The 57,671-nt window shown below is 46.9% G+C and carries 51 protein-coding genes (1 of these 51 running past the window's edge); 39 read left to right on the top strand and 12 right to left on the bottom strand.

What is annotated here, in order from left to right; translation table 11 throughout:
• Both H8792_RS06460 and H8792_RS06455 read right to left on the bottom strand, forming a co-directional pair.
• Window positions 1–203 carry the 5' portion of a P-II family nitrogen regulator gene (locus tag H8792_RS06460; protein WP_185978128.1) on the bottom strand. The gene continues 136 nt to the left of window position 1, outside the view, so only the first 203 of its 339 coding nucleotides appear in the window; its start codon is at window positions 201–203; its stop codon lies beyond the left edge, outside the window.
• A gap of 244 nt (window positions 204–447) precedes the next feature.
• Window positions 448–1,038: a helix-turn-helix domain-containing protein gene (locus H8792_RS06455; RefSeq protein WP_185978127.1), complete on the bottom strand. Its 591-nt coding sequence runs from the start codon at window positions 1,036–1,038 to the stop codon at window positions 448–450.
• Window positions 1,039–1,540: 502 nt separating this feature from the next.
• Here H8792_RS06455 and H8792_RS06450 point away from each other — a divergent pair.
• The 15 genes from H8792_RS06450 to H8792_RS06380 all read left to right on the top strand — a co-directional run bounded on the left by H8792_RS06450 (window position 1,541) and on the right by H8792_RS06380 (window position 17,287).
• Complete coding sequence (locus H8792_RS06450) at window positions 1,541–3,400, top strand: pyruvate kinase (RefSeq protein ID WP_185978126.1); 1,860 nt, start codon at window positions 1,541–1,543, stop codon at window positions 3,398–3,400.
• A 133-nt stretch (window positions 3,401–3,533) separates the two neighbouring features.
• Window positions 3,534–4,394: a type II secretion system protein GspC gene (gene gspC, locus H8792_RS06445; protein ID WP_185978125.1), complete on the top strand. Its 861-nt coding sequence runs from the start codon at window positions 3,534–3,536 to the stop codon at window positions 4,392–4,394.
• Window positions 4,395–4,440: 46 nt separating this feature from the next.
• The gene (gene gspD / locus H8792_RS06440; RefSeq protein WP_185978124.1) at window positions 4,441–6,681 is read left to right on the top strand and encodes a type II secretion system secretin GspD; all 2,241 of its coding nucleotides are present in this window, start codon (window positions 4,441–4,443) and stop codon (window positions 6,679–6,681) included.
• Entirely contained in the window at window positions 6,678–8,135 is a 1,458-nt protein-coding gene (gene gspE, locus H8792_RS06435) for a type II secretion system ATPase GspE (protein ID WP_185978123.1), read from the top strand. Before gspD ends, gspE begins: the two co-directional genes overlap by 4 nt.
• Window positions 8,136–8,158: 23 nt before the next feature.
• A complete protein-coding gene (gene gspF, locus H8792_RS06430) occupies window positions 8,159–9,376 on the top strand; it encodes a type II secretion system inner membrane protein GspF (RefSeq protein ID WP_185978122.1) in 1,218 nt (405 codons plus the stop codon).
• A gap of 38 nt (window positions 9,377–9,414) precedes the next feature.
• Complete coding sequence (gspG, locus tag H8792_RS06425; RefSeq protein WP_185978121.1) at window positions 9,415–9,861, top strand: type II secretion system major pseudopilin GspG; 447 nt, start codon at window positions 9,415–9,417, stop codon at window positions 9,859–9,861.
• Window positions 9,862–9,863: 2 nt separating this feature from the next.
• Window positions 9,864–10,355: a pilus assembly FimT family protein gene (locus H8792_RS06420; protein WP_228766977.1), complete on the top strand. Its 492-nt coding sequence runs from the start codon at window positions 9,864–9,866 to the stop codon at window positions 10,353–10,355.
• A complete protein-coding gene (gene gspI / locus H8792_RS06415; RefSeq protein ID WP_185978120.1) occupies window positions 10,352–10,726 on the top strand; it encodes a type II secretion system minor pseudopilin GspI in 375 nt (124 codons plus the stop codon). Before H8792_RS06420 ends, gspI begins: the two co-directional genes overlap by 4 nt.
• Window positions 10,723–11,376, top strand: a complete 654-nt coding sequence (gspJ, locus tag H8792_RS06410) for a type II secretion system minor pseudopilin GspJ (RefSeq protein WP_185978119.1) — start codon at window positions 10,723–10,725, stop codon at window positions 11,374–11,376. Before gspI ends, gspJ begins: the two co-directional genes overlap by 4 nt.
• Entirely contained in the window at window positions 11,373–12,362 is a 990-nt protein-coding gene (gspK, locus tag H8792_RS06405) for a type II secretion system minor pseudopilin GspK (RefSeq protein ID WP_185978118.1), read from the top strand. The genes gspJ and gspK overlap by 4 nt, the downstream gene beginning before the upstream one ends.
• Window positions 12,349–13,557 carry a type II secretion system protein GspL gene (gene gspL / locus H8792_RS06400; RefSeq protein WP_185978117.1) on the top strand — a complete coding sequence of 403 codons (1,209 nt, stop codon included), beginning with the start codon at window positions 12,349–12,351 and terminating at the stop codon, window positions 13,555–13,557. Before gspK ends, gspL begins: the two co-directional genes overlap by 14 nt.
• On the top strand, window positions 13,541–14,053 hold the full coding sequence (gene gspM / locus H8792_RS06395) for a type II secretion system protein GspM (protein ID WP_185978116.1): 513 nt from the start codon (window positions 13,541–13,543) through the stop codon (window positions 14,051–14,053). The genes gspL and gspM overlap by 17 nt, the downstream gene beginning before the upstream one ends.
• Window positions 14,050–14,844, top strand: coding sequence for a type II secretion system protein N (gene gspN, locus H8792_RS06390; RefSeq protein ID WP_185978115.1), 795 nt, complete (start codon window positions 14,050–14,052; stop codon window positions 14,842–14,844). Before gspM ends, gspN begins: the two co-directional genes overlap by 4 nt.
• Window positions 14,841–16,706, top strand: a complete 1,866-nt coding sequence (locus tag H8792_RS06385; RefSeq protein WP_185978114.1) for a S8 family serine peptidase — start codon at window positions 14,841–14,843, stop codon at window positions 16,704–16,706. Before gspN ends, H8792_RS06385 begins: the two co-directional genes overlap by 4 nt.
• Window positions 16,703–17,287 (top strand): hypothetical protein, encoded by a 585-nt coding sequence (locus H8792_RS06380; RefSeq protein ID WP_185978113.1) that lies wholly within the window; start codon window positions 16,703–16,705, stop codon window positions 17,285–17,287. The genes H8792_RS06385 and H8792_RS06380 overlap by 4 nt, the downstream gene beginning before the upstream one ends.
• A 65-nt stretch (window positions 17,288–17,352) precedes the next feature.
• On the opposite strand, the gene H8792_RS06375 is transcribed toward H8792_RS06380, so the two are convergent.
• The 6 genes from H8792_RS06375 to hslU all read right to left on the bottom strand — a co-directional run bounded on the left by H8792_RS06375 (window position 17,353) and on the right by hslU (window position 22,826).
• A complete protein-coding gene (locus H8792_RS06375) occupies window positions 17,353–17,889 on the bottom strand; it encodes a thioredoxin family protein (protein ID WP_185978112.1) in 537 nt (178 codons plus the stop codon).
• 120 nt (window positions 17,890–18,009) lie between these two features.
• Entirely contained in the window at window positions 18,010–19,626 is a 1,617-nt protein-coding gene (gene ubiB / locus H8792_RS06370; RefSeq protein WP_185978111.1) for a ubiquinone biosynthesis regulatory protein kinase UbiB, read from the bottom strand.
• A gap of 60 nt (window positions 19,627–19,686) precedes the next feature.
• Window positions 19,687–20,310: a ubiquinone biosynthesis accessory factor UbiJ gene (locus H8792_RS06365; protein WP_185978110.1), complete on the bottom strand. Its 624-nt coding sequence runs from the start codon at window positions 20,308–20,310 to the stop codon at window positions 19,687–19,689.
• 26 nt (window positions 20,311–20,336) lie between these two features.
• On the bottom strand, window positions 20,337–21,089 hold the full coding sequence (gene ubiE, locus H8792_RS06360; protein ID WP_185978109.1) for a bifunctional demethylmenaquinone methyltransferase/2-methoxy-6-polyprenyl-1,4-benzoquinol methylase UbiE: 753 nt from the start codon (window positions 21,087–21,089) through the stop codon (window positions 20,337–20,339).
• A 10-nt stretch (window positions 21,090–21,099) separates the two neighbouring features.
• Window positions 21,100–21,486, bottom strand: a complete 387-nt coding sequence (locus H8792_RS06355; protein WP_185978108.1) for a gamma-butyrobetaine hydroxylase-like domain-containing protein — start codon at window positions 21,484–21,486, stop codon at window positions 21,100–21,102.
• Between the two features lie 20 nt (window positions 21,487–21,506).
• Complete coding sequence (hslU, locus tag H8792_RS06350; RefSeq protein ID WP_185978107.1) at window positions 21,507–22,826, bottom strand: ATP-dependent protease ATPase subunit HslU; 1,320 nt, start codon at window positions 22,824–22,826, stop codon at window positions 21,507–21,509.
• Window positions 22,827–23,059: 233 nt separating this feature from the next.
• On the opposite strand from hslU, the gene dapF reads away from it, so the two are divergent.
• The 5 genes from dapF to H8792_RS06325 all read left to right on the top strand — a co-directional run bounded on the left by dapF (window position 23,060) and on the right by H8792_RS06325 (window position 26,710).
• Window positions 23,060–23,887 carry a diaminopimelate epimerase gene (gene dapF / locus H8792_RS06345; protein WP_185978106.1) on the top strand — a complete coding sequence of 276 codons (828 nt, stop codon included), beginning with the start codon at window positions 23,060–23,062 and terminating at the stop codon, window positions 23,885–23,887.
• On the top strand, window positions 23,884–24,555 hold the full coding sequence (locus H8792_RS06340; protein ID WP_185978105.1) for a DUF484 family protein: 672 nt from the start codon (window positions 23,884–23,886) through the stop codon (window positions 24,553–24,555). The genes dapF and H8792_RS06340 overlap by 4 nt, the downstream gene beginning before the upstream one ends.
• A gap of 1 nt (window position 24,556) precedes the next feature.
• Window positions 24,557–25,468 carry a tyrosine recombinase XerC gene (locus H8792_RS06335; protein ID WP_185978104.1) on the top strand — a complete coding sequence of 304 codons (912 nt, stop codon included), beginning with the start codon at window positions 24,557–24,559 and terminating at the stop codon, window positions 25,466–25,468.
• Window positions 25,469–25,599: 131 nt separating this feature from the next.
• A complete protein-coding gene (gene hslV / locus H8792_RS06330) occupies window positions 25,600–26,136 on the top strand; it encodes an ATP-dependent protease subunit HslV (protein ID WP_185978103.1) in 537 nt (178 codons plus the stop codon).
• A gap of 1 nt (window position 26,137) precedes the next feature.
• The gene (locus H8792_RS06325) at window positions 26,138–26,710 is read left to right on the top strand and encodes a YqhA family protein (RefSeq protein ID WP_185978102.1); all 573 of its coding nucleotides are present in this window, start codon (window positions 26,138–26,140) and stop codon (window positions 26,708–26,710) included.
• A gap of 70 nt (window positions 26,711–26,780) precedes the next feature.
• Here H8792_RS06325 and H8792_RS06320 read toward each other — a convergent pair whose 3' ends face one another.
• The 4 genes from H8792_RS06320 to H8792_RS06305 form a co-directional block, all read right to left on the bottom strand.
• Entirely contained in the window at window positions 26,781–28,013 is a 1,233-nt protein-coding gene (locus H8792_RS06320; RefSeq protein ID WP_185978101.1) for an OmpP1/FadL family transporter, read from the bottom strand.
• Between the two features lie 249 nt (window positions 28,014–28,262).
• Window positions 28,263–29,603, bottom strand: coding sequence for a 3-deoxy-D-manno-octulosonic acid transferase (locus H8792_RS06315; protein ID WP_185978100.1), 1,341 nt, complete (start codon window positions 29,601–29,603; stop codon window positions 28,263–28,265).
• 21 nt (window positions 29,604–29,624) lie between these two features.
• Window positions 29,625–30,566, bottom strand: coding sequence for a KpsF/GutQ family sugar-phosphate isomerase (locus H8792_RS06310; protein WP_185978099.1), 942 nt, complete (start codon window positions 30,564–30,566; stop codon window positions 29,625–29,627).
• Between the two features lie 51 nt (window positions 30,567–30,617).
• Window positions 30,618–31,286 (bottom strand): acyloxyacyl hydrolase, encoded by a 669-nt coding sequence (locus H8792_RS06305; protein WP_185978098.1) that lies wholly within the window; start codon window positions 31,284–31,286, stop codon window positions 30,618–30,620.
• Between the two features lie 92 nt (window positions 31,287–31,378).
• Here H8792_RS06305 and hldE point away from each other — a divergent pair, with 92 nt between their 5' ends.
• The 19 genes from hldE to H8792_RS06210 form a co-directional block, all read left to right on the top strand.
• Window positions 31,379–32,818 (top strand): bifunctional D-glycero-beta-D-manno-heptose-7-phosphate kinase/D-glycero-beta-D-manno-heptose 1-phosphate adenylyltransferase HldE, encoded by a 1,440-nt coding sequence (hldE, locus tag H8792_RS06300; RefSeq protein WP_185978097.1) that lies wholly within the window; start codon window positions 31,379–31,381, stop codon window positions 32,816–32,818.
• Between the two features lie 9 nt (window positions 32,819–32,827).
• The gene (locus H8792_RS06295) at window positions 32,828–33,397 is read left to right on the top strand and encodes a D-sedoheptulose-7-phosphate isomerase (RefSeq protein WP_185978096.1); all 570 of its coding nucleotides are present in this window, start codon (window positions 32,828–32,830) and stop codon (window positions 33,395–33,397) included.
• Window positions 33,398–33,448: 51 nt separating this feature from the next.
• The gene (locus tag H8792_RS06290) at window positions 33,449–33,967 is read left to right on the top strand and encodes a hypothetical protein (protein WP_185978095.1); all 519 of its coding nucleotides are present in this window, start codon (window positions 33,449–33,451) and stop codon (window positions 33,965–33,967) included.
• A 533-nt stretch (window positions 33,968–34,500) separates the two neighbouring features.
• Window positions 34,501–35,769 carry a glucose-1-phosphate adenylyltransferase gene (gene glgC / locus H8792_RS06285; protein ID WP_185978094.1) on the top strand — a complete coding sequence of 423 codons (1,269 nt, stop codon included), beginning with the start codon at window positions 34,501–34,503 and terminating at the stop codon, window positions 35,767–35,769.
• A 47-nt stretch (window positions 35,770–35,816) separates the two neighbouring features.
• Window positions 35,817–37,535: a glycoside hydrolase family 57 protein gene (locus H8792_RS06280; protein ID WP_185978093.1), complete on the top strand. Its 1,719-nt coding sequence runs from the start codon at window positions 35,817–35,819 to the stop codon at window positions 37,533–37,535.
• 71 nt (window positions 37,536–37,606) lie between these two features.
• Entirely contained in the window at window positions 37,607–38,986 is a 1,380-nt protein-coding gene (gene malQ, locus H8792_RS06275) for a 4-alpha-glucanotransferase (protein WP_185978092.1), read from the top strand.
• A gap of 31 nt (window positions 38,987–39,017) precedes the next feature.
• On the top strand, window positions 39,018–41,240 hold the full coding sequence (glgB, locus tag H8792_RS06270) for a 1,4-alpha-glucan branching protein GlgB (RefSeq protein WP_185978091.1): 2,223 nt from the start codon (window positions 39,018–39,020) through the stop codon (window positions 41,238–41,240).
• Window positions 41,241–41,307: 67 nt separating this feature from the next.
• Window positions 41,308–42,825: a glycogen synthase GlgA gene (glgA, locus tag H8792_RS06265; protein ID WP_185978090.1), complete on the top strand. Its 1,518-nt coding sequence runs from the start codon at window positions 41,308–41,310 to the stop codon at window positions 42,823–42,825.
• 2 nt (window positions 42,826–42,827) lie between these two features.
• Window positions 42,828–45,326: a glycogen/starch/alpha-glucan phosphorylase gene (locus H8792_RS06260; RefSeq protein WP_185978089.1), complete on the top strand. Its 2,499-nt coding sequence runs from the start codon at window positions 42,828–42,830 to the stop codon at window positions 45,324–45,326.
• Window positions 45,327–45,521: 195 nt separating this feature from the next.
• The gene (gene glmS / locus H8792_RS06255; protein ID WP_185978088.1) at window positions 45,522–47,408 is read left to right on the top strand and encodes a glutamine--fructose-6-phosphate transaminase (isomerizing); all 1,887 of its coding nucleotides are present in this window, start codon (window positions 45,522–45,524) and stop codon (window positions 47,406–47,408) included.
• Window positions 47,409–47,588: 180 nt separating this feature from the next.
• Window positions 47,589–48,761, top strand: coding sequence for a nucleotide sugar dehydrogenase (locus tag H8792_RS06250; RefSeq protein ID WP_185978087.1), 1,173 nt, complete (start codon window positions 47,589–47,591; stop codon window positions 48,759–48,761).
• Between the two features lie 54 nt (window positions 48,762–48,815).
• A complete protein-coding gene (locus tag H8792_RS06245; RefSeq protein WP_185978086.1) occupies window positions 48,816–50,120 on the top strand; it encodes a flippase in 1,305 nt (434 codons plus the stop codon).
• A 2-nt stretch (window positions 50,121–50,122) separates the two neighbouring features.
• Window positions 50,123–51,037: a sulfate adenylyltransferase subunit CysD gene (cysD, locus tag H8792_RS06240; protein ID WP_185978085.1), complete on the top strand. Its 915-nt coding sequence runs from the start codon at window positions 50,123–50,125 to the stop codon at window positions 51,035–51,037.
• A 12-nt stretch (window positions 51,038–51,049) separates the two neighbouring features.
• Window positions 51,050–52,489 (top strand): sulfate adenylyltransferase subunit CysN, encoded by a 1,440-nt coding sequence (cysN, locus tag H8792_RS06235; protein WP_185978084.1) that lies wholly within the window; start codon window positions 51,050–51,052, stop codon window positions 52,487–52,489.
• A 6-nt stretch (window positions 52,490–52,495) separates the two neighbouring features.
• Window positions 52,496–54,247: an SLC13 family permease gene (locus H8792_RS06230; protein WP_185978083.1), complete on the top strand. Its 1,752-nt coding sequence runs from the start codon at window positions 52,496–52,498 to the stop codon at window positions 54,245–54,247.
• Window positions 54,248–54,344: 97 nt separating this feature from the next.
• Window positions 54,345–54,938 carry an adenylyl-sulfate kinase gene (gene cysC, locus H8792_RS06225; RefSeq protein WP_324187601.1) on the top strand — a complete coding sequence of 198 codons (594 nt, stop codon included), beginning with the start codon at window positions 54,345–54,347 and terminating at the stop codon, window positions 54,936–54,938.
• A gap of 81 nt (window positions 54,939–55,019) precedes the next feature.
• Entirely contained in the window at window positions 55,020–55,802 is a 783-nt protein-coding gene (gene cysQ / locus H8792_RS06220) for a 3'(2'),5'-bisphosphate nucleotidase CysQ (protein WP_185978081.1), read from the top strand.
• Complete coding sequence (locus H8792_RS06215) at window positions 55,799–56,575, top strand: sulfotransferase family protein (RefSeq protein ID WP_185978080.1); 777 nt, start codon at window positions 55,799–55,801, stop codon at window positions 56,573–56,575. The genes cysQ and H8792_RS06215 overlap by 4 nt, the downstream gene beginning before the upstream one ends.
• 2 nt (window positions 56,576–56,577) lie before the next feature.
• Window positions 56,578–57,671, top strand: a 1,094-nt coding sequence (locus H8792_RS06210; protein ID WP_185978079.1) for an O-antigen ligase family protein, incomplete at its 3' end; no start/stop codon positions are given.

Here is a 57,671-nt window from a genome sequence, read left to right as displayed (position 1 = left end):
TCGTCGAGAACTACCAGCTCCAGCATGACTTTCGGAATAAAATTGATGGCGTATTCCGTGCCACGGTAAATTTCCAAATGACCCTTCTGTCGACCATATCCCTTCACTTCACTCACTGTCAGTCCGTTAACACCGATTTCGGTTAAAGCTTCGCGGACTTCGGACAGTCTGTAAGGGTGTATGATCGCTTTGATTAATTTCATCAGCGACCTCCAGGAAGAATGGGGTTAGAAGAATGAGGGCGGTTTGCAGGTCCACCCTCTGGGATTGGTATGGAACAAATATACCGAGTGGATAATAGAGAGTTTCTTGCCAGAATGAAAAAGTGTTTTTAATTCAACGGTATAGTGATTTTATTTTACTTTTGAGAACAAAAATTTACTTAAAGGAAACTGAATTAGTGCACCAAAAAGGGGGAGGAGGGTTTTTTGGTGCATCTGTGGCAGATCAGGTATTGTCGCTGTTGCCGTAGATAATGATGTTTAAAAACTTGATCGGTACTTGAATCAAATCTTCCGGTCCGTGAGAGATCGATGCGTCGTAAGTCAGGGAGTCGCCAGGTTTCATCTGGTAGATCGATTTACCGTGACGATAAGCCATTTCCCCTTCCAGCAAGTACATAAAGACTTTTCCTTCATGGCTGAAGGAAGGGAAGATTTCACTTTTGTTGTCGAGTGAAATCAGGAAGGGCTCAAAGGTTTTATTCGGACCGGTGTCGTAAGCAAGCAGATGATAGGTGTGCCCTACTTTCGTTCCGCGGCGCACGACTTCCAGGCGCTCGTCGGCACGCACCAGTTGTGCACTCTCGCCTTCGGAGTCGAACTCTTTGAAAAAAGCCGAAATCGGTACGCCAAGGGTTTTCGAAATCCTTAACAGCGAATCCAGGCTGGGAGAGACCTGACCGTTTTCTATTTTACTGAGCATGCCTCGGCTGATATTGGATTGTTCGGAGACTTCGGCGATCGTCAGGCCCTGTTTTTTACGGAAGTTGTTGATAACTTTTCCGATAAAGGAATCTAGATTTGCGTGATTTTCCATAGAATTATTTTTGATTTTTTTGTTTGCGGAGTCGCCGTGCAAATTTTCATGTCAGCCGTTTCCGGCGTTGAATGATAGCTGCCAGGCAGTCCCTTTGGTCGGTCAAACATGAGTTTCATTAGCGCTAAATAAGAAAGCCTTGGATAATCGCTTTCCGTTTGAAAGCCCGGTTACTCTCGGTTTTCTTATTTACCCAATCTCGCCGTTATGGAAATCGTCGTCAAAAAATCCTTGGCAGGTTTTCGACACGGAAGTTTTCCATTCCGGCGTTAGAGGTAGGTTATATCCGACATGGGTAAAATGTAAAACGATTTTCTTCATTTCTTTACACTTTGTCTCATTGATAACTCGGTTGTTACGGTTTGATGGTCCTGCGGAACCATGGGTTTTTCAGGGAAATAAGTGGTCATTTTGTCTTGAAGTTGACTTGTGTCATTTTGTTGAAACAGTGGCATGGTTTAATAGGTCGTTTTCCAGAATTAGCATCAGGATCAGGGGTTAAATGACTTTGCGGTACGACGATTCCGAAATTCAAAGTTTATTCGAAGAGGTTTTGCGGCTTCGCGGTTTGATTGTGGAGCAGGCGCAGACGATGCTGAACGAGATCGGGCTGTCACCCGGAACGGCGTCGGCGCGGCAATATAATCTTGCTCTGTATATTGCATTGCGTCAGCACGATCTGACGGATCTGCAAAAGCGCTTGTCTTCTTTTTCGATCTCTTCCCTTGCGCATTCCGAAGCCAATGTGATGAGTGGTTTGGAAGGTGTTTTGGCGCTTCTAGGGAAATTGTCTTCGCGTGATTTTCAGCTGGAGTATGCCGATTTTTGTCCTTCAGAGCAGATTTTGAGCGAAGAGACCAAAGCCCTGTTTGGTCCGCAACGTTCGGGGCATCGAAGCTCGCGGATAATGGTGACCTTGCCGACTCAGGCAGCCTGGAACGGTGAACAGGTTAAGGAATGGTTAAAAGCCGGTGCGGACTGTTTTCGCATTAATTGCGCGCATGACAACGAATCCGAATGGCGCCAGATGGTCAAACATGTGCGCAAGGCGCAAAAAGAACTGGGGATCGATGCTCAGATCATGTTTGACCTCGCCGGTCACAAATTGCGTACCAACGATCTTGTACTCGGTCCTGCGGTGGTGCATTTGAAAGTCAGCAAAAAACCGACCGGAAAATTATTGGCTCCTGCAGAAGTGCTGTTTTACCACAAGGAAATTTCGCAGGAGGATTTGCCGTCGTTTTTGGAAAATGTGCCGCATTTGCCTCTGCCTAAAGAGGTGATGAACGAACTGTACGTTGGCGATGTATTCGTCTTTGAGGATGCGCGCGGTAAAAAACGCCTGATTCGTATGCAGCAACCGCTATCGGATGGAACCTGGAAGGGGGTCTGTGAGCAGAACTGTTATCTGGTGCCGAAAATGGAATTCCGCTGGCAGCGCATCAGTGAAAAGGGCAATCTAAAATATTTAGGCAGTTTTGCCTTGCCGGAATTCGACGGTCAACCGGTGGATATCCGCGTTCGTAAAGGTGAGCGGATTCTTATTAGTCGTACTCATCGTCACTGTCACGCGGCGAAATACGATGAAAACGGCCGTGAGATACGTCCGGTGATCATCTCGATTACCTTGCCTGAGATATTGGATCAATTGGAAGAGGGGCAGTCGGTGTGGTTTGACGACGGTAAATTAGGTTGCCGAATCGAAAATATCGACGAACATGGCGTCTGGCTAAGGGTAGATATTGCCGGCGCTAATGGAGTGAAGATTAAAGCCGATAAAGGAGTGAACTTCCCGGAAACGGTTTTACAGTTGCCGCCTTTGAGCGAAAAGGATGAACATGATCTGCACTGCATTGCCGAGCATGCGGACATGGTGGCACTCTCGTTTGTACAGAAGGTCGACGATATTGAAGTTCTGCAACAGAAGTTGCAGGCGTTGCAAGCCGGACACTTGCCGATCATTGCAAAAATCGAAACCCGTGAAGGGGTTCGCAACCTGGGATCGATTCTGCTAAAGAATGTCGACCGGATTCCGTTTGCCGTGATGATCGCCCGCGGCGATTTGGCGGTGGAATTAGGCAGTGTTCGTTTGGCCGAAATTCAGGAAGATATTCTGTGGCTGTGCGCAGCGGCGCAAGTGCCGGTTATCTGGGCGACTCAGGTTCTGGAAACCTTGAATAAAAGCGGAGTGATTTCCCGTCCGGAGATCACCGATGCCGCTATGAGCGTCAGGGCTGAGTGTGTCATGCTGAATAAAGGCGCATTTCTTGGCGATACGCTGCGAGTGCTGGATAATATACTTAGTCGAATGGAACATCGGCAGCGCAAAAAATTGAATTTTTTAAGCCGCTGGAGTTTGTAAAGATGTCTCCAGAATTGTTTTACGGTGAGAGCGTTTTATTTTGCCAGCCATAGGTTACAATAGTTATTCTTGTCCAATTGCGAATTATTCCTGTTTATCTTGTAAAAGCCGCTGTGTTTAGAGGTCGGATTTTTTGACGTCATTTATTAATTATGAAAAGTTTGCCTTGGGAACGGCTAAGCAGGCTATGCTTGCACGTTGGCTGTTTGCGCTGTTATTGATTCTGATCGCATGGCAGGCCGGTAGCATGGCATCACGCTGGTTCGACACGCCTTTAAGTCCGCAGCAGCCGGTATTGCAAAATGCCTCTTCGGCTGCGGCGGCAAAGTCCAATGCTCGCCCGGATTTAGTCTATCTGTTCGGCAAGCCGGAGCAAAAAGTCGAGAAGAGTGCAGTTGTTTCTCAGCAGCCGATTCAGGAAAGTCGTTTGAATATCAAGCTGATCGGCTTGCTGAAAACAGCCGATGGTGGCGTTGCGGTTGTTAAAGACGGCGGAGAGACCAAGGTGGTTGCCGTGGGTGAGGAGTTGCGGGATCAGGTCGAGCTGGTTGAAGTTTTACGTGATTCGGTCGTGGTTTCCAATCGAGGCGTTCTTGAAGAAATTCCGCTGCAGGGTCGTGACAGCACTTTGGACATGACCGCGCCGTCATCTATGGAAAATCCTGTGCTGGACAGCTCGCAAAAAGAACGTCTGCAAACGATCAAAGAACAATTGAAACAATCTCCGTTGACCATCACGCAATACGTTCGCTTTCAACCTGTCCAGAAAAATGGAAAGATTTCTGCCGTAAAACTATGGCCGCGTAAAGAGCAGGCTATTTTCAAAGCGCTGGGCTTTGAGTCGGGAGATCTGTTAAAGGCGGTTGACGGTGCTGATATCTCCGAGCTGGCGACCTCACCTGAAAAATGGCAGCAAATGCTGAACCAGACGCTGTTTACAATGACATTAGAAAGAAAAGGCCAGGAGATTTCAGTTGAAGTTAATCTGAACTGATTACTGATTCTCTCCGAACGAGCTAAAACCATAAGGAAACGTTTTTATGTATTCAACCTATTCGCGTCCAGATGAATCTGTTAGTAGACGCAGCTTCTCTACCCGTTTAAGAGCCATTGTTCTGGGTGTGGGGCTATTGTGCGCTTCGGCAGTGCAGGCTGCGGGTGAACTGGTTCAGAATTTCAAAGACGTCGACATTACTACGGTCATTGAAGCGGTCGCAAAAATTTCCGGACAGAATTTTATTATCGATCCGCGCGTTAAAGGCAAGGTGACCGTGATTGCACCGGATGGAATGGATCCTCACGCGCTTTATCAAACCCTGTTGGCGGTGCTGAACGTTCATGGCTATGTCGCTGTTCCGAGTGGCGATGTCATTAAAATCGTACCGGCAAACCTGGCGCGTGATCAGCTGTCTTACCGGAACTGGAAAGAGAACAGCGAATCCTGGGTCAGCGAAGTCATTCCGGTCGACCATGTCGAAGCGACCAAGCTGGTTGCGGTTTTGCGTCCTCTGGTTGCTCGCGAAGGTCATCTGGTCGCTTTGGCGGAAAGCAATACGCTGATCATTACCGATACCATCGCCAATATTCAACGGATTAAAAGTATTCTTAAGCGAGTCGATATCGATACTCAAGGCCATTATGAGGTAATCAATGTTCAGCACGCTTCGGCAGAAGAGATGGCGAAAACCCTGAAATCGGTTCTTCCGAAAACTCAGGGCGGTCTGGATGTCAACGTCAGTTTTGACGAGCGTTCGAACCGTTTGATTTTAAGTGGTGACGAGCAAAAACGCATGATGTTGCGCGCACTGGTTGCCGATTTGGATGTGCCGGTTGCTTCGGAAGGGAAAGTTCAGGTGGTATATCTGCGTTATGCGAAAGCGGCCGATCTGGTGCCGATCCTGCAGAAAATTGCCGGCAACCGCACTTTGTTAAGTGCTTCTTCGTCAGAGGATAGCGGTTCAAAAACGGTTTCCGCTCCGGTTCCTGTAGCGGAAGGGGCTGCTGGCGAACAGACAGCAACAGTGCAGACGGTGAATAATAACAGTCTGGCTCGTGCCGATTCGACACAGCTGAAAGAGCAGATCAGTATCGAAGCCGACGAACGAATGAATGCGGTGATTATCAGTGCACCGGTTGCGGTAGTGACGGCTTTGAAAAACGTCATCAAGCAGCTGGATATCCGCCGGGCGCAAGTGTTGATCGAAGCGATTTTTGTGGAGATTTCCGAAGATAAGGCTGCGGCGCTTGGTGTCGAATGGGCAGCCCTCGGCAACAATGGCGTCGGTATCCTGAATTTGACCGGCAGCCTGGCAACCATTTTGGCCAATACCGGAAACCTGGCTGCGCAGGCGGCGGGAATCAATACCGGGATTACCATCGGTGGCGGTAGCGTCGATGCATCGGGCAATACCGGCTGGGGCGCACTACTGAATGCGCTGCACAGTGATTCATCCTCGAATATTCTGGCCACGCCTTCGATTCTGACTTTGGATAACGAAGAAGCGGAAATTCTGGTCGGTCGTGAAGTGCCGATTCAGACCGGTAGTTATACCAGCACCACTTCGGCGGTAAGCGACGCCTTCAATACGATTGAACGTGAAAACGTCGGTCTGTCTTTAAAGGTGAAGCCGCAGATCAATGAAGGTAACGAAATTTATCTGGATATCGATCAGGAAGTTTCCGACATCCTGCCGAAAGGCGAGGCGGTCGATATTCAAACCTCTAAGCGCCAGATTAAAACCAAAGTCATTGTCGGCGACGGTAAGGTTGTCGTGCTCGGCGGTTTGATTAACGAAAAAGAGACCGAGGTGGTATCCAAGGTTCCAGGTTTGGGGGATATTCCAGGGCTTGGTGCTTTGTTCCGTTCAACCGATAACAAGCGTGAAAAAGCCAATTTGATGGTGTTCCTGCGCCCGGTTATTGTTCGCGACAATATGACCAGCGATTTTTATAGTCAGAAGAAATACCGTTACATCTACGGAGAACAGGCGCGAATGTTGCAGAAAGATTCCGGAATGCTGGAAGGCTTGCGTCCTAAACTGCCTACCTTGGAACAGTGGAAGCAGGGATATGATACGTCTGGTCAGGCAGAACAGGTCGAAAGTTCCAAAAAGCCGGTAGTGATCGAGAGTAAAGCGGTGGTGAAAAACGAGTCTCCGGTAGAAGTTGAAAAGCCGGCAAGTACCGTCAGTGAAAGTAAACCGTCAGAGCCTAAAGAGCCTTATAAGGTCGGTGGCCTGGAGGTTTACCCGAATACCTCCGAGGAGATTCTTGGCCTATGATGGTCGAAATTCCTTTTACTTTTGCGCGCAGTAACGACGTAGTGCTTTCCGATGGTTTGGATGGTGGTTTTAAACTTTTTATTACCGATAAAACGCCGTTTACCGCTCTGCAGGATCTTCAAGCGCGTTTGGCCGGATCGAAAGTAGAAATCGAACTTTTGCCGGGAGAGGCTTTTGAGCGAAAAATCCAGAACCGCTACGCTAACAGCTCTCAATCATCGATGGAGTCCATTGAAGGTTTGGAAGGTGAGGACCTGGCGATGGTGGTTGCCGAGCTTGGCGAGCCTGAAGACCTGTTGGACAGTGCCGACGACGCTCCGATCATTAAACTTCTGAATGCGGTCTTGACCGAAGCGATCCGTGCCGATGCCTCCGATATTCATATTGAACCCTTTGAGAATCAACTGCGTATTCGTTTTCGTGTCGACGGCGTATTAAATACGGTTTTGACGCCGAAAGTCGGTTTAGCGTCGATGCTGGTGTCGCGTATCAAGGTTATGGCGAAGCTGGATATTGCTGAAAAACGTCTCCCGCAGGATGGTCGCATCTCTTTGAAACTGGGTGGTCGAGCTGTGGATTTGCGTGTTTCCACCGTACCATCCAGTTTTGGTGAGCGTGTGGTCTTGCGTCTGTTGGACAAGAGTTCCGAACGTCTGACACTGCAGGATCTGGGATTGCCGCAGAATCTGGAATCCGGAGTACAGCAGGCTTTGTCCAAAGCGCATGGTATTTTCCTTGTTACCGGGCCGACCGGTTCCGGTAAATCGACGACGCTTTATGCCGGTTTGACGCGTTTGAACAGCAGTGAACGCAATATCATGACCATCGAAGATCCGGTGGAATACAACATCGAAGGCATTAATCAGACTCAGGTGAATATCAAGGCGGATATGACGTTTGCTAAAGGGCTGCGTGCCTTGCTGCGTCAAGACCCGGATGTGGTCATGATCGGGGAGATCCGCGATATCGAAACCGCCGAAATTGCCGTTCAGGCTTCCTTGACCGGGCACTTGGTGCTGTCCACTCTGCATACCAATACGGCTGTCGGCGCCGTGACGCGATTGCGCGACATGGGAATCGAATCTTTCCTGATCTCTTCCAGTCTCGTCGGTGTGCTCGCGCAGCGTCTGGTACGTCGTTTGTGTCCGCATTGTAAACAGGCGCACCAGGCGGATGAAACCGAGTGCCGCCTGATGGGCGTCGAAGAAGCGACAATTTATCAGCCGGTTGGTTGCGATCACTGCCAGCAAACCGGCTATCAAGGGCGAATGGGTTTGTTTGAATTATTGGTGGTGGACGAGGAAGTGCGGCGGATGATTCACGCCGATGCGTCTGAAGCGGAAATGGAAGTTTACTTGAGACAAAAAACGCCTTCGATTAATCAGAGCGGCTATCAAGCGGTACTGGAAGGTAAAACCAGTTTGGAAGAAGTGTTGCGTGTTACCCAGAATTAGAGCGTTTGTAGGCGAGGGCTGTTATGGCTCTGTATGAATATCGCGCGCTCAGTGCCGCCGGACAACAGCGCAAAGGAATGCATGAGGCCGACTCCGAGCGGCAGGTGCGTCAATGGCTGCGCGAGCAGAGCTTAAGTCCGGTTGCAATTAAAGAACTGGACGGCCGAAAAAAAGAATCCAAGTCTTCGGCGGGCTGGTTTGCGCCGAAAATCTCGACTGCTGACTTGGCGTTGTTTACCCGTGAAGTTTTCACCTTGCTTGAAGCGGGTACGCCTTTAAATCAGGCTTTAAAAGCGTTGTCGCAGCAGGCGAATGCTAAGCTGGTGGCGCGTTTTATCGGTGGTTTGCACTCTAAAGTCAGCGAGGGTTATCCTCTGGCGCGGGCCATGCAGGTTTCGCATTTTAGATTGCCACAAGACTATATTGCGATTATTCAGGCGGGTGAAGAGAGTGGACATCTCAGCGAGGTGTTATCGAGACTGGCGGATTCAATAGAGCAGCGTGATCAGCTTAATAAGAAGATGAAAACCGCCTTGATCTATCCGGCTTTGATGGTAACGGTTGCTCTGGGCATCGTGTTTTTCCTGATGGTGTATGTAGTGCCTAAGGTGGTGTCGGTGTTCGATAATATGCATCAGGCTCTGCCGCCTTTGACTCAGGGGCTCTTGAGTTTAAGCGGTTTTGTTCAGAATTACTGGGGGGCGATGCTGGTCGCACTCTTCGGTATGTTTGTTTTGTTTAAGCTTTTGCTGAAGCGTCCGGCATTGCGTTTCAAGTTTCACCGCTTGTTAATGCGTCTGCCGGGAGTCGGCCGGTTTGTGGTTTATGGCGCAACCGCGCGCTGGGCGCGAACGTTCGGGGTTTTGCTGGCAAGCGGGGTTGCGGTGCGCGACGCTTTGCATATTTCATCCGAAGTCATGACTCTTGATCCGATGAAACGTGGTGTCGAACAGATGGTCGAAAAGGTTCGTCGCGGGAACAGTGTGCATGCCAGTATGGAAGAGGCCGGATTTTTTCCGCCGTTGTTGCTCAATCTGGTCAAAACCGGGGAAGGGCAAGGGCGTTTGCACAATATGCTGTTAAAAGGCGCCAAACATTACGAAATGGGGGTGGAAAATGCCGCGGCGACTTTGGTCAGCTTGCTGGAACCTCTGTTGATCATCGTGATGGGTGGTGTGGTTCTGACGATCGTTCTGGCGATTATGATGCCGATTTTCGAAATGAATCAGATGATCGGTTAACAAAGTTTTTGGATTTCTAAGACGTAAAGGAAATAAAAATGAAATTGAACAAGCAATTTCGCAAGGGATCGAACCAACGCGGTTTTACCCTGATCGAGTTGATGGTTGTAGTAGTGATCTTGGCGGTTTTGGCAACTTTCGTTGTACCGAAATTAATGGATCGTCCGGATGAAGCGCGTATCGTGAAAGCGAAGCAGGACATTGGCGCTATTTCGTCGGCACTGCAGCTGTACAAGCTGGATAATTACAATTTCCCTACGACCGATCAGGGCTTGGAAGCTCTGGTGACCAAACCGGATAGCGATCCTGAACCGAAGCATTGGAAAAAATTGCTGGATCAATTGCCGAAGGACCCTTGGGGAAATCCTTATCTTTACCTCCAGCCGGGTGAACATGGCGAGTTTGACCTCTTTACTTACGGAGCCGACGGCATGGACGGTGGCGAAGGTATTAATGCCACCATCGGAAACTGGGAAGAAAAATAAGTTTGTCCGAGTCGATGCTGCCAGAATCCCGCGCACAAGGCGGATTTACTCTGCTCGAATTGATGGTCGTGGTGGTCATTATGGCGGTGGTGGTTTCGATAGGCGTTTTAAATCTCGGCGGTAATGAGCAGGCCCAGTTACGTGCACAGCAGAAACAGCTGCAGGGCTTGTTAGGCTGGGCGCGGGATCAGGCAACCTTCGAACAGCGACTATTTTTGCTGCAGCCGAGTGAAAAAGGCATTCATGTCTGGGTCTACCGTCAGTCCAATTGGCAGGAAAGCCAGAAAATTCCGCTCACCGCCTGGCAGGATGGTGTAAAAGTCGAGTGGAAGAGCGTTGGTCTGGTTCGTCAGGACGGTCGCTTGGGTTGGCTAATCTGGCCAAGTGGTGAGGTCACGCCTGGAGAGATTGACTTCAGTCTGGTTTCCAAGCCGGAAATGAAAGAAAAGCTGGTGTGGGACGGATTGTTGCAATGGCAGAGTGAAGAGAAGTGATAAGACGACGGACACAAGACGGCTTCACTCTAATCGAGGTGCTGGTGGCAATGGTGATCGCTGCAGTGGCTCTATCAGCATTGTCGTTGACAACCGGGCGGACCGTAGCCAATCAGAGCGGTGTGCAAAGTCGAGTGATTGCTACCTGGGTTGCCGATAACCGCTTGCTGGAGCAGCGGAGCGGAGCGGAGGATAGCCGGGATTTGAGCGATGAGGTGGAAATGTTGGGGATGAAATGGAAAATCCGCCAAACAATGGAATCCACCATGTCGGCGGACTTTAAAAAAATAGAATTGAAGGTTTATTCTCTCGACAGCGGCGAGAGCGAGCCTGCTGCCACGCTGGCCAGTATTGTCGGTCCTGAATCATGAGAGGAAGCCTCGTCGGCCGCCAGAGTGGTTTTACGCTGATTGAACTGCTGATTGCGATTGCGATTTCGGCGGTGCTGGCAGTGGTCGCATACCAGTCGGTGCAGTCGGTGGTCAAAGTTGAAGAAGGTCTGGATCGTCACAGTGAGCGTTTTCAGGCAATCCAGCGCGCGTTTTGGTGGATGCAGCAGGACATCGTTCAGGCCGCTCCCCGGCCGATCGGAGATGGTTTGGGTTCGAACTTGCCGGCAATGCAGTACCGCTCCGATCTTGGATTGGAGCTGAGTCGGGTTGCCGATTTTGTGACGCCGAACGGTTCCAGTGGCCTGTTGAGAGTCGGCTACCGCCTGAATAACGGCACTCTGTATCGTCTGGTGTGGCCGGTTATGGATCGAGCGCCTGACACCGAAGCGAGTCAAACCACGCTCTTAACCGGGGTGACGTCGTTTCAGGTGCGCTTCTTAAACGAACAAAAACAGTGGCAGCAAGTCTGGCCGAACGAAAGCAGCGAAGCTGCGGCGGCAAATTTATACGTTTTACCGCTTTTGACCGAAGTGGTTGTGGAGTTAGAAGATCTGGGCAGAGTACGCCGTCTTTACCAGGGCAGCGAAGCGACACAGGTTCTGAGAGCTTTGGCCGGGAGCAGTTCATGAGTTACCGTGATTTTGCTGCGAGTCGTTTGAAAGCAAAGCAGAACGGTTTTGCATTGATTACCGTGTTGCTGGTGGTGGCGCTGGTGGCGATTTTAAGCAGTGAGCTTTTGTATCGTCAATTTGCCGATTTGAAACGCAGTGCGCAACGCTTGCACCAAACGCAGTCTCTGGCAGTTGTCTGGGGGTTGGAGTCGTGGGTCAAACAGGGGTTAATGGCCGATTTACAGGATAATAAAGTCGATCACCTTCAGGAAATGTGGGCTAGTCCGATGCCACCGATTCCGTTTGAAGGAGGGACTCTATCGGGCGGCTTGAGCGACCTGCAGGGACGGTTGAACCTGAATAACCTGCTGGAATCCGACGAGGACAAGCGCAAGTTGTGGTCGGACATTACAACGCGTTATGCACAACAGATGGGATTGAACGACGGTTTTGTCGATCAGTTACGCGACTGGATCGATAGCGACGATGAACCTATGCCTTACGGTGCCGAAAGTGATCGTTATTTGCTGAAAAATCCGGCTTACAGTGCGGCGAATCGAGCAATGGTTTTTTTGAAAGAAGTTCGCAATCTGGAATCCTGGAAACCGTTGAAGCCGGAAATGTGGTTACAGTTCCAACGCAGTGCTTGTGTTTTGCCGGCGGTGACCGCAATCAATGTTAATACGGCTGAACCCCGTGTATTACTTGCCTTGGCTGATTGGATGACTTCGACGATTGTTCAGAACTGGGTCAATAAACGACAGGTTGAACCGGCAGAAAGCAATGGCGATTTCCGCAGTTTTATGCAGCAGGAAACCGGGTTTAGCGAAGAAGAAATTTTACAGGCGTTGCCGGATTGGTTGATCGATGTGCAAAGCCAGTTTTTTTTATTACAGGCGCAAGTGAACTACGGCGAATCCTCGCAAGGTGTTGAGGAAATATTTTATCGCCAGGACAAAAACACGGTTGTGCTGTTACAAAGGTGGTTAAGTGTTACGGACTAAAGTGGAGCAAACGTTTTCCAGCCCGTCGAACGATGAGACTTCCGCTGAATTGTCGGCGGTGGTGTATTTCTCAACGGATGGGCAGCTATATCTGCAAAAAGGGGAAGAGAATCTTGTCTTTAATAGCGCTTTTCCGGATATGGTCGAAGGCGCGCGTTTTCTCAAACAGTTGAAAACCGTTTGGGTTCCCAGCGAACAAGTTATTCTCACCGAAATTACCGTGCCGGGTAAGCGTCGCAGCGACTGGTTAGCCGCCTTGCCGTATGCGTTAGAAGAACGTCTTTCCGCTCCGGTTGAACATTATCATTTTGTGCCTTTAAAGCGTTTTTCTGATGGCCGCACTCAGGTTGCTGTTGTCACTCATACCCTTATGCAGGCTTGGGTTGAGACCTTGCAGGCAATAGGCGGCGGACACCTTCAACTGGTCGCCGACTGTTTTCGTCTGCCGGAGCCTTCAGAGAATCATTGGAACCGGGTTAGAGAAGAGGGTCGCTGTCTATTGAGAAGCGGCGTTTATCAAGGTTTCGGAGCTTTGCAGGGGTGGTTTGATCCGTTGTTATATTCGGCAAAATATTCGGCAAATCAACAGGCCGGTTCTTCAACAACGGAGATCGATGAATTGCTTTCCGACGATTTGGCGAACTCTTCCTCACGCATCGATGCAGTACTGAATTTGCGTGTCGGTCCTTATGGCGGGAAGCACGGTTACAGTGGAATGGCGAAAATCTGGGGTTGGCCTTTGGGGGCCGTGGCGGCGCTATTAGTCATCAGTATGCTGGATACATCCATTCAGACAAGTCGATTGCAAGAGCAGGCGCAAAGTTACAAACAGCAAAGTCATGCATTGTTCAAACAGCTTTTTCCGCAGACCAAACGTATCATCAATATTAAATCTCAGACTTTGTCTAACCTGAAACAGCAATCGGGCGGCGGTAGTGATACGGTTAGTTTTATGCCTTGGTTGCATCAAATAGAAACCCTCGTTCAGCCTGGTAAAGGCGTCAAAATCGACAAGTTGGATTGGTCTTTGAAACAGAAACAGTTGAGTTTCTATCTGCAGGCGAGTAAGACCGAATCGCTTCAGGTATTGGAAACCCAGGCTAAACAACGTCTGCAGAATGCGCAGGTTCGCCTACAGTTAAAAACCGTTACTCCGCAATTAGTAGAAGGAATCTTGTATGTTGCCGCACCTTAAGCAGAAATGGCAGGAATTGGCTGCTCGAGAACGTGCGTTGATTGTCGCTTTAGCGGGATTTTTATTGGTAATGGCGCTTTATCAATGGTTATGGCTGCCGGTGCAGGATGCCAGACAAGAGGCGCAAAACCAGATGGATACCGCTAAGCAAGAGTGGCTTTGGCTGGTGGAAAAAGCGCCTTCCGTACCGGGTTCGGCAGCCTTAAGACAGACAAGTGTTCTGCCGACGGACAAAACGGAATTGATGGCGTTGTTGCAAAAACGGCTGAAGCAGGAAAATTTATATGACGATCTGCAGCAGATTCAGCTGAGCAGTAAGGGAGTCAAGGTCGCTTTTGAAAATGTCGATGCCGCTCGCTTGCTACGCTGGCTGGAAGGTCTGGAAAGAGAAGCGATCTTGCCAAGCAAAATGAGTTTAAGCCCGCTGGAAAGTGAGCAGCCGCAAGAAGTTGTCGGCAAGATCAGTGCGCAAATTGATTTTGAGGTCGGTCAATGAGTTCGCTTGTGAAAAAACTCGGTCTGGCCGTTGGATTATTCTTTATCGTTTCGTTACTGGCGTTTCTGTGGCAGTTCCCGAATTCTCTTTGGGTTCAGTCGGCCTGGGTTGAGCAGGCGTTGCCGAAAAACATCAAAATAAGCGAGTCATCCGGGCAGATTGCCGATGGAGTCTTGCGTTTACAAGCTAAACCGGTTCAGCCGGGTCGCCCGGTTCCAGTTGGTGATTTGAGCTGGATTTGGCAGCGTCAGGATTTGTTTAAAGGTGAAGCGGGCTTTAATGTTCAGTGGCATTTGCAAGACAGCAGTTTTTCCGCTGAATTGAGTCATTCAGTCATGTCTTCCGAATTGAGACTTGATTCGGCGCGGGGGAGTTTATCGATTCCGACCTTGATCTCCGTCGCCTCCGCTTTTACTCCGTTTGCCATTCAGGCGGAAGGAAGAATCCATTTGGCCGAGCTGCATGGTTTGCTTGGTTTCGAGCCGAAGGTCTGGCCTTTGAATCTGCAAGGAAAAGGGGATGTTGAAGGTCTGACGTCGATGGGAATCGCCTTACCGAAAATAACCTTTACCTTGTCTCAAGCCAAAAACCGTGAAATTCAAGTCAACTTGCAGGGTGGGGAAAATAATTGGCGTCTAAACGGAATCTTAAGTATTACTCCTAACGGTCGATATAATCTGAATGTCGATGTAACAGCAAATCGTGCGGAAGATTTACCGCAATGGACGGTCATGATGCGCAAAAAACGTCGAAATCAAGCCGTACTTAAATTGGGAGGTAGTTGGCTGTGAGTCTGAAACTGCAAAACAAGTGGCTGATTCTTGCTGTCAGCGGGCTTTTAAGTGCCTGTGGCGGCGGGGGTGGTGACAGTACGGATAACACGGATGATCCGAATCCGGATATAGATGTTTCGGTTATCAATGACCCTTTAATTGACTATCAGTGGTACCTCTATAATTATGGGCAGGCGGCTTTGGTTTATGATGGAACCGGAGGGACTCCCGGCGCCGATATCAATGTGTTTGACGCGGATGGACTTTATGCCGGCGGTTTTTCCGGACAAGGTGTCGAGGTTGCCGTCGTCGACAGCGGTTTGGAAATCGGCCATGAGGATCTTCAGGCGAATGTTGTTGCGAACGGTTCCTATAACTTTTTGTATGGCACTAATGGATTATCGCAGTTTGACCCGTCTCCGACATCCGATGATGGAGACCACGGTACCAGTGTCGGAGGCCTGTTAGGAGCCCGTGGTGGGAATTCGTTGGGTATCTGGGGTGTTGCTCCGTACGTCAAGCTGAAAGGGTTTAATTTTATCGCTTCGCAAACTTTCATTAGTGAAGAGCTAGGCGCTTTGGGGTATGAACCGGTGCGTACGGATTACTATCCCGAGTTAAGTTCGAATACGGTTTCGGTTTTTAACCGTAGCTACGGCACCAATCCGGATATTGTCATTGCCTACGAACAAGAAGTTTATTACGACTATGTGATGGATGCATTGGAGTGGGGGGCGAAAAACCTTCGCAACGGCAAGGGCGCGATTTACGTCAAAGCCGCCGGTAATGAGTTTGAAGGTGGATCGGTCTTTTCGCAAAGTACCTGTTCGGATGCGATCGATAGTGATATCACTTGCTTCAATGTGAATATGGAACCGGAAGCGACTTTGCCCTATCAGATTGTGGTCGGAGCCTTCAACCCGCAGGATGAACGTTCAAGCTACTCTTCGACAGGTTCCGCAATATGGATATCCGCACCGGGTGGTGAATATGGCATTTACGACCCGGCGATTCTGGCAACGGATGTTGCCGGGTGCGACCGCGGATACAGTATGACTGCCAATATTAATGAGAACGATTTTGACCGAGGGCTAACAAGCGAAAACTCGCAGTGTAATTACTATTCACGTTTTGGCGGAACCTCGGCAGCGACTCCGATTGCAAGTGGGGTTGCTGCCTTGATGTTGGAAGCGAACCCTGATCTTAGCTGGCGTGATCTGAAGCATATTCTGGCGAGTACCGCCCGTCAACTTGATCCGACCTTAGCTGCGAGAACGATCGTAAAGTCCGGCCAGACGGTGACTCTGGAAAACGGTTGGGTAACGAATGCCGCCGGTTATCACTTTAGTAATGCGTATGGTTTTGGTGCCGTCAATGCGATTGAAGCGGTGAAAATGTCAGAGGATTGGGCACAAAACCAAACCCATCTTGCCGCTCAACAAACCTTGACTAGCGGTGATTTAACGGTTGCCGGAGACAATGCTATCCCCGACAACAGTCCGCTCGGTTTAAGTCAGTCGTATGTTGCAAACGGTAACCTCAATATTGAAAGTGTCAAAGTGACTCTGTCTATAGAGGGGATGGATAGCAATGAAGACGGCAGCGGTTCTCACAATATCAATGCTGCGGATTATCAAATTACTCTGGAATCACCGTCGGGTACCCGCAGTATCCTTCTGACTCCATATAACGCTTATCAGGCGAATTACGATATGAAAGGGTTGCGTCTGATCAGTCACGCTTTCTATGGTGAGACGGTACAAACTGTCGACCCTCAAGCGGGCTGGACCTTGACAGTTAAGGACTTAAAGTCCGGAACAGTAAGCGGGTTGGGTAAATTGACCGGTTGGTCGCTAGAATTTTACGGGACAAGCATATGATGGCTAACTATAGAAAGGCCTTGTTAAAGATTGTTTTCGGTGTGGGTTTGATTGCTGTTTCGCCCAGCAGTTGGGCGTGGACCGAATCCTGCCAGCTGGTGAGACAGATGGCCGACCACCGGGTTTATCAGCTGCAAACCAATCGGGTGGCGGTGATGAAGGCAGCGGATAAACTTGATCCGGATTGGCAATTGGAATTGGTCGAAAGGCATGGTGCCTGGTATATCTATCAGACACCGTCTTTGGTGTCGTGGTTTAGTAAAGAAAACTGCGCTCCGATGGAACGAACCTTTAAAGAGCAAAAAATTGAGTTTATGCCGGTACTGTTCAACCGTCAGACCGGACATAATGCAGTGATTACCGGGACATTCGTTCTGAAAACATTCCGGGCCGAGGACATCGAAAAAGTCATCGAACGTTACGGGTTTAAATTACTGACCCGATTACCGCGAGACAATGCGGTCATCGTCGATGTAAAACCGACGGATTCTTATGACGCTTTGATTGAAACTCTGGATCGCGATAAGGATGTCGATTTAGTCGCGCCTCTCTTCAGTGAACCACGCTATAAATTGCGCTAGGGTAAGATCGTTGCACAAAAAAACCGGGCAGAAGCCCGGTTTTTTATTCTTTTAGCAACGTGAATTTATTGATTGGCGCGGATCTTATAGTTGACGTCGCTCTCTTCCACCATCTTATACACATCAACGCGTTTAGGGTTGTTCAATGCCTTCAAGGCCTGGTTCAGACCTTTTTCCAGATTCCCCGGATAAAACTCTTCCAACGTCAGACCGATAATCGGGTCGGCGATCATTTCCCCTTTGGAGTTAAAGAACATGGTGGTCGGCGCAACTTTTACTCCGAGTTTTGGTCCAAGAGTTTTCATTTCGATTTTCGTACCGTCAAAGTAGCGCATCTGCCAATGATCTTTATCGAGGATCAGCTGGCGAAACTCGGCATACTGCTCGATCGGTGTAGTTTCCAGCAGCGGGTAAAGAATATTCTCTTCCAGCTTACGGCAATAATTACACCAGGTTGCGGTTGCGAAAATAACGATCGGAACATTATTGGCTTCCGCCGTTTTAGCGGTTTTCTGCAAATCGACGGCTAAAGGCAGGATTCCGCCGGCAAATGCCTGAGATGAAAGCATCAGAGTTGCGATTAATCCGATAAGCTTGCGCATATTTTTCTCCTGTTATCAGCCGGGCCTTTTTCTGCTTTTTATTTAATGAGCCCGACTTTGTCCGACTTCATTCTACCCTTAGTCGGTCAAATGATTGTGGAAAAAGTTTGCAAGGCGGATTTACCGCTTCAAGATCAATCCGATTGATAAGCCCCATAGTAGAAACGAATACAGCTGATATTCGCTATCCAGTTGGTTATATGCCAGCATACCGAGAAGAGCGATGACCAGAGCCAGAGCTCGGTTACGCTGCTGTTTATTCTGCTGGTCGAGTTTTTGTTCAAGGCGCTGTAATTGTTCGGATTGAATCGTTAAGCCTTGATGAGACAGCTTGCTTAAAGTGCCGTGCAGCAGCCCAGGCAGCGTTGGTGCCTGTTCCATCCAGAAAGGCAGATTGTTTTTGATATTCTTTAGCAATCCTTTCGGACCGACGCGGTCCTGCATCCAGTCTTCCAGGAATGGCTTGGCGGTATCCCACAGATCCAGTTCGTCGTCAAGCTGACGCCCGAGTCCTTCGATATTCAGCAGGGTTTTCTGCAGGAGAACCAGTTGCGGTTGAACTTCCATGCCGAAGCGACGTGCGGTCTGGAACAGGCGCATCAACACCATCCCGAAGGAGATTTCTTTAAGGGGGCGATCCCAGATTGGTTCGCAAACAGAACGAATAGCCGATTCCAACTCATTGACACGGGTGTCTCTCGGAACCCATTCCGATTCGATATGCAGTTCGGAGACGCGCAGATAATCGCGGTTGAAGAAGGCCAGAAAGTTTTCCGCCAGATAGCGCTGGTCTTCCGGGGTCAGAGTACCCATGATTCCGAAATCGATCGCTGCGTAGCGGCCGTCCGGCAGTACGAAGATATTCCCCGGATGCATGTCGGCGTGGAAAAAGTTGTGCTTGAATACCTGGGTGAAGAAGATAATCACGCCTTTGGCGGACAGATCGGTCAGGTCGATACCGGCTTCGATAAGTTTCTCGGTTTCACTGATGCGGATACCGCGGATGCGTTCCATTGTCATAACGTTTTCCGTGGTGTGCGACCAGTAGATTTCCGGTACATACAACAGATCGGAGTCGGCAAAATTACGTTTCAACTGGGTTGCATTGGCGGCTTCACGGATCATGTCCAATTCGTCGAGGATGGTTTTCTCGAATTCGGCAACCACTTCGACCGGGTGCAGACGTTTGGCGATTTTGACCGCTTTCTCGAACAGCTTGGCGAGAATGAACATGATTGCGACATCCTGCTCGATGATCGGTTTAATGTCCGGGCGAACCACTTTGACGACTACTTCGGTGCCGCTGTGCAGACGGGCTGCATGTACCTGAGCGATTGAGGCCGAAGCCATCGGATTCGGATCAAATTCGGCAAAGGCTTCTCCGACCGATTGTTTGAGGGCGATTTCAATTAATTCGACGGAGTGTTTTTCGTCAAACGGCGGGCAGTCGTCCTGTAGTTTCGCCAGTTCGACGGCGATGTCGTAAGGCAGGAGGTCTTTACGGGTCGATAGCGCCTGACCGAGTTTAATAAAAATCGGTCCGAGTTCTTCCAGTGCCAGACGAATGCGTTCACCGCGCTCTGCTGCTGATGTGTGGCGCCAGTTCCATGGGAAAAGGCGGTTGAACCAGACAAACCAGGCAAATTTGGTATCGCTCAGTACCATGGAGTCGATCTGGTAGTAAGTCAGTACACGGTTGATTTTAATCAGACGGAGAAATTGCTTGAGTGCTTTCATTGTGGACGCTTTGTAATTATGTTCTTTTAAATCCCGGTTTTCTTCAACCCGCTACGCTCTTCACTGTTCGGCTGGTGGCGTGTTTGCTGCGGAGATTAGTGCATTCAGGCGTTGTTCCAGCGCATCAATTCGCTCGGAAGTTTCGTCGACTTTGCCGGACCAGTTGCGGATCTGCGATTCGGTCGGCAGCAGGTTGATTTCAAATTGCAGATATTCTTTGACGGTCTGACGAACATCCTGGCGGCGTTTGCGCTGATCGGATTGAAAGCTGCGCAGGCCGTGACCGATTTTAAAGGCGATCAGATCGCCGGTGTAATGTGACAGGTGTTCTTCCCAATCGAATTCGATTTGTGCCAGGGTGCGTAAAAAAGCTTCGGCAGTAGCACTGTTTCCGGTCATTTTGCAGTTTCGCTGCAGGGTTGCGGCGTCTTGGTTTAGAAAATCCGTTAGATCGCATTCCAGAGTCGCGTCGGCTTCGCCTTGCAAATGGTGCTGCAGAATAATATTTCGATCGTTAAAAATCAGGAATAAAGGTGTTTGCAGCGGGCAGATTTGCAAAGAGATGATTTGCTCTTGCAGCGGTTGCAGATCCAGATCGCTGTTCTCTTCCATTGCCAGCAGATGATTGACCAGCGTTTCAAGCGCACCGTTCAGTGCGCTGCGGATTACCTCTACCGTCGCCATCTTTCTCTCCCGGTGTTAGCCGTTGATTAATATTTCCAACCGCGGTGCAGGGCGACAATTCCCTGATTCATATTCAGATATTCGGCTTTGTCGAAACCGGCATCCAGCATCATCTGTTTAAGTGTTTCCTGATCAGGATGCATACGGATCGATTCGGCCAGATATTGATAGCTGGCCTCGTCATTGGCAATCACCTTGCCCATTTTCGGAAGGATATTGAACGAGTAGAAATCATACAGCTTGGCAAAAGCCGGGCTGGTGACTTTGGAAAACTCAAGGATCATCAGTTGTCCGCCCGGTTTCAGGACTCGGTAAAGCTCTTCCAACGCTTTGTCTTTATTGGTGACGTTACGCAGACCGAAAGCGATGGTTGCCAAATCAAAACTGTTGTCAGGAAAGGCCAGCGCTTCGGCATTGGTGATGGTGTAATCGATATTGCCGACCAGGCCTTCGTTGATCATGCGGTCGCGTCCGACGCGAACCATGCTTTCGTTGATGTCGGCAAGCACCACCTGGCCTTGCGGTCCGACTCGTTTGGCGAAAGCTTTGGTTAAATCACCGGTTCCACCGGCTAGATCAAGTACTTTGTTGCCGGGACGTACGCCGCTCAGTTCAATGGTGTGGCGTTTCCATAGACGATGAATCCCCATAGACATCACATCGTTCATAATATCGTAATTGCCGGCTACTGAATCGAATACGCCCTTGACGCGTTTGACTTTTTCGTCCAGCGGGACTTCGGTAAAACCGAAATCGATAGTCTTTTTTGATTGACTCATAATCGGGTTCCTATTCGTTACGGAGCGGCTGCTTTAGGGCGTCCAGTTCCGGATGCCGATGTCCTGATCGCATGACGCGGCGCAGGTAATCCATCCAGTAGGCGTGTTGATGTTCGCCCAGCTCATATAGACGTTGCCAAGTGTAGATACCGGTATCGTGGCCGTCGTCAAAGTGTAATTTTATGCCATAGTTGCCGACAGGGGAAATTTCCGCAATATTGACATTTTGTTTGTCGAGTTGCAGCGTTTCCTGTCCCGGACCGTGACCGGTCACTTCCGCCGACTGCGAATAGACCCGCAGGTATTCGCACGGCAGTTGGAACGTTTTTCCGTCATCGAAGCCAATTTCCAATTGGCGTGATTTCTGGTGCAGCTTGATGGTCAAAGGATGCGGCATGTCAGCGGTTCCGAACTTGATTACAGAATGTACTGTGACAGGTCTTGGTTAACTGCCAGTTCGCCAAGGCGCTCGTTGACGAATTCTTCGGTGACTTCAACACGGCTTCCCGGCTTTTCCGGAGCGTCGAAAGAAACTTCTTCCAGCAGGCGTTCGAGCACGGTATGCAAACGGCGAGCACCGATGTTTTCCGTTCCTTCGTTGACTTGATAAGCAATCTCGGCCAGACGGCGGATGCCCGCTTCGGTGAAGCTCAGTTCGACGCCCTCGGTTTTCAATAGTTCGATTGCCTGTTTGGTCAGGGAAGCTTTCGGCTCGGTCAAAATGCGCATAAAATCTTCGACGCTCAGCGATTGCAGTTCGACACGAATCGGTAAACGACCTTGCAGTTCCGGAATTAGATCGGACGGCTTGGACAGGTGAAACGCTCCGGAAGCGATAAACAAAATATGGTCGGTTTTGATCATGCCGAATTTGGTCGAGACGGTACTGCCCTCGATCAGCGGCAGCAGGTCGCGCTGGACGCCTTCTCGTGATACATCGCCGCCGGAGGCTTCCTGGCGCTTGGCAACCTTGTCGATTTCATCGATAAAGACGATACCGTTTTGTTCGACGCTTTCGATTGCGCGCGATTTGATGTCTTCTTCGTTTACCAGTCGCTGAGCTTCTTCATCGGCCAGGGCTTTGAGGGCTTTTTTAATCGGCAGTTTGCGACGCTCTTTACGTTGCTGTCCAAGTCCTTCGAACATGCTTTGCAATTGCTGGGTCATCTCTTCCATGCCGGAAGGCCCCATAATTTCTACATTCGGTGCAGCTGCGCTTAGATCCAGCTCGATTTCCTTGTCGTCCAGTTGACCTTCACGCAGACGCTTGCGGAATTTTTGGCGCGTGTCGGCCATCTGTTCGTGGCTTTCTTCTTCGCGACCGCGTGCAGGAGGGAGCAGAATGTCCAAGATGCGTTCCTCTGCCTTGTCTTCTGCTTGGCGGCGAACCTGTTGGACAGCCTGTTCTCGGGTCATTTTGACGGCGTTTTCCGCCAGGTCGCGAATAATGGAATCGACATCGCGGCCGACATAACCGACTTCGGTAAATTTGGTGGCTTCGATTTTCAGGAAAGGCGCATTCGCCAATTTAGCCAGACGACGGGCGATTTCGGTTTTACCGACCCCGGTCGGTCCGATCATTAAAATGTTTTTCGGTGTGACTTCGTTTCTCAATTCAGCTGACAATTGACTGCGGCGCCAGCGGTTTCGCAAGGCAATGGCGACCGCACGTTTGGCATCGGCCTGACCGACAATGTGGGCATCTAAACTGTGAACGATCTCTTTAGGTGTCATCATCGAGAAAAAATCCTTATCTCTTTTCGCAAAACTCAAAACTAGTTGTGCATTATAAAGGAAGTGCGCTATCAAAGGGACTTATTCAGTTATAGAGATGAAGATGGCGGACATGGGGGAATAGTTGCCTAGTTACCATGGTCGTGATAAATTTCACTGAATTTAATTTAATATTAAACTGGTCCCATCCATACGGTTATCACGGGCGTCTAAAATAAAAAGTAATAGATAAGATTATGACATTGAAGTTCACCAAAATGCACGGTTTGGGCAACGACTTTATGGTGGTTGATGCGACGGCGATTCCTTTTGATTTCGGTCCTCAGCAGATTCGTCGCTGGGCCGACCGTAATTTCGGGATCGGCTTCGATCAACTTTTGGTTGTCGAACCGCCTTCGCAGGCCGGGGTTGAATTCCGCTACCGTATTTTCAATGCCGACGGTTCGGAAGTGCAGCAATGCGGTAACGGAGCACGTTGTTTTGCACGCTTTGTCTATGATAAAGGTTTGACGCAGAATAAAGAGATTGTCGTTGAGACGGCGTCTGGGGTGATCGTACTCTATATCGAGGATAACGGCTGGGTGCGGGTCAATATGGGCGAGCCGAATTTCGATCCGCAGGTTTTACCGTTCGAGCAGGCGCTGCAAGAAAAATATCCGCTGCAAACTCCGGTTGGCGAAGTTGAAATCGGTGCGGTTTCCATGGGAAATCCGCATGCGGTGCTATTGGTGGATGAGGTTGAAACTGCGCAGGTTGAAGTGATCGGGCCGTTTTTAGAGTCACATCCTCTGTTTCCTGAAAGGGTCAATGTTGGTTTTGCCGAGTGTGTCGATCGCCAGCATGTGCGTCTGCGTGTTTACGAACGTGGATCGGCAGAGACACTGGCATGCGGTACCGGCGCCTGCGCGGCGATGGCCGTGTTGCATCAATGGAATCTGGTCGATGATCAAGTTTTAATTTCACTGCCAGGCGGAGATTTGCAGATTGTATGGAATGGCCCGGGCGGACCTTTGTGGATGACCGGTCCGGCGGAAACCGTATTTGAGGGTGAAATAGAGGTATGAGAGAAGCGGCTTTGAACGAACAGCAGATTGCCGATTATTTGCGCAGACATCCGCAATTTTTCCATGCCTACCCAGAGCTGTTGAATGATCTGAGTATTCCGCACCCGCAAAACGGTAATCAGATTTCGCTGGTCGAACGCCAGATCAGCCAGCTGCGCAGTCAGCGAGACTCTCTAAAAGGAGAAGTCGATAGCATGATGAGCATTGCCGGCGAAAACAGTGCTCTGTTTCAGAAGGTGCTGCAATTCACCAACCGGCTGATTGCGGCGAGCGATGAATCGGCCGCGGTTGAGGTGGTGTATGAAGAGATGCGTAAATTGTTTGAAGTCGACTCGGTGCACCTGGTTTCGTGGGAACTGCCGAAAAGAAGTGTCGATGGTTTGTCGCAACTGGGAATCAGCCAAACTTGGGTTAAAGCCTTGAAGAGTACTTTGGAAGTCGGCCAGCCAGTGTGCGGTCTGTTGGAAGACGAATGGCGCAAAGGATTGTTCCGTGAGGATGTGTTGATTGATTCCATCTGTCTGATGCCTTTGGGTCATGAACGGGTTTGGGGCGTTCTGGCTCTGGGAAGCGTCACCGACCGTTTCCATCCCGAGTTGGGAACCTATTTTCTCGGTGTGATGGCCGAGTTGATTACGTCCAAGTTCAATCAGCTTTTTGAGGCGTGATATGCAGTTGCGGGAAGCGTTTTTGCGGGAATTGAAGTTGCAAAACCGTTCGCAACACACCATCGATAACTACCAGCGCGATCTGCTGGCGTTTGCCGAATTTTATCTACAGCGCTTTGAAGAAGAGCTGGATGCCGAAGCGTTTGACGGTTGGGTTAAGGTCGATGCGGCCGTGATTCGCGATTTTGTTGCCGAGCGTATGGCTCAGGGTATCAGTGCGCGAACCTTGAGTCGACAGTTATCCGCATTGCGCAGCCTGTTTGATTTTCTGTTGGAAATCGGACGGATTTCTCTGAATCCCGCCCGCGGCATTCGTGCGCCGAAACAGCCTAAACCCTTACCGAAGAGTCTTGATGTCGATTGGACGCAGCAGTTGTTGGAGCAGCCGTTACACGATTGGATGGATATTCGCGATCAGGCGATTTTCGAGCTGTTGTATTCTGCCGGTTTGCGTGTCGCTGAGTGTGCCGGTCTGAATTTGAATCCCGGTTTGGACGAGTTGGCCGACGGTTGGGTCAGGGTTGTCGGGAAAGGACAGAAGATGCGTTTGGCTCCGGTCGGCAGTAAAGCCTTGACGGCTTTGCAGAACTGGCTGGAGATTCGAAAAGAGTATGCCGGTGAAAATGAACCGGCGGTGTTTGTCGGTCGTGGCGGTAAGCGTTTGGGAATCCGCTCAATTCAGCAGCGTCTGGATCGGAGGGCGTTGATAGCCGGTTTGCCGACAAAGATGTCGCCGCACCGTTTTCGGCATGCCTGTGCAACGCATGTATTGGAGTCCAGCGGTGATTTGCGTGGCGTTCAGGAGATGCTTGGACATGCTAATTTATCGACGACGCAGATTTATACAAAACTGGATATGCAGCATTTGGCAAAGGTATACGATCAGGCGCATCCTCGTGCCAAGAAACGTTGAGAAAGGCGGATGGTAGGTTTATTCAATCCGGTAAAAATTCGTGGTTGATGGCTAAATCCTATAGAATAGCGGGCAGTTTATTTCACGAAGTTCGCTGTAAAAGCGATATGCAAGACAACAAAGGAAGATAGATGTCGTTTCACGGAACTACTATTTTATGTGCCAAACGTAACGGTCAGATGGTGATCGGAGGCGATGGTCAGGTGACTTTGGGGCATGTTGTTATGAAAGGCAATGCGCGCAAGGTTCGACGTCTGTATAACGGTCAGGTCATTGCCGGTTTTGCCGGAGCGACGGCCGATGCCTTTACTCTGTTTGAACGTTTCGAAGGACGTTTGCAGACCCATAACGGTCAATTGATGCGTGCAGCGGTTGAAATGGCTAAGGATTGGCGAACCGATCGCGCTTTGCGCAAGCTGGAAGCGATGATGCTGGTGGCGGATAAGGATTATATGTTGCTGATTTCCGGAACGGGAGATGTGATTGAGCCCCAGGACGACTTCATTGCAATCGGTTCCGGCGGAAACTATGCGCATGCAGCGGCGCAAGCCTTAATGGGCAATACTGATTTAAGTGCCAGAGCGGTGGTGGAAAAGTCGCTAAATATTGCAGCCGATCTGTGCATTTACACTAATCATAACTTAACCATCGAAGTGTTGGGAGAATAAAATGAGTGAACAAAATCTGGGGACGAACAAAGAAGAAAGCGTAGGCGAATCTCAAGGTATTACCGAGAAGTCGTTTGAGTTCTTTTTGTGGAATAGCCGATTTGTGGTTTTGGTTGCGGTAATTGCCAGTTTGGTGACGGCATTTGCGATTTTTTATACAACTTCCGTGGATGTTTTTTATACGATTTCCCACTTGAGTCATTATCATGAATTGGATGATGAAGGTCGCGCGCTGTTGAAGGCGCAAACGGTGGCGCATGTAGTCGGCTCGGTAGACGGTTTCCTGCTGGGAGCGATTCTGTTGATTTTCTCTTTGGGTCTGTACGAGTTGTTTATCTCCAAAATCGACATTGCCGGTACCAAGCACGGAGCGAGTAATATCCTGTTTATTAACTCTCTGGATGATTTGAAAGATCGTTTGGCGAAGGTCATCGTGCTGATTTTGATAGTTATGTTCTTTGAACAGGCAATTTTTTTGAAACCGACCGAACCTTTGGAGCTGTTGTATTACGCCTTGGCGATTATGATGGTTTCATTGGCGCTGTACCTGTCTCATAAAGCGTATCAGCATTAAAAGTAAATTCTGGAATCCAGAAAATAAAAAAACCGGGCAATTGCCCGGTTTTTTGTGCTTGAATCTTCGATTAGAAGTTCATGCGTAGCGAGATGGTATAGCCGATTTGTGAGTGGGTTACTTTCTCGGTTGTAGCAGAAGGATTAGCTTGTTGTGACAAGAATCCTGTATTAACAGTTTTGGTAACTTCAGGTGCATAAACAATTGCGCCATCCAAAGCAATGGTTTTGGTCAGGTTATAACCACCACCAAGAGTGAAGTGGCTTTCAACAATCCCAGGGAAGAAATGGTTGTTGAAGAAGTTGATTCCTTGATTTGCCGGGGAAGTGTCTGCCAAAACGTCAATTGGGTCGTCGGCTTTGTTATAGCCGACACCAAACCAATATCCTTGACCGGAGTATTTGGCACCCATTGCGAATACATTTTGGTCTTTCCAGTTAAAGTCTTTGTAGCCTTTTGCATCGCCCCATTTGATGTTTTTGTAATCAAATGTATACAGCATTGAGCCTTTCTCGTAAGCCACACCTAGTTTGATTTCTGCAGGCTGTTCCAAGCTATCGCCAAAAGGAGAGGAGAATACGCCCATATTTACAAATGGTTGAGAAGCAACCGACATTTGGTTTTTATATTTCATGTTGATTGCGGACTGGTAAGCCATCGCTAGGGTTAATTCCGGTGTGACATCAATATAACCACCTAGGTTAAACCCGAAACCAAGATCGGTTGACATACCGTTCCCGACATTTGTTTCAGTTGTACCATTTTGATCCATATCAAGACGGTAGTTGATATCAAGCGCGCCGTATTGAATCACTGGAGCGAAACCGATACCAAAGTTATCTTGGTTAATTGCAATACTTGGTACGAATTTCATGATTTGCAGGTTACTGTAACCGTTGATTAAACCATTAGTATCTCGATAATCAACACCCATACCTGCCGAACCGAAAATGCCCAGACCAAAAGTCATAGTGTCGCTCAAGCGAGTGGATAAAGACACTTCAGGAATAATATTTAAATCGTTATCGCTGGTTTGGCTGGCTGGACCAAAAGTAGTTGCTTCTGCTTTTACGTCCGGTTTGAAGATGGTGCCGCCGATGGAAAATTCGCTGCCCTGAGATTTAGCTAATAAAGCAGGGTTGGTCAAAGCGTTTTCCGAACCGAAGAAGGCTGCCGTTCCTGTGCCACCCAAAGCACGAGCTTGTGCGCCTAAACCGATCAATACATCACCATTAGTCGCCCAAACAGGGGTGGATGCAAAAGTTGCTGTGGCCAATGCCAAAGCTAAACGGGTTTTTTTCATGAATATGCTCTCTCTTTTTTGACGTCTATATTCTGAGAGCGGCGCCAGGCCGCTCTTTCAGGGTTGTTACTATGCACGATTTTTTTGCGTTAGAACAATCAAAAAAATTTGATCATTGATTTGAGAGATTAATCTTTGGTCGGTGAGTTTATCGGGGTTGGCTGTGAATTCCGTGATGACTGCTTCGGGTTTTAGATGGAGAGTTGTGTGGCGAGAGCATTAAATTGAATTTGCAAAGACGGACTGACTTTAGCTTAAATCCATTGGTTTTTTGCGGTGAATGAGTGGGTCTATGGCATCCAGTAAGCGCTCTAAGGCCCCACTGTGATGACTGAAGGCTTGATAAGCTCTTTCACCGAATTCAATCTGGTGTTTCGGATCGTCGGCAAAGTTGGATAACAGCGCTGCAAGTGTTTGAGGCGTGTCGGTTATTTGTAGTGAATCAGTGCGAATAAAGGTGTTGAATAGGGCTTGCAGGTTGGCGTAATGAGGTCCGGATATAACAGGCCGGTGCAGCGAAGCCGGTTCCAGAATGTTGTGGCCGCCGAATTCGACCATGCTGCCGCCGATAAAGGCGGCATTGCAGGCGGCAAACCATAGCATCAGTTCACCGACCGAATCGGCCAGATAAACTTGAATATCGGAATCGATGTTTGCGGCATGGCTGCGTTGCGCCCATTTCAGGTCGCTTTCACTCAGTAATTGGGCAGCTTCTTCAAATCGATCGGCATGACGAGGAACAAGAATCAGTAGTGCATCAGGATGTTTTTTGAGCACCATTTTATGTGCTTCCAGCATCAGCTGTTCTTCGCTTTTCCCGCCAAGCGGGTCCTTATGAGTGCTGGCGGCTACCCAGATGAACTTGTTTTCAATTCGGCTGGAAGCTTTCCACTCTTCGGCACGTTTTCTTAATTGGTGGTCGTGCGGCAAATCGAATTTCAAGTTGCCTAGGGTGCGGATTTTCTGCGGTTCGGCTCCCAGCTGGGCAAAATGTTCGGCATCTTCCGGGAATTGTGCGGCGATGAAGCGGGTTTGATTAAGTGCGTCCTGTACCATTTTTCCGCCCCATTTTTTGTAGGCTTGGAAAGAGCTTTCTTTTAGACGGGCATTAGCCAGCACCAAAGGAATGTCGGCGGCAGAGCAGGCGTGATAGAGATTTGGCCAGATTTCGGTTTCGATCATAATGACCAGCTGCGGTTGTATCTGTTTTAGAAAACGTTTGACGGCGAATCCGAAGTCGTATGGAATCATCTGGTGCTGGACAGGGACCGGAGAAAATTTTAGAGCCTGTACAGCCCCTTGCGTCGACCCGCTGGTAAGAGTGATCGGTAGGTCGGGATAGTGTTTGTCGAGTTGTTCCAGCAAGGGAAAAATTGATCTGGTTTCGCCAACCGAGACGGCATGGATCCAAATGCCGCCGGTTTGAAATTTTTGTGTGCTGAATCCGAAGCGAGCACGGAAGCAGTCGTGAATTTCTGGAAGAGACTGTTGCTGTTGCAGTTTCTTATAACGGCGACAGCGTTTCCAAGCTGAGTAGGCAAAGACCGGCAGCGCTAATCCGTTTAAAAACTGATAAAGAACGCGCCGCATCGAATCGCTCCCAGCAATCGTTTAAAAGTTTAAGTCGTAAATTTGGATCACGCCGACAATTTGCGAGTCTTCTTCAACCAGCAAGGAAGTGATTTTATACTGGTTCATCATTTCTTCGGCTTCGTTTAATCTGGCTTCGGCTGAAATGGTTTTTGGATTGCTCATCATAATGTCGGCCGCCTTTTTGTTCATCAAGTCGGCGGCGTCTTTTTCCATATGGCGGCGCAAGTCACCATCGGTGATAATCCCTTGACCGTTTTCAACAATGCATAGCCCAAGTCGACCTTCGTTCATGCTGTGGATGACTTCGGCCATGCAAGCATCGGCCGGAATCAACGGTAGATTGGTTGAAGTCATTTCATGTTTGACACGAGTTAAAAGCTTGCGGCCTAAGCTGCCGCCCGGGTGGAAGCGGGCAAATTGATGCGGCTGGAAGTCGCGCGCTTCCATCAGAGCAACCGCCAGAGCATCCCCCATCACCAATGTAGCCGTTGTTGAAGAGGTCGGAGCCAGCTGGTGCGGGCAAGCTTCTTGCGGTACGGCAATATTGAGATGATGGTCGGAGTTTTTGGCCAAGGTTGACTCGGGACGTCCAGTCATCGAAATGACCACGTTACCGTTGTCTTTCAAGAACGGCAGCAGGCGAATGACCTCTTCGGTTTCCCCTGAGTTGGATAGGGCAAGAAACACGTCTTTCGGCGAAACCATTCCCAAATCACCGTGAAAGGCTTCACCAGGGTGCATGAAAAAGCAAGGCGTTCCGGTGCTGGCAAAAGTAGCCATGATTTTTTTACCGATCAAACCGGATTTTCCCATTCCGCAAATGACAACACGGCCCTGAGTTTTCAGGATCGCTTCGACACTCTGGTCGAATTTTTCGTCAAGCAGGGTTTTAAGGTGAATAATCGCTTCGGCTTCGATGTTGAAAACGCGTTTGGCAATGCTTTGGTATTCGGATTTCATGACTTTAAAAACTTTGAGAAATTTGCATGGCGTTATCTTAAAACTTTCTGCCTAAAAACGGTAGGCAAAATGTAGATTGTGAAAATCTGTTCCCGGGTTCGGAAGTTCAATGTTCGCGTTGGAAATATGAATATAACGGTAGCCTACTTCAACACGACCAGCGATAAAACCGATTCCCAGATGGTCTCCGAATTGCAGCTGTGTCGATTTATTTTCATCTTCAATGTAGATACTGTCGAGAAAATGCGGACCGGCTCCCATTTCGATATAGGGAGTGATTTCATCGTCTTTTAAGATATATCGGAAAATCGGAGTCAGGCCGATAATGTATCCGCTGTCATTTTTGACTGCGGAGCGTTCACTATGCCAATGGTGAAAACTCAGGTCCCAGCGACCTTGAAGGCGCCAGTATTTTCCTTCGTATATCGCTTCAGCCCAATCCATTCCAATAGCGACACGCTCTTGTAGCAGTTGATTGTCTTGACCGCGATCAAAACTGAAAACCAGGCCATTTGAATTCATTTTAGGGTCAAGGGTACACGGTGTTTTGCCTTGATAGCAGGCAAAGACAAGCGACGCAATTGAGCCGACAATCGCATAAGGCATTAGATCGTTTGGCGCTTTCTGGGCTTGTGCCGAGGAAAAAAAGAATAGACTAAGGCTTAAAGTGAATAATTGGATTGACCTTTTCACGTGTTTGAAAGGATTTGAACTATGCATTCCCGGGTTTCCTGCTAAACTATCCGCACATTCTAAAGCAATTTTCCGCCCTTGGGCGGGAGTTTAATTCGGAAGAAAGGCTTTTTGTCGTTATGCACGACTTTTCAAATACCAAGATTCTTGTGGTCGGCGATGTGATGCTTGACCAGTATTGGACCGGAAGAGCCGGTCGTATTTCCCCTGAAGCTCCAGTACCGGTGGTCAAAGTTGCCTCTGAGGAGTGCCGTGCCGGTGGTGCCGCTAACGTTGCTTTAAACATCGCAGCTCTCGGCGCGGAAGTTCGTCTGCTGGGTGTGGTCGGTAAGGACGGCGATAGCGGAGTCGATGTCCATGGACGGCAATTGGGCGACCTGTTGACCGCGGCTCAAGTCGATTATGACTGGGTGTTTTCGGATTCTGGAACCATCTGTAAATTGCGGATATTGAGTCATCACCAGCAGTTAATCCGTATGGATTTCGAGGAGCCGATTGCGATTGAGCCGGCACGGGAGTTGGCAGAAAAGGTAGAGCAGTGGATTGCGGATTACGACGCTTTAGTCGTGTCGGATTATGCAAAAGGTGCTTTGCAGACGGTCGAAAAGATGATTGAGGTTGCTAGGACGGTGGGTGTACCGGTGTTGGTTGATCCGAAAGGTGATGATTTTAGTCGTTACAGTGGCGCCACTTTGATTAAGCCGAATCAGTCCGAGTTCGAAAATATTGTTGGTTCCGTTGCTAATGAAGCGCATCTGTTGCAGAAAGCGGAAGCGTTGGTAGAAGCACTTGATCTGGATGCGCTTTTGGTGACGCGAAGCGAACATGGAATGGCGTTGGTTTCAAAAGGTGCCGATCCTTACTTGTTGCAGTCACAAGCGCAAGAAGTGTTTGATGTGACTGGTGCAGGGGACACGGTTATGGCGACTCTGGCTACCGCATTCGCCTCGGGGATGAGTTTGCAGGCAGCGGTGAATCTTGCCAATCAGGCCGCTAGTATTGTAGTGAGAAAAGTCGGAACTTCGACGGTTTCCAAGGCGGAGTTGGATGAGGTGATTAAGGCATCCCTGCGTCATCAGGGCTATGTCGCCTTGAACGAAGATGAATTACTGGAATTGGTTCGTATTGCGCAAAGCAATGGTGAGCGAGTGGTGATTACCAACGGATGTTTCGATCTGTTGCATAGTGGCCATGTGCGTTATTTGAACGAGGCTGCCCGTATGGGTGATCGATTGATTGTTGCGGTCAATTCGGATGAATCCGTCCAGCAATTAAAGGGTCCGACACGTCCGATCGTTCCATTGGAAGGACGGATGGAGCTGCTTTCGGCATTGAGTTGTGTCGACTGGGTTGTGCCGTTTTCCGAGGAGACGCCAGAGCGTTTAATCTGTAAGTTGAAACCGGATGTTTTGGTAAAAGGCGGAGATTACCGTCCTGAAGAGATCGCTGGCGCGCACTGCGTTTGGGAAAACGGCGGGTCGGTTGAGGTTCTCTCTTTCTGGCAAGGTTTTTCGACGACTAATTTGGTCGAAAAAATTAACAATCACGATAAAGAATAGCGTAATCTAATGGTACGGATAGGTTTTGAGCATGCGTTGCAGTCGCACCATGCAGCAATAGAATCGGTCTTGCAGCGACGTGAAGATATAGTGGCAATGGTCGAGAAAATTGCCGAATCGCTTGATAAAGGCGGTAAAGTCTTGTGGTTGGGCAATGGTGGTAGTGCAGCAGATGCCCAGCATATGGCTGCCGAGTTGATGGTGCGTTATGTCAAAGATCGTCGTCCATTGGCTTCGCTGGCCTTGACGACCGATAGTTCGATTTTGACGGCGCATAGCAATGATTACGCTTTTCAAAGCGTCTTTGCCCGCCAGATTGAAGCCTTGGCTTCGAAAGGTGATATTGTGATCGCGATGTCGACTTCCGGTAATAGTCAGAATGTTGTTGAAGCGGTTGAAGAAGCCAAGCGGATAGGCTGCTTTTCGATTGCTATGACCGGTCGAGAGGAAAGCCGTCTGAGCGAGTTGGCTGATATCTGTTTCAGAATCGACTGTGTGGAAACTGCGAGAATTCAGGAAGCGCACACTTTTCTAAACCATCTTATTTGCGAAGGGTTGGATTCTATTTATGCAAGTTAGACTACACTGTTTTGCTTTACATCAACGCCGCTTGTCTCGGGAGCGTTGATAATGCAGATCGGGAAAATGGTGCTTATCGAAACACTCTGGCAATTTTTACAGTTGCATCCCGGCAAAACTCAGCGAGTGACTTTTCAATCGTCTTTTCTTCACCAATTTTTTTGTTTTCTCTATAGTCAAGTTATTGTTTTTCTAGAGCTATTCTTTAGAACGACTTCGCACTCTTTTCTTGCCTTGGTTGGCGAATTCACCAAATCATACGACACTTGTCTTGTTCGGTTGCCGTTGAGTCGCATCAATCATGTGTCAGGGTTGAACGCAGTTTTCTCTGTGCGTCGTTTTTTTATCATGGCGACAGGTGCCGGCGTTGCGCGTAAAGGGTGTGAAAATCCGACTGCAAAGCTCGGAGATGCGTCACAAATAGTTCAAAAAAATATGATCGTCAGTTGGCAAAATGTAAACGTTATTGGTGCAAAATCTTCACTTTTTGGCAGTGTTAAGAGAAGAGTGCAATTTATTGCGAATAATCATGGCTGTCGGGTAAGGAAAGGCGTTTTGCATTGTATCTGATGGCTTGCATCGGAATGAAGCTGGATGCTTTATTGGTGCAAGTGCACTCTTGTGGAATTTTCCCCAAGAGTTTTTTTAAGGTTTGAATCTTAAGTGAAAATTAACGCTTAGTGAAAAAGCCTGTATTTTGTGAGGTTTGTTTATTAAAAAGGACTTGCAAAAAAAAATGTTGCCGCTTGAAGTATTAGGCTTAGTAGAAGATAGCAATCTTGGTGTAAAAGGTGCTAGATGTTTTTTGGTCTTTGTTCAGGTTCGGCATTCCGGTTGACAGGTTTCTGTTGGTCTGATCGCCGCTGCGCCTGACGGGTCGGTACGATTAAAACGGGAAGAGTTGTTTCTTCTGCTACATATTGCCGATTGTTAGGTGTAAACATGAAGATATTGAGAAGTATGCAAGACCCCCCCCTTTCTTAACGGACACTCTTTATGCCAGGCTTTCCAAGCGCTGCAACTTGGATTTAGATTATAAGAGCCGTATTTATACGGTCCAGCGGGTATTAAAAACCTAGTTTCCATATAGAGGATTATCGTGAATGAAATATTATAGCGAAACGAAAACGTCGACTCACTTAACTCGAAAAACCTTGGCATTGATTTTGGCTGGTGGCGAAGGTAGCCGTTTGAAGGAGTTGACACGTTGGAGGGCGAAGCCGGCGGTTCCTTTTGGTGGGAAATACCGAATTATCGATTTTGTTCTTTCCAACTGTGTTAATTCAGGGATTCGTAAGATCGGAGTATTGACACAATATAAGTCTCACTCTCTGATTCGTCATATTCAACGTGCATGGAGTTTTATGCGCTATGAAGTGGGTGAGTTTGTTGAGTTGTTACCTGCTCAGCAGCGTGTCGATAAGGACTGGTACAAAGGAACGGCGGATGCCTTATACCAGAATCTCGACATCATGCGTCGTCATACTCCGGAGTATGTATTGGTTTTGGGCGGAGATCACATCTATTCGATGGACTACAGCAAAATGTTGCTGGATCATTCGCGCTCAGGTGCCGACGTCACGATCGGTTGTATCGAGGTGCCGCGCGAGGAAGCCAAAGGTTTCGGTGTCATGTCGGTGAATGAAGACTTTCAAATTACCAAATTTACTGAAAAGCCTGCTGATCCTGATTCGATGCCAGGCAAGCCGGATATGGCACTGGCTTCGATGGGGATCTATATCTTCTCGACCGAATTTTTATACCAGAAACTGATTGAAGACAGTGATAACCCGGATTCTTCCCGAGACTTCGGTAAAGATATTATTCCTTCCATTATTGAAGATCAGGTGGTTCGCGCTTACCCGTTTGTTGATGAGAAGGGCGATCCGTTGTACTGGCGTGATGTCGGGACAATTGAATCTTTCTGGAAAGCGAATCTGGACTTGTGTTCGATTGAACCTGAATTAAATCTATATAACCGAGACTGGCCGATTTGGACCTATCAGGCGCAGATGCCGCCTGCGAAATTCACTTTTGATGACGAAGGTCGTCGAGGGGAGGCGATCGATTCTTTAGTCGCCGGCGGTTGTATTATCTCGGGTGCGCGAATCAAACGTTCCGTTGTTGGAAGTGGTTCGCGGATCCATAGTTATTCTTTGATTAAAGACTCGGTTTTATTGCCGCGTGTAGAGGTTGGGCGTCATTGTCGAATTCAAAATGCGGTAATTGATAAGGGGGCTTCTATCCCGCCCGGAACGATTATTGGAGAGGATCCGGTCGCGGATGCCGAGCGTTTCTATGTTGAAGAGTCTTCAGGCATTGTTCTGGTGACGCCGGATATGCTTGGTCAGAAAATTCATATGTTGAGATAGAAGTAAATCATACCCGAGAGCTTTAACGAAAATTTTAGGAGAAAAAGATGGAGAAAAAACGCATTAAGGTAGTGTTGTGTTGGCATATGCATCAACCGCATTATCGAGATGGTTTGGACGGCGTCTATCGTTTGCCTTGGGTGTATTTGCACGCCATAAAAGATTACACCGACATGGCGTGGCATTTGGAAGAGTTTCCGCAGGCGAAGGTTGTGGTCAATTTTGCACCGGTTCTGCTGGAGCAGTTGGATGACTACGATCAGCAGATGTCCGCTTGGTTGGAGCATGGAACGCCAATGAGTGATCCGTTACTCAATTGGGTGGCCGGTGTCGAACCGATTCCGCAAGATATCATGGCTAAAGAGGAAATTATTGCGGCCTGTTTACGCGCTAACGGACCGACAATGATTGATACCTTGCCTAAATTCAAATCACTTGCCGAGATGGTCACCTGTCATCAGAAAGGAGACCATTTTGATCCGTATTGTTTGAACTATCTGTCTGACCAGTTTTTTGTCGACCTATTGATGTGGTACCACTTAGCTTGGATGGGGATGGGTTTGCGCCAGGACGATGAACGAATCCAGCAGTTGATGGACAAGGGTAATAACTTTGATGCTGGCGATCAGAAAATGATGATCGAAGTGATTAAAGATGCTTTGGGCAGTGTGATCCCTCGTTATAAAAAGCTTCAGGAAGAAGGACGTATTGAAATTTCGATGACGCCTTACGGTCATCCGATTGTTCCGCTGCTGATTGACTTTAATACCACCAAAGATGCCATGCCGCACGCTCCGTTGCCGGAAGCGCCGGAATATCCCGATGGTTACGAGCGGGCAAAATGGCATATGGAAAAAGGTATGGAGGTCTTTGATCAATACTTTGGGCATAAGCCGAAAGGCGTGTGGTTGTCCGAAGGGGCTTTAAGCAGTGCCGCAGTGGGTTTGTTGGACGAATACGGCTTCAAGTGGACCGCTTCCGGCGAGGGGGTTTGGCGCCATTCATGTGAAGCGTCGCATATCGATGAGCATGATCTGAACAGTAAAAAAGCACTTTATCAGCCTTTGCAGCATGCTTCGCAAAATTGTGCCTTGTTCTTCCGTGACGATGGTTTGTCTGATCTGATCGGCTTTCAGTATAAGGACTGGAATCCGCAGGATGCTGCCGGAGACTTCGTGCACCACTTGCAGAATATAGGCAATTTCCTTGGTGATGAAGTGGAGGAGCATGTGGTAACGGTTATTCTCGATGGTGAGAACGCTTGGGAATATTATCCTGATAATGCTCAGCATTTCCTGTCTGCATTGTATGACAAGCTTAGCAGTCACCCGAGGATTGAGATGACGACGTTCAGCGATGCTTTGGAGTCAGGCGCAAAGTTGCGACATCTGCCAACCTTGAAAGCAGGAAGTTGGGTGTATGGTTCTTTCTCCACCTGGATTGGAGATAAGGATAAAAACCGCGGCTGGGATTTGTTGGTTGAGGCTAAAGAATGTTATGACGAAGTGATGGCTTCCGGTGATTTGTCGTCTGGCGAAGCGGATGCGGCGACCAATCAGTTAGCTGTTTGCGAAGGGTCGGATTGGTTCTGGTGGTTCGGTGATTACAATCCGTCCGACAGTGTAAAAAGCTTTGATCGTTTGTACCGTCGTCAGTTGATGCGTTTATATCGACTGCTCAAGGTTGAGCCGCCGGAAACCCTTGATGTTCCTATTTCCAGCGGCGGCGGAGAGATGGAAAACTCCGGCACTATGCGACGGAATTAATAGATGTGATATTTTGATCTTGAACGGTTTGCTTTCAAGGTGTGGCCTTTGATGTATAGGAGAAGTATTTGGTGAATCCCAGACAAGCCGGTGTGCTCTTGCATCCAACCTCTTTACCGAATGATTCGGGTAAGCTCGGTGTTTTAAATCATCAAGCCTGGAAATTTTTAGATTGGATGCATAGTGCCGGTTTGAAAATCTGGCAGATGTTGCCATTAACGGAACCTCACGATGATCTTTCTCCTTACAATGCCGTTTCAGCCTTTGCAGTGAACCCATCGCTTTTGCCTGAGGATTGGGAAACTTCAGTGGATGCTAAGGCCTTTAAGGCGTACAAGAAAGCGCCGCCTCACTGGCTTGAGGACTATGCGTTGTTTATGGCGATTCGTCATGTTCAGTCGCATCAAAGCTGGAGGGACTGGCCAAATGAGCTGAAAATGCGCAAGCCGAAGGCTTTAGCCGAATTTGCGGATCATCATGCAGATCTTATTGATCATTTAAAAAAGCAGCAGTTTGCGCTGGAAACTCTGTGGATGAAGTTAAAGGCCGATGCCAATAAGCTTGGGATTCAGCTGTTTGGTGATATGCCTATTTTTGTTGCTTACGACAGTGCAGATGTTTGGGCGAATCCGCAATTATTCAGACTGGACGAAAATTTGAATCCGCAAGTGGTTGCCGGGGTGCCGCCTGACTATTTTTCGGAAACCGGACAGCGTTGGGGGAATCCTCATTATGACTGGCAGGTAATGAAAAAGGATCGCTTTGAATGGTGGAGGCACCGGGTTTCGGCCGCATTGAAACAGTTTGATCTGATTCGCATTGATCATTTCCGAGGTTTTCAGGCGTGCTGGGAGATTGCGGCTAATGAAGAAACTGCCATTAACGGCCGCTGGATGGAAACCCCTGGTGACGAGCTGTTGGCCGAGCTGCAGAAATGTTTTCCCGACTTGCCGCTTGTTGCGGAAGATCTGGGTCTGATTACACCGGAGGTCGTGGCTCTGAAAGAACGTTTCAAGTTGCCGGGTATGTCGATTTTGCAGTTTGGGTTTAATGGTTTGCCTGATAATCCGCACGCTTTGAACGAGCAAGTGCAAAACTCCGTGGTTTATACTGGAACGCATGATAACGATACTACTTTGGGGTGGTATCAGGAGCTTGATTCCGGTACTCAGCTCTGGATTGATGAGCAACTGAGCAGTATTGGTAAAGAGGCTTTATTGGCGGCTAAATTGCCGTTGGAAATGCCTTGGTTGTTGATCGCAGCCGGTTTTGATTCGATTGCGGACACTCTGATTGTGCCGATGCAGGATTGGTTGGCTTTGGATTCAGAGCATCGCATGAATGTACCTGGTACCACGGAAAAGAATTGGCGATGGCAGTTCGACTGGTCGCAGGTTGACCCTGGGTTGGCTGGAAGTATTCATATTCTGGTCGAATTGAATCATCGGTAGATGTTCTGAATGTTGAATAAGAAGAAAAATTATGTCTAAAGAAACCTCACCTCAAACCTCTGAAGCCACATTGAAGGCAATTTTCAACAGTCATTTAGAGAAATTACAAAATGGAAGGCATTACGATCCTTTCGAATTTTTGGGTTGTCACCTTTTAGAAGAGGGGCGCTGGGTGTTTCGTGCTTGGAAGCCGACCGCGAAAGGCTGTGAATTGCTGTTGGATAATGGCGAGCGTTTAGTTTTTGACTCCTATTTCGAAACTGGCTTATTTCAAGTTGAGCTGGATGAATCCCAGCTGGAATATCTGCCGTCCCATCCTCTTCTTGAATGGCATGAAGAGAGCGGACAAATTTACTCTCGAGTATCCCCATATAGTTTTTCTCCGCAAATGGGTGAGCTGGACAGTCATCTGTTTGCCGAAGGTCAGCATTGGAATATTTATGAAAAACTCGGAGCGCATCCGTGTGAAATCGATGGTATTTCGGGCGTTGTCTTTCGAGTCTGGGCACCGTCGGCGGAACGGGTTTCGGTAATCGGTGATTTCAACGGTTGGAATGGTCTGCGCCACCCGATGCGCGTGTTAGGCGGTAGCGGGATCTGGGAGTTGTTTATCCCGGGGATGCAGCATGGTGACCTTTATAAATTCGAGATCCGCAACCGTGATACCGGCCACTGCTTCGTGAAAATCGATCCTTATGCTTTTGCTATGGAAAAGCGCCCGAGTACCGGTTGTTTAGTGTACGAGTCCGCATATGAATGGCAGGATAGTGGCTGGCTGCAACGCAGAGAAAAATTCGACTGGCAAGGTGAACCGATCAATATCTACGAAGTGCATCTTGGTTCCTGGCAACGAGATGAGAACGGCGAGTTTTTGAGTTATCGTGAAGCTGCACACCGTTTAGTGGAGTACCTTAAATGGATGGGCTATACCCATATCGAACTGTTACCGATTACCGAGCACCCTTTGGATCAGTCTTGGGGTTATCAGGCAACAGGGTATTTTGCGCCGACCAGCCGCTTCGGCTCGCCGGATGATTTCCGTTATCTGGTTGATCTTTGCCACCAGAATGACATTGGTGTTTTCCTAGATTGGGTACCGGCGCATTTTCCAAAGGATGAATTTGCTCTTGGACGTTTTGACGGTAGTGCTTTGTATGAGCATGAAGATTCGCGCCGTGGCGAACATCAGGATTGGGGGACTTATATTTTCAATTTCGGACGCAATGAGGTCCGTAACTTCTTGATTGCGAATGCACTGTATTGGGTTAAAGAGCTGCATATCGACGGATTGCGTGTTGATGCGGTTGCCTCGATGTTGTATCTGGATTATTCGCGTGAAGAAGGGCAATGGTTGCCGAATGAATTCGGCGGTCGTGAAAATCTGGATGCGATTACTTTCTTACGCGCGTTGAACGAACAGGTTCATATTCAGTGCCCGGGGGCCGTGGTGATGGCGGAAGAGTCGACTTCTTGGCCGATGGTATCCCGTCCAACCTGGATGGGGGGGTTGGGTTTCTCGATGAAGTGGAATATGGGCTGGATGCACGACACTTTGGATTACTTGGAAAAGCCGCCGATTTTCCGTTCTTATCATCATAATGACCTGACGTTCAGTCAAATGTATGCATACACCGAAAATTTCGTGCTGCCGCTTTCACATGACGAAGTGGTGCATATGAAAGGATCTTTGATTGGCAAGATGCCGGGTGATGATTGGCAGAAAGCGGCGAATTTGCGCTTGTTACTCGGTTATCAGATTTTACATCCAGGTAAAAAACTGCTCTTTATGGGAGGGGAGTTTGCGCAATGGGGTGAGTGGAGCGAAGCGCGCAGCCTTGACTGGCATTTGTGTGAATACCCATTGCATCAGGGGATTCAACGGTTCTCTCAGGCAATGAATTACCTCTATCGTCAGTCGCCTGCGCTGTATAAACATGATTTTGATTCGGAAGGGTTTGAATGGATCGATTGTCATGATTACAGTCAATCGGTATTGAGTTTTATGCGTAAATCGGAAGAGGAAACTTTGATCTGCTTATTCAACTTTACACCGGTGCCGAGGGAGTATTATCGAATCGGTTTACCGCAGGAAGGCGTTTATAAAGAGATTGTAAACTCGGATGCTGCGATGTTCTTTGGGAGCAATATCGGCAACGGCGGTTATATTCAAAGTGAGCCTGTGCCATGGATGAATCAGCCTTGCTCGGTAGAGCTGACGCTTCCACCTTTGGGGTTGTTGGTATTAAAAATTTAATAATTGGAGGCAGGTTCTTGTCTGAATATAAAGAACCTGTTAAAGCATTTCACACTTTGGATTTGATATGAATATTTTATTTGCTGCTTCGGAAGCCCACCCGCTGATTAAAACCGGAGGGTTGGCCGATGTTTCCGCGAGTTTACCGAATACTTTGGCTTCTATGAAGCACTCAGTGCGATTGATTATTCCTGCTTACAGAGCGGTAATGGAAAAACTGCCGGAGGGAAGTTATAAAAAGATTGCAGAAATTCCAACCGGTGCTTGTGGCAAAACTTTTACAGCCAATATTTTGCAGTTAAAAGCCTCAACGGAAAAAGGATTGGATTTCCCGGTTTGGTTAGTTGATATTCCTGAGTTGTTCGACCGCCCGGGTAACCCGTATTTGGCGGAAGATGGCGGTGATTGGTGGGATAACGGCGAGCGTTTCGGTGTGTTCTCGAAAGTGGTGGCCGAGTTGGCGATGGATCGCGGTGGCCTGAAATGGAAGGCGGATGTTGTTCACGCTAATGATTGGCAAACCGGATTGGTGCCGGCTTTGCTCAAGCAGGAGGCTGCAGCTCCGAAGTGTATCTTTACCATTCATAATATGGCTTATGTGGGGAGCTTTCCGAAATCGCTGTTTGACGGCCTGTATGTTCCGCAATCTTTGTGGCACTCGGAAGGGGTCGAGTTTTGGGGGAATTTCTCCATGCTCAAGGCAGGGATTGCCTATGCGGATTGGGTAACGACGGTAAGTCCGACCTATGCCAAAGAGATTTGTTATCAGGAGTTTGGTTACGGTTTCGAAGGTATTTTGCTGAAACGTGCCGAAGAGGGGCGTTTGGTCGGGATTCTCAATGGCATCGATACCGAAACCTGGAATCCGCAGACCGATCAGTTCTTGCACGAAAATTACTCCCTCAAAAAAGGTCGAGTGGCCGGTAAGAAGCGCAATAAAGCGTTTTTATTGTCCGAATTGGCCAGCGCAGCGCAAATGACCGAAGAGCAAATTGTCGAGTCGATGGATTCTTGGCTTGAAGCGCCTTTAATTGGTTTGGTCGGCCGTTTAGTCGAGCAGAAGGGGATTGATCTTGTTCTCCAGGTTCTTCCGGATCTGTTAGATCAGACGAATGCCAATTTTGTGTTTGTCGGAACCGGGCATAAATATTTTGAACAGGCATTGTTGAATTTTGCGCGGGATTATCCGAAGCGAGTTTGGGCGTTTATCAGCTATTCGGAAACTCTGGCTCACCATGTCGAGGCAGGAGCGGATATGTTTTTGATGCCGTCGCGTTTCGAACCGTGCGGTTTGAATCAGATGTACAGTCTGGCTTACGGAACGCCGCCGATTGTTCACCATACCGGAGGGTTGGCGGATACCGTCGTTAATGCGACTCAAGAGCATTTGAAAGCCGGAACGGCGACAGGGTTCGTATTTTACGATCCGAGTTACCATGCTTTAAAATCGACTATGCTGCACTCGATTTTTCTTTTTTCCAAAAAACGTACTTGGCAAGCTTTGCAAAAAACGGCAATGGAACAGGATTTCGGGTGGAAGGCCAGTGTTAAGCACTATTTGAAACTGTATATGCAGGAGACTTGAAGATGGCTAGTGTAAATGAAGCAGTTCGTCTGGAGTGTATTGCCGATATGTTGCAGCACACCGGTTTAGATCGAGAGTCGATTGAGACGGACTTTCTTCGATACTTATGTCATTTTATGGGGAGAAATCCCGGCTCGGAAGATTATTATTTGTTTAAAGCCCTTTCCTATACCACGCGTGACCGCCTGATGACCTACTGGAAAGAAACCTGGCACGCCTACAATAATCAGAATCTTAAAAAAGCCTATTACCTGTCGATGGAGTTTTTGATAGGTCGCTCCTTAAGCAATAACCTGCTTAACTTGGGAATTGAACACGAAGCCGCCGAGGCGATGCACGACCTTACCTTGAGTCTGGAAGAGATTGAGGATAGCGAGCGGGATGCCGGACTTGGTAACGGCGGCTTGGGAAGGCTGGCAGCCTGTTTTATGGATAGTTGTGCGACTTTGCAGCTACCGGTGATGGGATATGGTCTGCGTTACGAATATGGTATGTTCCGTCAGCGCATCCAGAACGGTTTTCAGGTGGAAGAGCCGGATCATTGGCTGGGAACGGGGCAATATCCGTGGGAAGTCATGCGCAGCGAATATACGCGTGTTGTCAAGTTCGGCGGGGCATCCCGTCAATATACGGATCCGCATAGCGGACAATTGACCGTGCATTGGGAAAATGCCGAGGAGATTCAGGCGATTCCATTCGATGTGCCGATTCCTGGCTATAAGAACCAGACCGTGAATACTCTGCGTTTGTGGTCGGCCTCGGCTCAAGAAGGTTTTAACCTGACGGAATTCAATGCCGGTTCTTATCATGAAGCGATCGCTAAAAAATCCGAAGCTGAAAATATCACTATGGTGCTTTACCCGAACGATAGTAGCGAAAACGGTAAAGAGTTGCGTCTGAAGCAGCAATACTTTTTGGTTTCCGCGAGCTTGCAGGATGTGATTGCACAGTGGAAAAAGCATAATGACGGCTTTAGCAGGTTTGCCGAATACAACGCCTTTCAATTGAATGATACCCACCCGAGTCTGGCCGTTGCCGAACTGATGCGCCTTTTGGTCGACAAAGAGGGGATTAAATGGGATGAGGCTTGGAAAATCACCACGCAAACCATGGCGTATACCAATCATACTCTGTTACCGGAGGCCTTGGAAAAATGGCCTGTCAGCCTATTTGAACGTCTGTTGCCGAGACCGTTGGAAATTATTTACGAAATCAACCGTCGCTTTTTAATGCAGGTTGCGATGAAGTGGCCGGCCGATCTGCAGCGCCAAAGACGCATGTCGATTATCGACGAGCATAATAACGTGAGCATGGCCTATCTGGCGATTGTCGGTAGTCATTCTGTGAATGGAGTGGCTGAGCTGCACTCCAATCTTCTTAAAGAGGGACTGTTTCATGATTTTTATGAAATCTGGCCGGAAAAATTCAATAACAAAACCAATGGCGTTACCCAGCGTCGCTGGTTGGCGATGTGTAACCCAGAGCTTCGAGAATTGCTTAATGACACCATCGGTGAAGAATGGATTACCGATCTCAGTCAATTAAGTAACTTGAAACCTTATGCGACCGATGCCGGATTCCAGAATAAGTGGGCAATCGTTAAGCGTAATAACAAAAAGCGTTTGGCCGGTTTGATTAAAAAACAGACAGGTGTTGAACTGAATGTCGATTCGATGTTTGATGTTCAGGTCAAACGCATTCATGAGTATAAGCGCCAATTGTTAAATGTTTTGCATGTGATTCATCTTTATTCGCGAATCAAACGCGGGGATATGGAGAACTGGACCAATCGAAGTGTTATTTTCGGTGGGAAAGCGGCACCCGGTTACGCAATGGCAAAGCAAATTATCAAGCTGATCAATAATGTTGCCGAAGTGGTGAATTCGGACCCGGATGTCGGCGATAAATTGAAAGTCGTGTTCTTCCCCAATTACCGGGTTTCGGCTATGGAAGTGATCTGTCCGGGGACCGATCTGTCCGAACAGATTTCGACTGCCGGTAAGGAAGCGTCCGGAACCGGGAATATGAAGTTTATGATGAACGGGGCTCTGACCATCGGTACTTTGGATGGTGCCAATGTCGAAATTCGTGAAGCAGTCGGCCCGGAAAACTTCTTTTTGTTTGGTTTGCATACCCCGGAAGTGGAAGCGCTGCGTCCGCATTATAATCCACAGGGTTATATTGATCAGTGCTATGAATTGCAGGCGGTGATGGGACTGCTGGAGAGTGGTCACTTCAATCAATTCGAGCCGGGGTTGTTTGACGACATTATTCACTCGATGCGCAGCCCTAACGATCCGTGGATGACGCTGGCCGATTTTCATGCTTACATAACGGAGCAGCAAATTGCCGCTTCGGCCTATTTGAATCAGTCCGAATGGATCAAAATGAGTATTCTGAATACAGCCTGCAGTGGGATTTTCTCGACCGATCGCACCATGCAAGAATATAACAAGGATATTTGGAAATTAACACCGGTCAGCGTTTCTTTAGAGGAATAATGCCCAGGTTTTAAGCAGTTTTTTTCGGTAGAAATCGTTTTGTGTTGAAGGCCTGAAGCGTAACGAATTGTTTTTTATCGAAAAAGTTTTTGCTGTTTTCCAAGAGGTAAAATCCGCTTCGTACAAACCGGTGGAAACGGGGATTTCTGCTATAATCGACAATAATTTTTGCTTATTTTTAGGTGTCGATTAGTTATGTGCGGAATTGTTGGCGGTATTGCGGAACGAAACGTTACCCCGATTTTATTGGAAGGTTTGAAGCGCCTTGAATATCGGGGGTATGATTCCTCAGGTGTTGCGGTAATTGATGATGATCTCAAGCTGCAGCGTATCCGCTCGCTCGGAAAGATTCAGGATCTGAAAGATAAGATTAAAGCTTCCGATTCCAGTTTGGCGGGGTATATTGGTATCGCACATACCCGTTGGGCGACACATGGAATTCCTGCCGAAAATAACGCTCACCCGCACATCTGCAATAATGAAGTTGCTGTGGTGCATAACGGTATTATCGAAAATTATCAGGAGCTGAAAAGCGAACAGTTAGCTTTGGGTTATCGCTTTACTTCACAGACTGATACCGAGGTTGTTGCCCACAGTATTCATAAATACTTGCAAGAAGCCTTGAAAGAACCGAATCTTTCCAAAGATCAGGTTCTATTTCAAGCTGTGCAAAATGCTTTGCGAGAGTTTAAAGGCGCTTATGCTTTGGGTGTCATGGCGATCGATAATCCTGATACTTTGATCGCCGCCCGTAAAGGCAGTCCGCTGGTTATCGGTGTCGGTCTGGGTGAGTATTTCATCGCCTCGGACGTGTCTGCTTTGCTGCCTGTCACGCAGAATTTTATCTTCCTGGAGGAGGGAGATGTTGCCCGCATTAAGCGTGATGAGCTAGAAATTGTCGACGTTGAAGGTAAAAAAGTTGAGCGTGAGATCAAACGTTCGAATTTGTCATCGACCGCTGTCGAGCTTGGCGAACACCGTCATTACATGCATAAAGAGATCTTCGAGCAGCCGCAATCGGTGATCGATACTTTGGAAGGCCGCATTACTCAGGAAAGCGTGTTGACCAGTGCTTTCGGACACCAGGCTGAGACGTTGTTTGCGTCTATTTCGCAAATTCAAATCATCGCCTGCGGAACCAGTTATCACGCCGGAATGGTGGCGAAATACTGGTTTGAAGATATTATCGGCTTGCCGTGCTTTATTGAGGTTGCCAGCGAGTATCGCTATCGAAACCCCGTCTTGTTGAGCGACACATTGTTTGTAACGATCAGTCAGTCGGGCGAAACGGCGGATACTTTGGCTGCATTGCAGCAGATTAAGCAAAAGCGCGATGTGAAAAACCTGAATTGTCCGACCTTAAGCATTTGTAATGTTCCTGAGTCTAGCCTGACAAGAGAGTCCGATTTGGTTTTCTTGACACATGCCGGGCCGGAAGTGGGGGTGGCCTCAACCAAAGCCTTTACCACGCAATTAGTTGCCTTGTCCTTGCTGTTGACGACTCTGGGGAAGGTGCAGGGGCGTCTAACCCAGAAACGCGAGCGAATTATTGTTCAGGGATTGCAAAAGCTACCAGGTTTGATTCGCAATGCATTAAATCACGAAGATGAAATTAAAGAGATTGCCAAGCGTTTTGCCGATAAAAGCAGTGCGCTGTTTTTAGGGCGCGGAACCATGTATCCGATTGCCATGGAAGCGGCGCTTAAGCTGAAAGAGATTAGTTACATTCACGCCGAAGCCTATCCAGCCGGTGAATTGAAGCACGGCCCGCTGGCGCTGATTGATGAATATATGCCGGTCATTGCGATAGCGCCACATGACGATCTTTTAGAAAAATTAAAGTCGAATTTGCAGGAAGTCCGTGCTCGTGGCGGCCAAATGATCGTCTTCGAGGATGAAAATGCCAATACCGACTCGGAAGGTGGTATGAAGGTGGTTAAGGCCACGACGAATGTTGGCCGAATTACCGCCCCGATTACCTTCAATATTCCCTTGCAACTGCTTGCCTATCATGTCGCTTTGATAAAGGGAACGGACGTTGATCAGCCAAGGAATTTAGCTAAGTCGGTTACAGTGGAGTAAAGCGACAACAGTGGTGTTTTGGCGTTTTAAAGTTTTGTTAAATTTCTGATTGGGCGTTGCGATTATACGGTTTGATCTTCTATTCTAGGTCGATTTGGCAGGTGCTGAGAAGGATAAGCTCTTAGCATCTACATGATTCTCGATGTTAGAAGATTAATTTGGATAGGGTTTCTAAGTAATATGAAAATTGCAGTTGCTGGAACGGGGTATGTAGGGCTTTCATTGGCCGTTTTATTGGCACAACACCATGAAGTTGTCGCGATCGATATCGTTCCTGAAAAAGTCGACTTATTAAATAAGAGAAAATCGCCGATCATTGACACAGAAATCAGTGATTTTTTAAAAAATAAAGAACTTGATCTGACCGCAACTTTAGATAAAGATCAAGCATACAAAAACGCAGATTTCGTTATAATAGCAACGCCTACAGACTATGACGTAGAGACGAACGCCTTTAATACATCCAGTGTGGAAGCGGTTATCAGAGATGTATTGGCGATTAATCCAAAAGCGGTTATGGTCATTAAATCGACGGTGCCTGTCGGATATACGCAGCAAATCAGAGAGCGGTTCAGTTGCGATAATATTTTATTTTCGCCGGAGTTCCTGCGAGAAGGTAAGGCTCTCTATGATAATTTGCACCCCTCGCGAATTATTGTTGGTGAAGAATCCGAGCGAGCACGAGTTTTTGCAGGTCTGTTAATTGAAGGAGCTCTGAAGCCGGCGGAACAAATTCCGGTTCTGTTTACGCAATCGACAGAAGCCGAAGCGGTTAAGCTCTTTTCAAATACCTATCTGGCGATGCGTATCTCTTACTTCAACGAGCTGGATTCATATTGCGAGAGCTTGGGGATGGATAGCCGGCAGGTCATTAAAGGGGTCGGGCTGGATCCCCGTATAGGTGATCACTACAACAATCCTAGTTTTGGTTACGGTGGTTATTGTCTACCGAAAGATACCCGGCAACTACTCGCTAATTATAGAAATGTTCCGCAGAATTTGATCGCAGCCATTGTGCAAACCAATACGACGCGTAAAGATTTTATTGCTGAACAGATTGTAAAGTGTAATCCTAAGGTAGTTGGAATTTATCGATTGGTAATGAAGCAGGGATCTGACAACTTCCGTGCCAGTGCCATTCAAGGTATTATGAAACGCGTAAAAGCCAAGGGTATTAAGGTGGTTGTTTATGAACCGGCGCTAAAAGAATCGGAATTCTTTAGATCGGAAGTTATTTCGGATCTCGCAGAATTTAAAAATAAAGCCGATTTGATTGTGGCAAACCGAATGACCGACGAAATCCTCGACGTAAAAGAAAAGGTCTACACTCGGGATTTGTTTGGGAATGATTGATGTAATAGCGTTATTTTTAATGAAAAATTATCTTGTTATAGAAGTGTGGTTTAGGTGACATTAAAAGAATTGCTCGGAAAGGGGATTTGGACATTAGTTGTTCGCTCATTAGGAGCGGGGCTTTTATTTCTGTCTACTTTAATTTTTGCGCGTTTTCTTGGAACTGAGGACTTTGGGTTATATTCTCTCGCTTTGACGATCGTAACAATTATGGCGGTTTTTACACGAGTTGGGTTAGACAATGTTTTACTAAAGCAAGTTGCTGCTCATTTACCAGATAAACCTCATGTTTCCAGTGGATATGTTTTTTCATCTCTGAAATTGACTTTTTATGTTGGCGTGTTTTTTACAATTTTAATCGTAGTTACTTCAGATTTATTCGCTGAATATGTTTTTAACAAACCCGAATTCTCTTTGCCACTCCGGTTATTCGCACTATCTATTTTTCCAATGTCTATCGTTTTTGTAATGGGGGAGGCTTTTAAAGGATATGGTCATCCGATTTTTGCAACAGCATTGCAATCTGTTCTGCCTCCTTCAGTTACATTAGTGATTGTTGGCTATTTGTGGTTCATTGATTTTTTGAGTTTAAACTTGGTGATTGTGTCGGTTGTTGCAGGATTCTTAGTTAGTTGTATATATTTTATATATAGATGGTTTTTAAAAATTCGTTTTGAGCAACTGGAGAGAATTCGTTTTGTATCCCTAATTCAAGAGGGGTGGCCAATGTTGCTAATTTCTTCAGGAGCTTTGGTTATGGCGTGGTCCGATGTGGTGATTCTAGGTATTTTTTCGACTTCTGAAGAAGTTGGGATCTATTCGGCAGCATCGAGAACTGTTTTGGTGACGAGCTTGATTTTAATCGCGATTAATTCTTTGACGGCACCGAGATACGCGCGTTTTTACAAGGAAAATAACCTTCAAGCTATAGCTGACTTGGCGCACATTTCCTCTGTGATATTACTTGCTGTTGTTTTGCTTCCAACTATTGTTCTGTTCTTCTTCCCTGAATGGGTTATGGGCTGGTTTGGCAGCGGATATGTTTCGGGGAGCGAGATGTTAATGATTTTAGCTGTTGGACAAATGATAAATGTTGCGTTTGGTTCGGTCGGATATCTTTTGTCCATGACTGGAAAAGAGACGAAGATGCGCGATATCATGCTGATTGCAGCGCTAATAAATATTGTTTTGAGTGTGCTTTTAGTCCAGAAATATGATGCTTTAGGGGTGTCGATCGCGACCACGGTTTCCGTGATTTTATGGAATACTTGGGCTATGATTGAGGTTAAAAGACACTTAGGGTTTTGGACATTTAACCCTGTTGCAATTTTTAGTTTTAACAAAAAAAGAAGCGTGTAAGTATGCAGATAGATGAAAAAAGATTGACGCATTTGCGTAAGTTAGAAGCGGAGTCAATTCATATTATTCGTGAGGTGGTCTCGGAATTTGAAAATCCGGCGATGCTTTACAGTATTGGGAAAGATTCTTCGGTGATGCTGCATTTGGCACAAAAAGCTTTTTTTCCTGGGCCTCCTCCTTTTCCTTTGGTTCATGTTGATACGACATGGAAATTTAAGGAAATGATTGAATTTCGTGATCGTCGTGCTCAAGAGGTTGGGATGGATTTGATTGTGCATATCAATCCGCGCGGAAAGGAAATGAATATTTCTCCTTTTGAACACGGTTCAAGTATGCATACCGATATTATGAAAACAGAAGGTTTGCGCCAGATGCTGGATCAATATCAGTTTGATGCTGTATTCGGTGGTGCGCGACGCGATGAAGAAAAATCCCGAGCAAAAGAGCGTATTTATTCTTTCCGTGATAAAAATCACCGCTGGGATCCAAAAAACCAGCGCCCTGAGCTTTGGGATGTTTATAACGGTCGTCACAGTAAAGGCGAGTCTATTCGTGTTTTCCCTCTTTCAAACTGGACTGAGCTTGATATCTGGCAATATATTTATTTAGAGAATGTTCCAATTCCAAGCCTGTATTTCGCTAAAGAACGTCCGGTGGTTGAATATGGTGGAACTCTGATTATGGTTGACGATAACCGTATGCCAGAAGACTTAAGTAAGCAGGCGCGTATGGAAATGGTGCGTTTTAGAACTCTGGGTTGCTATCCATTAACGGGAGCGGTTCCATCCAAAGCGAATACTCTCCCCGAAATTATCCAAGAAATGCTATTGACGAAGGTTTCTGAACGTCAAGGTCGCTTGATTGATCATGATGAAGCTGGATCAATGGAGAAGAAGAAAATCGAAGGGTATTTCTAAGGGAGCAGGATTATGGCAGTAGAACAAAACAGCTTAATTGCAACAAACATTGAAGAGTATTTGCACCAGCATGAGAATAAAGAGTTATTGCGCTTTATTACTTGCGGAAGTGTAGATGATGGAAAAAGTACATTAATCGGCCGTTTGCTGCACGATAGTAAAATGATCTTTGAAGATCAGTTAGCGGCAATTAACAAGGATTCCAAGAAGCACGGCACGACCGGTGAGGATATTGATCTTGCACTGCTGGTTGATGGTTTGCAGTCTGAGCGTGAGCAGGGGATCACTATCGATGTCGCATATCGTTTTTTTGCCACTGATAAGCGTAAATTTATTATCGCGGATACCCCAGGGCATGAACAGTACACGCGAAATATGGCGACAGGAGCGTCAACGGCGGATTTGGCAATCATTTTGATTGATGCTCGTTATGGTGTGCAAACTCAAACCAGACGTCATAGCTTTATTACCAATTTATTGGGTATGAAGCATATTGTTGTTGCTGTAAATAAGATGGATCTGGTCGATTTTAGTGAACAGCGTTTTGAAGAAATTAAAGAGCAGTACACTGAGTTTGCCAAAGAGCTAGGCATTGAATCTCCGATCTTCTGCCCGGTATCAGCTTTGACAGGCGATAACGTTGTTAATCCTAGTGACAAAATGCCTTGGTTTACCGGGCAGCCTCTCATGCAGCTTCTTGATAATATCGAAATTGGCGATAATACCGATTTAGAGCATTTCCGTCTTCCTGTTCAATATGTAAACCGCCCTCATCTGGATTTCCGTGGATTTTGTGGAACGATTGCAGGTGGAGAAATTTCGGTTGGTGATGACATTACCATTTTACCTTCCTTAAAAACATCGAAAGTAAAACAGGTTATTCAGCCAGCGGTAACGCTGGAAGAAATGGCTGTTGAGTCTGCCTTTGCCCCTATGGCGGTCACGCTGACTTTGGAGGACGAGATCGATATCAGTCGTGGGGATATGATTGTGAAGTCGATGGATCTTCCGGAGGTTTCCGATCAGTTCTCTGTGATGCTTGTTTGGATGAGTGAAACGGCTATGAAGCCAGGCAATGACTATTTAATCAAGCGTGCTACGAATGTTACAACCGGCCGTTTTACAGGGATTGACCATAAAATTGATGTAAATACTTTGGTGCAACATCCGGCTGAACAGTTAGAGTTGAACGAGATAGCGCAATGCCAACTTCGCTTAAACCAAAGTATTGCTTTCGATCCATACCATGACATTAAAGGTACGGGGAGTTTTATCGTGATTGATAAGTACTCTAATGCAACTTTGGCTGCGGGTATGATTGTTTCGAAAGCGGATGGTGGAACAGCTTCTGCAATTGTCAGAGAGTATAGTGAGTTTGAAAAAGATCTCAATGCCTTGATTTGTAAGCATTTTCCGGAGTGGCAATGTAAATCGATTGAAGAGCTTTTGTAGTTGACTGTGCAGTCAATGCTGGCAGGTAGTGAGCCAATCTGGGTATTGGGGTCGGTTATTCTGTTGTTGGCTTTGCTGGCAACAGGCCGGTTCCAACCGTTTAAACTGTTTGGTGGTTTGGTCTTTATCTACTATTTAAGCGGTTTAATCTCCTTGGGGGATATGCTGGCGAACTTTGTTAACCCGGCACTTGTGACATTGGTTTCCTTGCTGCTTGTTAGCTTGGTGTTTGAGAAAACGAACTGGGTTTCTTCATTGTCGAAGAAGCTGTTCGCAAAAAATTTAACCCTGTCTTACTTGAGGATGGGGTTGTTTATCGGTTCCAGTTCTGCATTCCTCAATAATACTGCGGTTGTGGCGACAATGCTTTCTGCCGTCAGGAAGAATGGGTTTCACCTCCCTTCGAAGCTCTTAATACCGCTTTCATATTTTGCTATTCTTGGAGGAACCTTAACCCTTATAGGAACCTCTACGAATCTGATCGTCAACGGTTTTGTCGTGCAAGCCGGTTTGCCAGGCTTGGGCTTGTTTGATTTTTTGTATGTTGGACTACCTTTATTGCTAGTCGGTATACTGGGAGTTGTATTTATTTCCAGCAGAATGTTGCCATCAAATAAAGATGATGATGAAAATACAACAGATTATTTGATTGAAACTAAGATTAGACCTTCCTCACCAGTGATTGGAAAAACGGTCCAGGAAGCGGGATTAAGACAACTTGAAGGATTGTTTTTAGTCCAGATATATCGAAAGGACCGCCTGATTTCTCCAGTCTCGCCGTATGAAGTTATTCAGAAAAATGATCACTTGCTTTTTTCCGGGGATGTTCAGCAGGCAAAAAAACTTTCGACAATTGCCGGGATTGAGATAGCCGGGCATAAGGGGAGTTTTAAGCAGAGTTTTGTCGAGGTTGTATTGGCACATACTTCCAGTCTTATTGGGCAAACTATCAAGGAGGCAGGGTTCCGTAATAAGTTTGATGCTGCGGTGGTTGCGATTCATCGAGGGGAACATGTGTTGCAGACTCGTCTGGCCGAAACGGAACTCCAGGCTGGAGACAGTTTGGTGTTGGCGGCCGGCCCGGATTTTGATAAAAGGGAAAATTTAAAACAGAATTTTTATTTCTATACGCCGGTTAATGAAGTAAATTTTTTATCTCCTTTACAAAATTATCTGGTTGCGGGATCTTTCGTTACGGTTTTGGCGGGGGCTGCATTAGAGTTTTTTCCTCTGGTGAAAGGCTTGCTGGTTATGCTTGCAGGCCTATTGGCTTTCAAATTACTGACATTTGGTGAAATCAAACGGCGGTTTCCTTATGAATTAGTGATTATTATCGGGTCTGCATTGGGTATAGCGAGCGTTTTGATGGCTTCAGGCACAGCGCAAATGATTGCCCATTTTGTAATGGGAATCTTCTCAATTTGGGGTGTCTGGGGAAGCTTAGTCGGCGTTTTTCTGTTCACTCTGTTACTGACAGAATTAATCACTAATAATGCTGCTGCTGCTATTGCTTTTCCGGTTGCGTTGGCGACTTCCGAAATTATGGGGGCGAGCCCATGGCCATTTATCATGGTTGTTGCATATGGTGCAAGTGCAAGTTTCTTGACGCCTTACGGCTATCAGACCAATTTAATGATTTATGCACCGGGTAATTATCGTTTCGTAGACTTTATTCGAGCAGGGCTTCCCATTACCGTTTTGTATTCGATGGTTGTGTTGTTGATGGTTCCGTTAGTGTTTCCATTTCAAGTGAGTTAAGGATTAATTAAATTAAACTGCTTTTGCGATTTGATATGTCGTTAAGCTGTCATTTTTACAGATTTTGAAAATATTAAGATGCATTTCTATGACAAAGATTACTGAAAATATTGTTTGGCATAATCACCATGTTACTCAAGAAGATCGTGCGAAGTTGAAAGAGCAAAAACCCTGTGTTCTTTGGTTTACCGGTTTAAGCGGCAGTGGGAAATCGACCATTGCGAATGCCGTTGAGTCGTTATTATTTGAACTAGGTAAGCATACCTACTTGTTGGATGGTGACAATGTGCGTCATGGTCTAAATAAAGGATTGAGTTTTTCCGAGGAAGACAGGATTGAAAATATTCGTCGAGTTGGAGAGGTTTCAAAGTTATTTTGCGATGCCGGCATGATTGTTTTAACCGCGTTTATTTCTCCATTCGCTCATGATCGTCAAATGGTTAGAGAATTGTTGAAGGATGGTGAGTTTGTTGAGGTATTTATTGACGCACCACTGAATGTGTGTGAACAGAGAGACCCTAAGGGGTTGTATAAAAAAGCTCGAGCAGGGGAAATCAAGGATTTTACCGGAATCGATTCTCCGTATGAAAAGCCTGAAATGCCAGAAGTCAGGGTTGTTAACGATGGTATTTCTATTGAAGAGGCAGCCAATCAAGTTGTTCATTATCTGCAAGAGAATAACTATATTTAATAGTTGGTTAATACTTTGGGTCGGTAATTCATGTTTTGAACTAGCATTAGCGATTACAGACAAACAATTAAAGATGAAATTATGTTAGAAAAAATTAATGTACAAGATATTGTTGATATAGCCAAACAAGCTGGTGAAGTCATTATGGAAGTCTATAAGAAAGACTTTGAGGTGGAGTTTAAAGCAGATGAATCTCCCCTGACAGAGGCTGATAAAGCAGCGAATACAGTTATTGAAAAAGCTCTGAATGAGTTGGATAGGAAAAATGGAACGCAGGTTCCCATTCTTTCAGAAGAAGGAAAGGATATTCCTTACGAAGAAAGAAAAAACTGGGAGTATTTTTGGTTGGTTGATCCAGTCGATGGTACTAAAGAGTTCGTCAAAAAAAATGGCGAGTTTACGGTCAATATTGCGCTTATCCATAAAAATATCCCTGTGCTTGGGGTTGTTTATGCACCTGCACTTGATACGTGTTATTGGGCTAAAGAAGGGGATGGAGCATTTAAAGATGGTCAAAAACTCCCACTGAAAACTGCAGATCAACGAGAAACATATAAAATTGTTGCCAGTCGCTCTCACATGTCTGACGAAACTAAAGAATTCATCGAATCTATCCAAACAGATAAAGAAAAAGAGCTTGTTTCAATTGGGAGCTCTTTAAAGATTTGTTTAGTCGCTGAGGGTGAAGCTGATATTTATCCTCGCTTGGGCCCGACTATGGAGTGGGATACAGGGGCTGCTCATTCTATTGTATTGGAGTCGGGCGGTAAGTTTCAGAAGTTTCCTGAGATGCGATATAGCAAGTGGGGTTATAATCAAAAAAATCTTTTAAACCCTTTTTTTATTGTGAGTAATTCTTTATGAACCGGATTCTTATTGTAGGTTGCCCTAGATCTGGGACTACTCTTTTACAAAGTATGATTTGTTCTGCACCAATGGTTTGCGGTTATACAGAAAGTCACATTTTTAGAATTAATGAGAAAGATAAAAAGCAGCGCTTGTCTGATTTTTTTGATGAGAATGATATCCCTCCTTCTATTTCAAGCGGATTCGTCTTAAAAGATGGAAAAGTGGATGCGGAGAAATTTTTTTCAATTCTTGATGAAGACTCGAGGAGGAAGGGATGTGATTCTTGGGTTGAAAAAACCCCCGATCATTTGTTTGCGTTAAATGAAATTATTAATTCTACAGATACAAATTTGTCAATTATCCATATTGTCAGAAAGCCTGGTGAAACTATTGAGTCCATGTATCAAGCAGCTAAACAATGGGGAAAGCCTCGCTCTAAATTTGTTCATGGCCTCAAGTGGCTTAAATCGATATTTACCCACATGCGTTATATGAATGTAAATAGTCATCATTTTATCTTTTTTGAAGACATTTCTAATCCAGAAGACATGGACGAGAGTTTGAATATGCTGCTTTCAAAGATTGGTGTCGCATCGAAATTTGATGAGTCACGAAGAAAAAATGTAGCGGCAACTTTAATTTCTAGGGGTGAATCCTGGAAGAATAATAATATGAAGAATGTAAAAAAGTATTCGCAGCTCGGTAATTTACCGCTGCTTCTAAGTTTTTATTATGCACTACTTAACGTGTTCTATTTATTTATTAAGAGTAAAGTGCGGAAGGGTTAATTTTGGGCTTAATTACATTGGTGTTATTAGTAGAAATTCTTCTTTCTATTAGTAGCAATAACGAGCTCTTAAAAGCTGTTGTGATGACAACTTTGCTATTGTTTGCTTTTTTAATTGTTTTTTTAAATCAAAAATGGCGCGTGGAAAAGGAAGCTTTGCTATTCATTTCAATTTTTTTGATAATTGTGTTGTATGGTGTTGCTACGGGAATTTTTCATGATAATAATCTCAAATACTTAGCTGGAGATTTTTACCATACTTTTTTTGAGATACTTATTCCCTTTATTCTGGTCAGTGTTTTCCTTCGAGATGCTTCAGAAGAAGGAGTTGTAAGATCATTAATTTTCTTTGGGTTTTATGGGGCTATTTTTGGTTTTTTTGCGTATTTACTATCCTTTTTAGGTGTTTTGACAACGTCTGGAAATTTTGTCGGTGAGTCAGGGATTTTCCGGCTTTATGTTCACAAATTATTCCCGGTCATTCCTCTTTTAATGATCGTTTCTACTTATCTATCAAGGATTAAGGTTTCATTTTCGTTAGAAATGATGCGTAAAATATCTATTGTTATTTTGCTTGTTCTCTTGATTTTCACGTTTAAAAGAAGTATGTGGGTTGCCTTTATTTTGGCCTTACCATTTCTACTTTTTAATAGAAAGTCGTTATTTGGCCTATATGTGGTGTTTTTCATTGTAATGGGCCCTCTTATCTTCTTTTTCAGAGAAATCATTTTAATAGTAAGTGATTATGTTTCTTATAACGAAAGTTATACGCTTGTTGATACCCTTTCTGAAAGGGTTTGGCAATATGCACCCTTGATAGATTATTTTTCTAACAATGTTTGGGGGTATGGTTTTGGTGCAGAATTTGTTTCGTATGATCCAGAGACTAAAGTTGTAGGTGTTATTCACTATATCCATAGTTTGTATTTGAATGTGATTCTTCAAGTTGGGTTGCCGGGAGCGCTTTTGATTCTTTTTTTATTGCTGGTTTTTCTTCAAAAATCATTTGAAATAAGTAAAAAAGGTACTTGGATGATTAGAATGTCACTTGCAGGCCTTTTTGTTATAGCTTTTTCGGGTATTGGTCTATTGTCAAC

The sequence above is a fragment of the Thiomicrorhabdus heinhorstiae genome (genome assembly GCF_013391765.2).
Classification (GTDB): domain Bacteria; phylum Pseudomonadota; class Gammaproteobacteria; order Thiomicrospirales; family Thiomicrospiraceae; genus Thiomicrorhabdus; species Thiomicrorhabdus heinhorstiae.
This window is presented reverse-complemented; position numbering and strand designations above follow the sequence as displayed.

Excerpts from the sequence above, each read along its gene's own strand:
- gspG (WP_185978121.1), top strand. The coding sequence starts at position 9,415 with ATGAAATTGAACAAGCAATTTCGCAAGGGATCGAACCAACGCGGTTTT.
- glgC (WP_185978094.1), top strand. The coding sequence starts at position 34,501 with ATGAAATATTATAGCGAAACGAAAACGTCGACTCACTTAACTCGAAAA.
- H8792_RS06375 (WP_185978112.1), bottom strand. The coding sequence starts at position 17,889 with ATGCGCAAGCTTATCGGATTAATCGCAACTCTGATGCTTTCATCTCAG.
- H8792_RS06315 (WP_185978100.1), bottom strand. The coding sequence starts at position 29,603 with ATGCGGCGCGTTCTTTATCAGTTTTTAAACGGATTAGCGCTGCCGGTC.
- H8792_RS06250 (WP_185978087.1), top strand. The coding sequence starts at position 47,589 with ATGAAAATTGCAGTTGCTGGAACGGGGTATGTAGGGCTTTCATTGGCC.
- gspK (WP_185978118.1), top strand. The coding sequence starts at position 11,373 with ATGAGTTACCGTGATTTTGCTGCGAGTCGTTTGAAAGCAAAGCAGAAC.
- H8792_RS06335 (WP_185978104.1), top strand. The coding sequence starts at position 24,557 with ATGCAGTTGCGGGAAGCGTTTTTGCGGGAATTGAAGTTGCAAAACCGT.
- H8792_RS06290 (WP_185978095.1), top strand. The coding sequence starts at position 33,449 with ATGCAGATCGGGAAAATGGTGCTTATCGAAACACTCTGGCAATTTTTA.
- gspN (WP_185978115.1), top strand. The coding sequence starts at position 14,050 with ATGAGTTCGCTTGTGAAAAAACTCGGTCTGGCCGTTGGATTATTCTTT.
- dapF (WP_185978106.1), top strand. The coding sequence starts at position 23,060 with ATGACATTGAAGTTCACCAAAATGCACGGTTTGGGCAACGACTTTATG.
- H8792_RS06310 (WP_185978099.1), bottom strand. The coding sequence starts at position 30,566 with ATGAAATCCGAATACCAAAGCATTGCCAAACGCGTTTTCAACATCGAA.
- H8792_RS06340 (WP_185978105.1), top strand. The coding sequence starts at position 23,884 with ATGAGAGAAGCGGCTTTGAACGAACAGCAGATTGCCGATTATTTGCGC.
- H8792_RS06280 (WP_185978093.1), top strand. The coding sequence starts at position 35,817 with ATGGAGAAAAAACGCATTAAGGTAGTGTTGTGTTGGCATATGCATCAA.
- cysD (WP_185978085.1), top strand. The coding sequence starts at position 50,123 with ATGCAGATAGATGAAAAAAGATTGACGCATTTGCGTAAGTTAGAAGCG.
- H8792_RS06305 (WP_185978098.1), bottom strand. The coding sequence starts at position 31,286 with ATGCATAGTTCAAATCCTTTCAAACACGTGAAAAGGTCAATCCAATTA.
- gspF (WP_185978122.1), top strand. The coding sequence starts at position 8,159 with ATGGCTCTGTATGAATATCGCGCGCTCAGTGCCGCCGGACAACAGCGC.
- glgA (WP_185978090.1), top strand. The coding sequence starts at position 41,308 with ATGAATATTTTATTTGCTGCTTCGGAAGCCCACCCGCTGATTAAAACC.
- H8792_RS06380 (WP_185978113.1), top strand. The coding sequence starts at position 16,703 with ATGATGGCTAACTATAGAAAGGCCTTGTTAAAGATTGTTTTCGGTGTG.
- H8792_RS06325 (WP_185978102.1), top strand. The coding sequence starts at position 26,138 with ATGAGTGAACAAAATCTGGGGACGAACAAAGAAGAAAGCGTAGGCGAA.
- hslV (WP_185978103.1), top strand. The coding sequence starts at position 25,600 with ATGTCGTTTCACGGAACTACTATTTTATGTGCCAAACGTAACGGTCAG.
- glgB (WP_185978091.1), top strand. The coding sequence starts at position 39,018 with ATGTCTAAAGAAACCTCACCTCAAACCTCTGAAGCCACATTGAAGGCA.
- hldE (WP_185978097.1), top strand. The coding sequence starts at position 31,379 with ATGCACGACTTTTCAAATACCAAGATTCTTGTGGTCGGCGATGTGATG.
- H8792_RS06355 (WP_185978108.1), bottom strand. The coding sequence starts at position 21,486 with ATGCCGCATCCTTTGACCATCAAGCTGCACCAGAAATCACGCCAATTG.
- cysQ (WP_185978081.1), top strand. The coding sequence starts at position 55,020 with ATGTTAGAAAAAATTAATGTACAAGATATTGTTGATATAGCCAAACAA.
- H8792_RS06450 (WP_185978126.1), top strand. The coding sequence starts at position 1,541 with ATGACTTTGCGGTACGACGATTCCGAAATTCAAAGTTTATTCGAAGAG.
- gspJ (WP_185978119.1), top strand. The coding sequence starts at position 10,723 with ATGAGAGGAAGCCTCGTCGGCCGCCAGAGTGGTTTTACGCTGATTGAA.
- H8792_RS06455 (WP_185978127.1), bottom strand. The coding sequence starts at position 1,038 with ATGGAAAATCACGCAAATCTAGATTCCTTTATCGGAAAAGTTATCAAC.
- glmS (WP_185978088.1), top strand. The coding sequence starts at position 45,522 with ATGTGCGGAATTGTTGGCGGTATTGCGGAACGAAACGTTACCCCGATT.
- H8792_RS06215 (WP_185978080.1), top strand. The coding sequence starts at position 55,799 with ATGAACCGGATTCTTATTGTAGGTTGCCCTAGATCTGGGACTACTCTT.
- ubiB (WP_185978111.1), bottom strand. The coding sequence starts at position 19,626 with ATGAAAGCACTCAAGCAATTTCTCCGTCTGATTAAAATCAACCGTGTA.
- ubiE (WP_185978109.1), bottom strand. The coding sequence starts at position 21,089 with ATGAGTCAATCAAAAAAGACTATCGATTTCGGTTTTACCGAAGTCCCG.
- gspM (WP_185978116.1), top strand. The coding sequence starts at position 13,541 with ATGTTGCCGCACCTTAAGCAGAAATGGCAGGAATTGGCTGCTCGAGAA.
- H8792_RS06295 (WP_185978096.1), top strand. The coding sequence starts at position 32,828 with ATGGTACGGATAGGTTTTGAGCATGCGTTGCAGTCGCACCATGCAGCA.
- gspE (WP_185978123.1), top strand. The coding sequence starts at position 6,678 with ATGATGGTCGAAATTCCTTTTACTTTTGCGCGCAGTAACGACGTAGTG.
- gspD (WP_185978124.1), top strand. The coding sequence starts at position 4,441 with ATGTATTCAACCTATTCGCGTCCAGATGAATCTGTTAGTAGACGCAGC.
- H8792_RS06365 (WP_185978110.1), bottom strand. The coding sequence starts at position 20,310 with ATGGCGACGGTAGAGGTAATCCGCAGCGCACTGAACGGTGCGCTTGAA.
- H8792_RS06260 (WP_185978089.1), top strand. The coding sequence starts at position 42,828 with ATGGCTAGTGTAAATGAAGCAGTTCGTCTGGAGTGTATTGCCGATATG.
- H8792_RS06320 (WP_185978101.1), bottom strand. The coding sequence starts at position 28,013 with ATGAAAAAAACCCGTTTAGCTTTGGCATTGGCCACAGCAACTTTTGCA.
- cysN (WP_185978084.1), top strand. The coding sequence starts at position 51,050 with ATGGCAGTAGAACAAAACAGCTTAATTGCAACAAACATTGAAGAGTAT.
- hslU (WP_185978107.1), bottom strand. The coding sequence starts at position 22,826 with ATGATGACACCTAAAGAGATCGTTCACAGTTTAGATGCCCACATTGTC.